This window comes from Pontivivens marinum (assembly GCF_900231835.1).
GTDB lineage: Bacteria > Pseudomonadota > Alphaproteobacteria > Rhodobacterales > Rhodobacteraceae > Pontivivens > Pontivivens marinum.
In genome coordinates this window covers 170469-223063 of record NZ_OCTN01000001.1, presented here as the reverse complement: position 1 = coordinate 223063, position 52595 = coordinate 170469, and the positions used below count along the sequence as shown (strand labels likewise).

The 52595-nt window shown below is 59.9% G+C and carries 66 protein-coding genes and 3 tRNA genes (2 of these 69 cut by a window edge); 37 read left to right on the top strand and 32 right to left on the bottom strand.

What is annotated here, in order from left to right; translation table 11 throughout:
• On the bottom strand, window positions 1-251 hold the 5' portion of the coding sequence (locus CR254_RS01150) for an AAA family ATPase (RefSeq protein ID WP_097927969.1). It extends 592 nt beyond the left edge of the window; the window shows 251 of its 843 coding nt (coding positions 1-251); the start codon lies at window positions 249-251; the stop codon falls past the left edge of the window.
• A gap of 179 nt (window positions 252-430) precedes the next feature.
• Here CR254_RS01150 and dksA point away from each other — a divergent pair, with 179 nt between their 5' ends.
• Together dksA and CR254_RS01140 are read left to right on the top strand one after the other, a co-directional pair.
• Window positions 431-856 carry an RNA polymerase-binding protein DksA gene (dksA, locus tag CR254_RS01145; protein WP_097927968.1) on the top strand — a complete coding sequence of 142 codons (426 nt, stop codon included), beginning with the start codon at window positions 431-433 and terminating at the stop codon, window positions 854-856.
• Between the two features lie 83 nt (window positions 857-939).
• Window positions 940-2088 carry an FAD-dependent oxidoreductase gene (locus CR254_RS01140; RefSeq protein WP_097927967.1) on the top strand — a complete coding sequence of 383 codons (1149 nt, stop codon included), beginning with the start codon at window positions 940-942 and terminating at the stop codon, window positions 2086-2088.
• Here CR254_RS01140 and xth read toward each other — a convergent pair.
• The 3 genes from xth to erpA form a co-directional block, all read right to left on the bottom strand.
• A complete protein-coding gene (gene xth, locus CR254_RS01135; RefSeq protein ID WP_097927966.1) occupies window positions 2077-2847 on the bottom strand; it encodes an exodeoxyribonuclease III in 771 nt (256 codons plus the stop codon). The two genes, CR254_RS01140 and xth, sit on opposite strands and share 12 nt — an antisense overlap.
• Window positions 2848-2950: 103 nt before the next feature.
• A complete protein-coding gene (locus CR254_RS01130; protein WP_097927965.1) occupies window positions 2951-3310 on the bottom strand; it encodes a SpoIIAA family protein in 360 nt (119 codons plus the stop codon).
• Window positions 3311-3334: 24 nt separating this feature from the next.
• Window positions 3335-3664, bottom strand: a complete 330-nt coding sequence (erpA, locus tag CR254_RS01125; RefSeq protein ID WP_097928857.1) for an iron-sulfur cluster insertion protein ErpA — start codon at window positions 3662-3664, stop codon at window positions 3335-3337.
• An 84-nt stretch (window positions 3665-3748) separates the two neighbouring features.
• Between erpA and CR254_RS01120 the strand changes: the two genes are divergently transcribed.
• The 7 genes from CR254_RS01120 (at window position 3749) to CR254_RS01090 (ending at window position 10199) form a co-directional block, all read left to right on the top strand.
• Window positions 3749-4900, top strand: a complete 1152-nt coding sequence (locus CR254_RS01120) for a deoxyguanosinetriphosphate triphosphohydrolase (RefSeq protein ID WP_097927964.1) — start codon at window positions 3749-3751, stop codon at window positions 4898-4900.
• A gap of 64 nt (window positions 4901-4964) precedes the next feature.
• Window positions 4965-6698: an arginine--tRNA ligase gene (gene argS / locus CR254_RS01115; protein WP_097927963.1), complete on the top strand. Its 1734-nt coding sequence runs from the start codon at window positions 4965-4967 to the stop codon at window positions 6696-6698.
• 96 nt (window positions 6699-6794) lie between these two features.
• The gene (locus tag CR254_RS01110; protein ID WP_097927962.1) at window positions 6795-7550 is read left to right on the top strand and encodes an SPOR domain-containing protein; all 756 of its coding nucleotides are present in this window, start codon (window positions 6795-6797) and stop codon (window positions 7548-7550) included.
• Complete coding sequence (locus CR254_RS01105; protein ID WP_097927961.1) at window positions 7547-8554, top strand: glycoside hydrolase family 3 N-terminal domain-containing protein; 1008 nt, start codon at window positions 7547-7549, stop codon at window positions 8552-8554. The genes CR254_RS01110 and CR254_RS01105 overlap by 4 nt, the downstream gene beginning before the upstream one ends.
• Window positions 8547-9320 (top strand): segregation and condensation protein A, encoded by a 774-nt coding sequence (locus CR254_RS01100; protein WP_097927960.1) that lies wholly within the window; start codon window positions 8547-8549, stop codon window positions 9318-9320. The genes CR254_RS01105 and CR254_RS01100 overlap by 8 nt, the downstream gene beginning before the upstream one ends.
• Entirely contained in the window at window positions 9317-9937 is a 621-nt protein-coding gene (gene scpB, locus CR254_RS01095; RefSeq protein WP_097927959.1) for an SMC-Scp complex subunit ScpB, read from the top strand. Before CR254_RS01100 ends, scpB begins: the two co-directional genes overlap by 4 nt.
• Window positions 9938-9956: 19 nt before the next feature.
• Window positions 9957-10199, top strand: a complete 243-nt coding sequence (locus CR254_RS01090; protein WP_097927958.1) for a hypothetical protein — start codon at window positions 9957-9959, stop codon at window positions 10197-10199.
• Between the two features lie 6 nt (window positions 10200-10205).
• On the opposite strand, the gene CR254_RS01085 is transcribed toward CR254_RS01090, so the two are convergent.
• From CR254_RS01085 to CR254_RS01050, 8 genes are all read right to left on the bottom strand, one after another.
• A complete protein-coding gene (locus CR254_RS01085) occupies window positions 10206-11303 on the bottom strand; it encodes a 2'-deoxycytidine 5'-triphosphate deaminase (protein ID WP_245851337.1) in 1098 nt (365 codons plus the stop codon).
• 59 nt (window positions 11304-11362) lie between these two features.
• A tRNA-Pro gene (locus CR254_RS01080) sits at window positions 11363-11439 on the bottom strand.
• A gap of 53 nt (window positions 11440-11492) precedes the next feature.
• Complete coding sequence (locus CR254_RS01075; RefSeq protein WP_097927957.1) at window positions 11493-11981, bottom strand: MerR family transcriptional regulator; 489 nt, start codon at window positions 11979-11981, stop codon at window positions 11493-11495.
• 18 nt (window positions 11982-11999) lie between these two features.
• Window positions 12000-12302, bottom strand: a complete 303-nt coding sequence (ihfA, locus tag CR254_RS01070; RefSeq protein ID WP_097927956.1) for an integration host factor subunit alpha — start codon at window positions 12300-12302, stop codon at window positions 12000-12002.
• 102 nt (window positions 12303-12404) lie between these two features.
• The gene (locus CR254_RS01065; protein ID WP_097927955.1) at window positions 12405-13379 is read right to left on the bottom strand and encodes a beta-ketoacyl-ACP synthase III; all 975 of its coding nucleotides are present in this window, start codon (window positions 13377-13379) and stop codon (window positions 12405-12407) included.
• Window positions 13376-14428, bottom strand: a complete 1053-nt coding sequence (gene plsX / locus CR254_RS01060) for a phosphate acyltransferase PlsX (RefSeq protein WP_097927954.1) — start codon at window positions 14426-14428, stop codon at window positions 13376-13378. The genes CR254_RS01065 and plsX overlap by 4 nt, the downstream gene beginning before the upstream one ends.
• 60 nt (window positions 14429-14488) lie before the next feature.
• Entirely contained in the window at window positions 14489-14695 is a 207-nt protein-coding gene (rpmF, locus tag CR254_RS01055; protein WP_097927953.1) for a 50S ribosomal protein L32, read from the bottom strand.
• 147 nt (window positions 14696-14842) lie between these two features.
• Window positions 14843-15397: a YceD family protein gene (locus CR254_RS01050; RefSeq protein WP_180955847.1), complete on the bottom strand. Its 555-nt coding sequence runs from the start codon at window positions 15395-15397 to the stop codon at window positions 14843-14845.
• Window positions 15398-15494: 97 nt separating this feature from the next.
• Between CR254_RS01050 and CR254_RS01045 the strand changes: the two genes are divergently transcribed.
• Window positions 15495-15965 (top strand): outer membrane protein assembly factor BamE, encoded by a 471-nt coding sequence (locus tag CR254_RS01045; protein ID WP_097928855.1) that lies wholly within the window; start codon window positions 15495-15497, stop codon window positions 15963-15965.
• 57 nt (window positions 15966-16022) lie between these two features.
• Here the strand turns inward: CR254_RS01045 and msrB are convergent, their stop codons facing one another.
• A complete protein-coding gene (msrB, locus tag CR254_RS01040) occupies window positions 16023-16421 on the bottom strand; it encodes a peptide-methionine (R)-S-oxide reductase MsrB (RefSeq protein ID WP_097927951.1) in 399 nt (132 codons plus the stop codon).
• A gap of 78 nt (window positions 16422-16499) precedes the next feature.
• Between msrB and CR254_RS01035 the strand changes: the two genes are divergently transcribed.
• On the top strand, window positions 16500-17231 hold the full coding sequence (locus CR254_RS01035) for a GNAT family N-acetyltransferase (protein WP_097927950.1): 732 nt from the start codon (window positions 16500-16502) through the stop codon (window positions 17229-17231).
• A gap of 68 nt (window positions 17232-17299) precedes the next feature.
• The gene (locus tag CR254_RS01030; RefSeq protein WP_097927949.1) at window positions 17300-18244 is read left to right on the top strand and encodes an alpha/beta hydrolase; all 945 of its coding nucleotides are present in this window, start codon (window positions 17300-17302) and stop codon (window positions 18242-18244) included.
• On the opposite strand, the gene CR254_RS01025 is transcribed toward CR254_RS01030, so the two are convergent.
• Window positions 18201-19073: a phosphotransferase gene (locus CR254_RS01025; RefSeq protein WP_180955846.1), complete on the bottom strand. Its 873-nt coding sequence runs from the start codon at window positions 19071-19073 to the stop codon at window positions 18201-18203. The two genes, CR254_RS01030 and CR254_RS01025, sit on opposite strands and share 44 nt — an antisense overlap.
• A 62-nt stretch (window positions 19074-19135) precedes the next feature.
• Window positions 19136-20143: a GTP 3',8-cyclase MoaA gene (moaA, locus tag CR254_RS01020; RefSeq protein WP_097927947.1), complete on the bottom strand. Its 1008-nt coding sequence runs from the start codon at window positions 20141-20143 to the stop codon at window positions 19136-19138.
• 93 nt (window positions 20144-20236) lie between these two features.
• On the opposite strand from moaA, the gene CR254_RS01015 reads away from it, so the two are divergent.
• From CR254_RS01015 to CR254_RS00990, 6 genes are read left to right on the top strand one after another with little or no spacing between them, the layout of a single operon-like run.
• The gene (locus CR254_RS01015; RefSeq protein WP_097927946.1) at window positions 20237-20641 is read left to right on the top strand and encodes a hypothetical protein; all 405 of its coding nucleotides are present in this window, start codon (window positions 20237-20239) and stop codon (window positions 20639-20641) included.
• Between the two features lie 18 nt (window positions 20642-20659).
• Complete coding sequence (locus CR254_RS01010) at window positions 20660-21277, top strand: glutathione S-transferase family protein (RefSeq protein ID WP_097927945.1); 618 nt, start codon at window positions 20660-20662, stop codon at window positions 21275-21277.
• Complete coding sequence (locus tag CR254_RS01005) at window positions 21274-21807, top strand: GNAT family N-acetyltransferase (protein ID WP_180955845.1); 534 nt, start codon at window positions 21274-21276, stop codon at window positions 21805-21807. The genes CR254_RS01010 and CR254_RS01005 overlap by 4 nt, the downstream gene beginning before the upstream one ends.
• Window position 21808: 1 nt before the next feature.
• Window positions 21809-23446, top strand: coding sequence for an AMP-binding protein (locus tag CR254_RS01000; protein ID WP_097927943.1), 1638 nt, complete (start codon window positions 21809-21811; stop codon window positions 23444-23446).
• Window positions 23447-23451: 5 nt separating this feature from the next.
• Complete coding sequence (locus CR254_RS00995; protein WP_145996686.1) at window positions 23452-24051, top strand: YdcF family protein; 600 nt, start codon at window positions 23452-23454, stop codon at window positions 24049-24051.
• A 9-nt stretch (window positions 24052-24060) separates the two neighbouring features.
• The gene (locus CR254_RS00990; RefSeq protein ID WP_097927941.1) at window positions 24061-25851 is read left to right on the top strand and encodes a cation:proton antiporter; all 1791 of its coding nucleotides are present in this window, start codon (window positions 24061-24063) and stop codon (window positions 25849-25851) included.
• Between the two features lie 19 nt (window positions 25852-25870).
• Here CR254_RS00990 and CR254_RS00985 read toward each other — a convergent pair whose 3' ends face one another.
• From CR254_RS00985 to glmU, 4 genes are read right to left on the bottom strand one after another with little or no spacing between them, the layout of a single operon-like run.
• The gene (locus tag CR254_RS00985; protein WP_180955844.1) at window positions 25871-26551 is read right to left on the bottom strand and encodes a DNA alkylation repair protein; all 681 of its coding nucleotides are present in this window, start codon (window positions 26549-26551) and stop codon (window positions 25871-25873) included.
• Window positions 26548-27030 (bottom strand): hypothetical protein, encoded by a 483-nt coding sequence (locus CR254_RS00980; protein ID WP_097927940.1) that lies wholly within the window; start codon window positions 27028-27030, stop codon window positions 26548-26550. The genes CR254_RS00985 and CR254_RS00980 overlap by 4 nt, the downstream gene beginning before the upstream one ends.
• 57 nt (window positions 27031-27087) lie before the next feature.
• Complete coding sequence (gene glmS, locus CR254_RS00975) at window positions 27088-28911, bottom strand: glutamine--fructose-6-phosphate transaminase (isomerizing) (RefSeq protein ID WP_097927939.1); 1824 nt, start codon at window positions 28909-28911, stop codon at window positions 27088-27090.
• On the bottom strand, window positions 28911-30254 hold the full coding sequence (glmU, locus tag CR254_RS00970; RefSeq protein ID WP_097927938.1) for a bifunctional UDP-N-acetylglucosamine diphosphorylase/glucosamine-1-phosphate N-acetyltransferase GlmU: 1344 nt from the start codon (window positions 30252-30254) through the stop codon (window positions 28911-28913). The genes glmS and glmU overlap by 1 nt, the downstream gene beginning before the upstream one ends.
• Before the next feature lie 117 nt (window positions 30255-30371).
• On the opposite strand from glmU, the gene CR254_RS00965 reads away from it, so the two are divergent.
• The 5 genes from CR254_RS00965 (at window position 30372) to choV (ending at window position 34189) form a co-directional block, all read left to right on the top strand.
• On the top strand, window positions 30372-31034 hold the full coding sequence (locus CR254_RS00965; RefSeq protein WP_097927937.1) for an HAD-IA family hydrolase: 663 nt from the start codon (window positions 30372-30374) through the stop codon (window positions 31032-31034).
• Between the two features lie 60 nt (window positions 31035-31094).
• Window positions 31095-31170: transfer RNA gene (locus CR254_RS00960), tRNA-Val, on the top strand.
• Window positions 31171-31331: 161 nt separating this feature from the next.
• Window positions 31332-32261, top strand: a complete 930-nt coding sequence (gene choX, locus CR254_RS00955) for a choline ABC transporter substrate-binding protein (RefSeq protein ID WP_097927936.1) — start codon at window positions 31332-31334, stop codon at window positions 32259-32261.
• A 72-nt stretch (window positions 32262-32333) separates the two neighbouring features.
• Window positions 32334-33170, top strand: coding sequence for a choline ABC transporter permease subunit (choW, locus tag CR254_RS00950; RefSeq protein WP_097927935.1), 837 nt, complete (start codon window positions 32334-32336; stop codon window positions 33168-33170).
• Window positions 33167-34189, top strand: a complete 1023-nt coding sequence (gene choV, locus CR254_RS00945; protein ID WP_097927934.1) for a choline ABC transporter ATP-binding protein — start codon at window positions 33167-33169, stop codon at window positions 34187-34189. The genes choW and choV overlap by 4 nt, the downstream gene beginning before the upstream one ends.
• Window positions 34190-34238: 49 nt before the next feature.
• Here choV and CR254_RS00940 read toward each other — a convergent pair whose 3' ends face one another.
• Genes CR254_RS00940 through fabI form a run of 3 tightly spaced genes read right to left on the bottom strand, consistent with a single transcriptional unit; the run spans window position 34239 to window position 36037 of the window.
• Complete coding sequence (locus CR254_RS00940; protein WP_097927933.1) at window positions 34239-34682, bottom strand: tellurite resistance TerB family protein; 444 nt, start codon at window positions 34680-34682, stop codon at window positions 34239-34241.
• Window positions 34682-35188, bottom strand: coding sequence for a xanthine phosphoribosyltransferase (gene gpt, locus CR254_RS00935; protein ID WP_097927932.1), 507 nt, complete (start codon window positions 35186-35188; stop codon window positions 34682-34684). Before gpt ends, CR254_RS00940 begins: the two co-directional genes overlap by 1 nt.
• A 21-nt stretch (window positions 35189-35209) precedes the next feature.
• Entirely contained in the window at window positions 35210-36037 is an 828-nt protein-coding gene (fabI, locus tag CR254_RS00930) for an enoyl-ACP reductase FabI (RefSeq protein ID WP_097928853.1), read from the bottom strand.
• Between the two features lie 118 nt (window positions 36038-36155).
• Here fabI and pdxH point away from each other — a divergent pair, with 118 nt between their 5' ends.
• Both pdxH and CR254_RS00920 read left to right on the top strand, forming a co-directional pair.
• Complete coding sequence (gene pdxH, locus CR254_RS00925) at window positions 36156-36764, top strand: pyridoxamine 5'-phosphate oxidase (protein WP_097927931.1); 609 nt, start codon at window positions 36156-36158, stop codon at window positions 36762-36764.
• A gap of 22 nt (window positions 36765-36786) precedes the next feature.
• A complete protein-coding gene (locus CR254_RS00920; RefSeq protein ID WP_097927930.1) occupies window positions 36787-37521 on the top strand; it encodes an SDR family NAD(P)-dependent oxidoreductase in 735 nt (244 codons plus the stop codon).
• Here the strand turns inward: CR254_RS00920 and CR254_RS00915 are convergent, their stop codons facing one another.
• Complete coding sequence (locus CR254_RS00915; RefSeq protein WP_145996685.1) at window positions 37522-38271, bottom strand: hypothetical protein; 750 nt, start codon at window positions 38269-38271, stop codon at window positions 37522-37524. It lies immediately after the preceding gene.
• Window positions 38272-38553: 282 nt separating this feature from the next.
• Between CR254_RS00915 and CR254_RS00910 the strand changes: the two genes are divergently transcribed.
• The 3 genes from CR254_RS00910 (at window position 38554) to CR254_RS00900 (ending at window position 39626) form a co-directional block, all read left to right on the top strand.
• Window positions 38554-39045, top strand: coding sequence for a cold-shock protein (locus tag CR254_RS00910; RefSeq protein WP_097927928.1), 492 nt, complete (start codon window positions 38554-38556; stop codon window positions 39043-39045).
• A complete protein-coding gene (locus CR254_RS00905; protein WP_097927927.1) occupies window positions 39014-39505 on the top strand; it encodes a DUF192 domain-containing protein in 492 nt (163 codons plus the stop codon). Before CR254_RS00910 ends, CR254_RS00905 begins: the two co-directional genes overlap by 32 nt.
• Window positions 39506-39549: 44 nt before the next feature.
• Window positions 39550-39626: transfer RNA gene (locus CR254_RS00900), tRNA-Pro, on the top strand.
• Between the two features lie 266 nt (window positions 39627-39892).
• Here CR254_RS00900 and CR254_RS00895 read toward each other — a convergent pair.
• Together CR254_RS00895 and CR254_RS00890 are read right to left on the bottom strand one after the other, a co-directional pair.
• Window positions 39893-40099: a cold-shock protein gene (locus CR254_RS00895; protein ID WP_097927926.1), complete on the bottom strand. Its 207-nt coding sequence runs from the start codon at window positions 40097-40099 to the stop codon at window positions 39893-39895.
• Window positions 40100-40285: 186 nt separating this feature from the next.
• Window positions 40286-41275, bottom strand: coding sequence for a GlxA family transcriptional regulator (locus CR254_RS00890; protein ID WP_245851335.1), 990 nt, complete (start codon window positions 41273-41275; stop codon window positions 40286-40288).
• Window positions 41276-41554: 279 nt separating this feature from the next.
• Here CR254_RS00890 and CR254_RS00885 point away from each other — a divergent pair, with 279 nt between their 5' ends.
• Together CR254_RS00885 and serB are read left to right on the top strand one after the other, a co-directional pair.
• A complete protein-coding gene (locus tag CR254_RS00885) occupies window positions 41555-42922 on the top strand; it encodes a class II 3-deoxy-7-phosphoheptulonate synthase (RefSeq protein ID WP_097927924.1) in 1368 nt (455 codons plus the stop codon).
• A 63-nt stretch (window positions 42923-42985) separates the two neighbouring features.
• Window positions 42986-43837, top strand: coding sequence for a phosphoserine phosphatase SerB (gene serB / locus CR254_RS00880; RefSeq protein WP_097927923.1), 852 nt, complete (start codon window positions 42986-42988; stop codon window positions 43835-43837).
• Here serB and CR254_RS00875 read toward each other — a convergent pair.
• Window positions 43834-44475, bottom strand: coding sequence for a PAS domain-containing protein (locus CR254_RS00875; protein WP_097927922.1), 642 nt, complete (start codon window positions 44473-44475; stop codon window positions 43834-43836). The two genes, serB and CR254_RS00875, sit on opposite strands and share 4 nt — an antisense overlap.
• A gap of 126 nt (window positions 44476-44601) precedes the next feature.
• Here CR254_RS00875 and CR254_RS00870 point away from each other — a divergent pair, with 126 nt between their 5' ends.
• Genes CR254_RS00870 through CR254_RS00855 form a run of 4 tightly spaced genes read left to right on the top strand, consistent with a single transcriptional unit; the run spans window position 44602 to window position 47304 of the window.
• Window positions 44602-45474 (top strand): YicC/YloC family endoribonuclease, encoded by an 873-nt coding sequence (locus CR254_RS00870; protein ID WP_245851334.1) that lies wholly within the window; start codon window positions 44602-44604, stop codon window positions 45472-45474.
• A 28-nt stretch (window positions 45475-45502) separates the two neighbouring features.
• A complete protein-coding gene (gene gmk, locus CR254_RS00865; RefSeq protein WP_180955891.1) occupies window positions 45503-46141 on the top strand; it encodes a guanylate kinase in 639 nt (212 codons plus the stop codon).
• Window positions 46141-46665 (top strand): gamma carbonic anhydrase family protein, encoded by a 525-nt coding sequence (locus CR254_RS00860; protein WP_097927921.1) that lies wholly within the window; start codon window positions 46141-46143, stop codon window positions 46663-46665. Before gmk ends, CR254_RS00860 begins: the two co-directional genes overlap by 1 nt.
• Before the next feature lie 3 nt (window positions 46666-46668).
• Window positions 46669-47304, top strand: coding sequence for an SOS response-associated peptidase (locus CR254_RS00855; RefSeq protein WP_097927920.1), 636 nt, complete (start codon window positions 46669-46671; stop codon window positions 47302-47304).
• Here CR254_RS00855 and CR254_RS00850 read toward each other — a convergent pair.
• Window positions 47285-47938 carry a hypothetical protein gene (locus CR254_RS00850; RefSeq protein ID WP_097927919.1) on the bottom strand — a complete coding sequence of 218 codons (654 nt, stop codon included), beginning with the start codon at window positions 47936-47938 and terminating at the stop codon, window positions 47285-47287. The two genes, CR254_RS00855 and CR254_RS00850, sit on opposite strands and share 20 nt — an antisense overlap.
• 1 nt (window position 47939) lies before the next feature.
• Complete coding sequence (locus CR254_RS00845) at window positions 47940-48218, bottom strand: DUF3572 domain-containing protein (protein ID WP_097927918.1); 279 nt, start codon at window positions 48216-48218, stop codon at window positions 47940-47942.
• Window positions 48219-48452: 234 nt separating this feature from the next.
• On the opposite strand from CR254_RS00845, the gene CR254_RS00840 reads away from it, so the two are divergent.
• Window positions 48453-49841 (top strand): diguanylate cyclase, encoded by a 1389-nt coding sequence (locus CR254_RS00840; protein ID WP_097927917.1) that lies wholly within the window; start codon window positions 48453-48455, stop codon window positions 49839-49841.
• Here CR254_RS00840 and CR254_RS00835 read toward each other — a convergent pair whose 3' ends face one another.
• From CR254_RS00835 to CR254_RS00820, 4 genes are all read right to left on the bottom strand, one after another.
• Window positions 49842-50384: a periplasmic heavy metal sensor gene (locus tag CR254_RS00835; RefSeq protein WP_097927916.1), complete on the bottom strand. Its 543-nt coding sequence runs from the start codon at window positions 50382-50384 to the stop codon at window positions 49842-49844.
• The gene (locus CR254_RS00830; RefSeq protein WP_097927915.1) at window positions 50381-50770 is read right to left on the bottom strand and encodes a hypothetical protein; all 390 of its coding nucleotides are present in this window, start codon (window positions 50768-50770) and stop codon (window positions 50381-50383) included. Before CR254_RS00830 ends, CR254_RS00835 begins: the two co-directional genes overlap by 4 nt.
• Window positions 50767-51342, bottom strand: coding sequence for a sigma-70 family RNA polymerase sigma factor (locus CR254_RS00825; RefSeq protein WP_097927914.1), 576 nt, complete (start codon window positions 51340-51342; stop codon window positions 50767-50769). Before CR254_RS00825 ends, CR254_RS00830 begins: the two co-directional genes overlap by 4 nt.
• Window positions 51343-51418: 76 nt before the next feature.
• Entirely contained in the window at window positions 51419-51907 is a 489-nt protein-coding gene (locus CR254_RS00820; RefSeq protein ID WP_180955843.1) for an EF-hand domain-containing protein, read from the bottom strand.
• Window positions 51908-52112: 205 nt separating this feature from the next.
• Here CR254_RS00820 and CR254_RS00815 point away from each other — a divergent pair, with 205 nt between their 5' ends.
• Both CR254_RS00815 and CR254_RS00810 read left to right on the top strand, forming a co-directional pair.
• Window positions 52113-52520, top strand: coding sequence for a DUF983 domain-containing protein (locus tag CR254_RS00815; RefSeq protein ID WP_097927912.1), 408 nt, complete (start codon window positions 52113-52115; stop codon window positions 52518-52520).
• A gap of 65 nt (window positions 52521-52585) precedes the next feature.
• Window positions 52586-52595: the beginning of an NUDIX hydrolase gene (locus CR254_RS00810; protein ID WP_097927911.1), read on the top strand. The gene runs 656 nt beyond the window's last position; the window shows 10 of its 666 coding nt (coding positions 1-10); it begins with the start codon at window positions 52586-52588; its stop codon lies off the right edge, out of view.

Sequence of the window (52595 nt, the reverse complement as noted above, 5' to 3'; positions counted from 1 at the left end):
CCCAACTGGCTGTCGCGCAGGCGGGATACGGCATCGTATTCATACAGGCCCTGCTGCGCCTTGGTCGTTGATTTTACAGTCCATTCGAGGATCGGAACCCCCAGCGCATCAGCAACCTGACGAGCCAGTTCCGTTTTACCAGTGCCCGGTTCACCCTTAACCAATAGCGGGCGTTCCAGCGCAATGGCTGCATTTACTGCAACGGTCAGGTCGCCTGTTGCGACATAGTCCTTAGTGCCTTCGAATTTCATCAAAAAACCTTTCCTGTTTGCCTTGAAACCACAGTATGCGGCCCAAAACCCAGTCCAATTCGCGCGTGACATCGGCGGATTAACGCTTTATGCCGCCCTTATACAGAGGGATAGGGCGCTTGCGCATTGCCCTGCAAGGCAATGATCGGCCGCTTCGTTTAAAACGTAGGGTGATAACGATGAAAGCTGAAACGGTTCTGGCATCGGACTATAGACCGGCCGAAAGCGAGCCTTTCATGAATGACCAGCAAGTCGAATATTTTCGTCGCAAATTGCTGGAATGGAAAGCTCAACTGCTGTCCGACAGCAAAGACACTGTGACAGATATGCAGGAGGGAACCCGCAACATTCCCGACGTTTCCGATCGCGCCAGCGAGGAAACCGATCGGGCATTGGAGCTGCGGACCCGTGACCGTCAACGTAAGCTGGTTTCGAAAATCGATTCCGCTCTGCGACGGATAGAAGATGGCTCATACGGATATTGCGATGTCACGGGTGAGCCGATTAGCCTGAAACGGCTGGATGCGCGGCCCATCGCCACGCTGAGCTTGGAGGCGCAAGAGCGTCACGAGCGTAAGGAAAAGGTTTATCGCGACGATCGCTAAGCGGTGGTGTGCGGATGACATAAAGGGGGGCGGTCCGGGGAGGGGCCGCCCCCTTTGCGTTAGGGCAACGGGTGGAGGCTGACATGCGGATCGGAATCGTCGGGGCGGGCATTGCCGGATTGGCAACTGCGCTGGCCTGTGCGCAGCGTGGGCTGGACGTAGTGGTTTACGAGCGTGCGCCTGATTTGGGCGAGGTCGGTGCCGGCTTGCAAATCGGTGCCAATGGCATGGCAGTGATGGCGGCTATGGGTCTGGGCGAGGCGGTGCGCTCCTGTGCCGTAACGCCTGTGGCGGTGCAGATGCGCAATGCCGCCGGTACGCCCCTGATGCGGATCGCGATGGGCGCGGATGCGGTGCGGCGCTGGGGTCATGCGCCGGTGAACCTGCACCGTGCGGATTTGATAATGGTTCTGGCTGAGGCGGCCCGTGCCGCAGGTGTGCAGATCGTGACGAGCGCTGCCATTAGCGGTGCTGAAGCAGCGTCAGGGGTGCTGCATCTAGGGACGCGCAGTGAGCAGTTCGATCTGGTCGTTGGGGCGGATGGTGTGCGGTCGGAATTGCGCGCGCAGGTCGTTGGTTTGACCGAGCCGCGCTATACCGGCCATGCCGCGTGGCGGGCCATTGTTCCGCATGACGGCGTCGGGCGTGTGACATCGCTGACGGTTGGCAAGGATCGGCATCTGGTGACCTATCCCCTGCGCGGCGGGACGCTGTTGAACATTGTTGCCGTGGTCAAACGGCGCGATTGGACCGGTGAGGGTTGGGCGCAGGAGGATGACGCAGACAATTTGCGGCAGGCCTTTGCCGGATGGAATGATGAGGCTGAGGCCGCCTTAGCCAAGGTTGGCCGCACCTATCTGTGGGGGCTGTTCGATCACGCGCCGTTGCAGCAGTGGTCGAATGGGAAGGTGGTTCTGGTTGGGGATGCGTGCCATCCGATGCTGCCATTTCTGGCGCAGGGCGCGACCCAGGCGTTGGAGGATGCGTGGGTACTGGCTGATACTGTGGCCAGCGGTGCTGCGTTGAATCAGTACGAGGCACTGCGCAAACCGCGTGCGACGCGGGTGCAGCGCGCCGCGCGGGCGCAGGGGCGGCTGGACCATATTGGCGGTCCGCTGCGCCCTGCGGTGCATTTGGGGATGCGGGCCGTCGGGGCGCTGGCCTCTGAATTCGCGGCGGGCCGGTTTGATTGGCTATATGCCCACGACGTGACGCGAGGGTCAGAAATCTAGCGTCACCTTGATCGGGACGTGGTCCGAGGGTTTTTCCCGATCACGCACATGGGCGTCAATCTCGCACGATTGCAGGCGGTCAGCGGTTTGCGGGCATAGCAGGAAGTGATCGATGCGGATGCCGTTGTTTTTCTGCCGTGCGCCTGCCTGATAATCCCAGAACGTATAAGTTTTATCGGCTCGCGTGGTGGCGCGCAGGGCATCGGTCAGGCCCAGATTGGTCAGGCGGCGATAGGCATTGCGGCTTTCAAGACGGTACAGCGCGTCATCGGTCCAGACCTCGGGGCGGGCGGCGTCCTCTGCCTGTGGGATGATGTTGTAATCACCGGCCATCAGGAAGGGCTGTTCGGTTGCCAGCAATTGGGTGGCGCGATTCTGTAGGCGTTGCATCCATGCCAGTTTGTAATCGTATTTAGGGCCCGGCACGGGGTTTCCGTTGGGCAGGTACAGGCCGCAGATGCGCAAGCCGTTTACGGTAGCCTCGATATAGCGGGCCTGTTCGTCGGTATCGTCACCGGGCAGGCCGCGTGTGACATCCTCCATTGGGGATTTGGACAGGATAGCGACGCCGTTAAAGCCCTTTTGACCGTGGGTTTCCAGGTTATAGCCCAGATCCTCGATCGGTTCGCGGGGGAAGCCCTCATCCACGGATTTGATTTCCTGTAGGACGGCGACATCGGGCGAGGCTTCCTTGAGCCAGTCCACCAGGGCGGGCAGGCGGGCCTTGATCCCGTTGATGTTAAAGCTTGCGACGATCATGGTCCGGCCCCTCCGCTGAATTGGTGTTCAGCTTTAAGGGGCCGTGTCGGCGGAGGGAAGGGGGGGATGCCTGCGGCGCGGATATTTGGAGAATGCGATGGGGTTAGGTTGTTACCCATGCGCGAGCGGCTGTCAGGTCATCGAAGCAGCGGATTTCCAGATTGGGGATCAGTTTCCCCTCAATCTCAGCCGCGGTGCGCAGCCAATTCTGGTTCGTAATGATTGCCGCCTTATCAATTTTGCGCAGCAGGCCCATCAGTTTGGGAAGGCGGGCGATTTCGGCGGTGATGGCGGCGCCTGCGGGCATGTTAATGTCGGTCATAACGGCAAGGTAGGTGGCGTGGTCCAGCGGTTCGCACAGGGCGATCAGTTTATCGAGGGCCGTTTCCATCTGGGGGCCCTCGATCCGGCCGGTTGCGGTGAGTTCGATGTGGTTTGGGTCTTTTAACGTGACTTCTATCATATCAATCTCCTGCGTTTTTTGCTGCTAGAGCGAGAAGGAGGTGCCGCAGCCGCAACTGGATGTGGCATTAGGGTTCTCTATCACAAACCGCGCGCCGATCAGTTCCTGCGTGTAGTCGATCACGGCATTGGTCAGGAAGGGTAGGGACACGCTGTCTACCAGCACGCGCTGTCCGTCCTTTTCCAGCACCAGATCATCGGGCGCCGGTTCTGCGTCGAGCTTGATCTCATACTGAAAACCGGAGCAGCCGCCCCCCTCGACCGCGATGCGCAGGGCCTGCGGGGCGGTTTGGTCTTCGTTAATTTCGGCCAGTCGCGCATAGGCGCGGTCGGATACTTTTGGCGGTAAGGTCAGGTCCATCATTGCGTCCCCTCGGTCGGCATGCGATTCCCTTATCGAAATAGGCGCGGATGTGCCGCCTCGCAAGGGAGAGAGACCATGCTAGCCCCCTATGCCACCACAGAACAGGAATCTCGCGGTCGTTTGCACGGTGAGGGCGGCAGCGCCCATCGCTCTGCTTTTCAACGGGATCGCGACCGGATTATCCATTGTTCCGCGTTCCGACGGCTAAAACACAAGACGCAGGTTTTTGTGGAGCATGAGGGCGATTATTTCCGCACGCGCCTGACGCATTCCATTGAGGTGGCACAGGTTGCCCGCACGATTTCGCGGACTTTGGGGCTGAACGAGGATTTGGCCGAGGCGGTCGCGCTGGCCCATGACCTGGGCCATCCGCCGTTCGGACATACGGGTGAGGATGCATTGGCCGAGGCGATGGCCCCCTATGGCGGGTTTGACCACAATGCGCAGGCGCTAAAGATCGTTACCGATCTGGAGCGGCATTATGCGGAGTGGGACGGGCTGAACCTGACATGGGAAACGCTGGAGGGGATCGCCAAACATAACGGGCCTGTGCTGGGCGAATTGCCCTTTGCCTTGGCCGATTATGATGCACGCCATGACCTGGAGCTGCACAGCCATGCGGGCGCGGAGGCGCAGGTTGCCGCGCTGTCCGATGATATCGCCTATAACAATCACGACCTGCATGATGGTTTGCGGGCGGGCCTGTTCAGCGTGGACGATATTCGCGGGCTGCCTATCGTCGGGCGATGCTTTGAGGAAGTGGACCGCAAGTGGCCCGGTCTGGACGCGGAGCGCCGACAGCATGAGGCCCTGCGCCGCGTGTTTGGCGTGATGGTTGAGGACGTGCTGGAGGAGAGCAAGCGCTTGCTGCGTGTTACGGGGCTGAGTTCAGCGGCGGAGGTGCGGGCGCATGGCGCGCCGGTTATCCAGTTTTCGCCCGCAATGTGGGCTGATCTAAAGGTGATCCGCGCGTTCCTGTTCGCCAATATGTACCGTCACTGGACCGTGCGGCGCATGCGGCGCAAGGCAGCGCGGGTGGTGCGTGAACTGTTCGAGGATTTCATGGCCGATCCCGGCATGTTGCCACCGGATTGGTCCGAGGCGGCACTGGGCGCGCGGTCTGACACGCTGCGCGCGCGGATAGTTGCGGATTACATCGCGGGCATGACGGATCGGTTCGCGATTGAGGAACACCGTGCCCTGCGGGGTGAGATGAAGCGGAGTTAGGGAGCGTTCCCGTTGACCTCTCGCCCGCTCGTGCTAAACCGCGAGTATTCCAAGGAGAGATGAGATGAACCTGTTTGCCGAGATCAAGACGCTGGTGCTGGAAACGCTTGGGGCGATGGCCGCCGAGGGTGTGCTGCCGGGGGATCTCGACTTGCGAAACGTCGCGGTGGAACCACCGCGCGATCCCTCCCACGGTGATATGGCGACCAATGCCGCGATGGTGCTGGCTAAACCGGCCAAGATGAACCCGCGGGCAATTGCGGATGATCTGGCGGCGCGCTTGGCTGTGGATGACCGGATTGCCGTGGCCGAGGTTGCTGGACCCGGTTTCCTGAACCTGCGCTTGGCTGCTGGTCAGTGGCAGCGGGTGATCCCTGCTGTTATGGCGGCGGGCACCGATTTCGGGCGTTCCACCATGGGTGGCGGGGCGAAGGTGAATGTTGAATATGTTTCGGCCAACCCTACCGGCCCGCTGCATGTGGGGCACACACGCGGTGCGGTGTTTGGGGATGCGCTGGCCAGCCTGCTGGATTTCGCGGGCTATGATGTCACGCGCGAATATTACATCAACGATGGTGGCGGGCAGGTCGATGTTTTGGCGCGCTCCGTCTACCTGCGCTATCTAGAGGCGCACGGGCAGGAAGTTGCCTTTCCTGATGGCACCTATCCCGGCGATTATCTGATCGCGGTCGGGCAGGAGTTGAAGGACAAGGTTGGCGATGCCTATGTCGATCAGCCCGAGGATATGTGGCTGCAAGATGTCCGTTTATTCGCGACCGATGCGATGCTGACCATGATCAAGGGCGATCTGGCCGCGCTGGGCGTGACCATGGACCATTGGTTCAGCGAGAAATCCCTCTATGGCACAGGCCTGATCGAGGCGTCGCTAAAGGCGCTGGACGATAAGGGCCTGATCTATCGCGGCACGTTGGAGCCACCCAAGGGCAAGTTGCCCGATGATTGGGAGGCGCGTGAGCAGACATTGTTCCGGTCCACCGATCATGGCGATGATGTTGACCGCCCGGTGCAAAAATCCGACGGGGCGTGGACCTATTTCGCGCCGGATATTGCCTATCACTATGACAAGATCGAACGCGGCTATGACCAGTTGATCGACGTGTTCGGGGCGGATCATGGTGGCTATGTCAAGCGGATGAAGGCGGCGGTTTCCGCGCTGTCCGATGGCAAGGTGCCGCTGGACGTGAAGCTGTGCCAATTGGTGAAGCTGTATAAAAACGGTGAGCCGTTCAAGATGTCCAAGCGGGCAGGTACGTTCGTCATGCTGCGCGATGTGGTGGACGAGGTTGGCCGTGATGTGACCCGCTTCATGATGCTGACGCGCAAGAACGATGCTTCGCTGGATTTCGATTTCGACAAGGCGTTGGAGCAGTCCAAGGATAACCCCGTTTTTTACGTGCAATACGCCCATGCGCGGATCAACTCGGTCAAGGGTAAGGCGGAAATCCCGTCTGATGATGCAGCATTGGCCGATGTGGATCTGTCCCTGCTGAAGCATGAGGCGGAGCTGGCCCTGATCGGTAAGATCGCGGAATGGCCGCGCCTGTTGGAAACTGCGGCACGCGTGCACGAACCGCACCGGATCGCGTTCTACCTGTATGATCTGGCATCCGAATTCCACGGCCTGTGGAATCGGGGCAAGGATGTGCCCGAGCTGCGGTTCCTACAGGATGATGTCGAGGAAACGCGCGCGCGTCTGGCCCTTATCCGGGCATGTCAGCTTGTGATTGCGGCGGGACTCGGTATCCTTGGCGTTACCCCGATGAATGAGATGCGCTAAGCGCACGAAATCGGCAGCCCGTGCCACAGAACAGCGCGGGAATTCGGGGTTGGAGCAGGGCCACTCACCAAATAGGGTGTGGTCAAAGGACATGGTATGCGCGGACAGGCACCTGAAGGCACGAAATCAACGGGGTTTTGGGGACGTTTCGGCCGTGCGGTCGCTGCGCTGGTCTCGCTCGGGCTGGTGATCGGGCTGGGCCTGTGGGTGTGGCGACTGGGCACGCAGGATGTCACGCAGGTTCCGGTCGTTCTGGCGCAATCCGGCCCGATGCGGGTGGAGCCTGAGGAGCCCGGTGGCACGCAGGTGCCGCATCAGGGACTGGAGGTAAACGACGTCGTTGCCGGCGTTGATGCCCCCCTGCTGCCGGATGAGGTAACGCTGGCCCCTGCGCCGCTGGAGCCCGAGGGCAGACCGCCCGAGGTTGAGGTGGTCGAGGAAGGCACCGAGGAGGTCGAGGAGGAGCCGGAGGTCGTAGACACCGGATCCCGTCTGGCCCCCACGACCAGTGTTGTTCCACGGGCGCGGCCAACCGATCTATCCACAGTTCTAACCGCCCCTGAGCCTGAGCAACCGGTTGAGATTGAGGACAGCGCGATCCCGCAGGGTTCGCATATGATCCAGCTCGGCGCGTTTGACAGTGAGCAGGTGGCCCTGCTGCAATGGGCGGGGCTGGCAGATTCGCAGCCGGACCTGTTGGCTGGCAAGCAGCGCTATATCGAGCAGACCAGCTCTGGCGGGCGTATATTGTTCCGGTTGCGGGCGGTCGGATATAGCTCGGCTACGGAAACACGTGCAGCCTGCGCGGCGCTGACGGCGCGTGGATTGCAGTGCATACCGGTGGTGAAATGACGCAAACGGCATTGATCATGGGCGTTTCCGGTTTGGCGCTGACCCAGTGGGAGCGTGATTTTATCCGTGATGTGCAGCCTTGGGGCTTCATCATATTTGATCGCAACATCCGTGATGCGGTGCAATTGCGCGCCCTGACGGCGGAGCTGCGTGACGTGCTCGGGTTCAATGCGCCGATCCTGATTGATCAGGAGGGTGGGCGCGTGCAGCGGCTACGACCCCCGCTGGCGGTGGAGCATTTGCCGCCGCTGGACCTGATGCGCGGATTGCCGTTGGAGTTGCAGGCCAATGCGATGGCGCTGCGCTATCGCTATATCGCGCATGAACTGCACGGTTTGGGCATCGATGTGAACTGCGCGCCGATGCTGGATGTTGCGGGCTCCGAAACCCATCCGTTTTTGTTGAACCGGTGCTATGGCGATGATCCTGGGCAGGTTGCGCGGATCGGGCAGGCGGTTGCGGATGCACATCTGGTCGGCGGTGTTCTGCCGATTGCCAAGCATATTCCCGGTCATGGGCGCGGCACGGTGGACAGCCATCTGGACCTGCCGGTTGTTACTGCCAGTGCGGCGCAGTTGGAGCGGGACTTCGCGCCCTTTGCCGCGCTGTCGGGCATCGGAATGGCGATGACGGCTCATGTTGTCTACACAGCGCTGGATGCCCAAGCCTGCGCCACGCTAAGCCCGATTGTGGTGCGCCATATTCGCGATGCAATCGGGTTTGGCGGATTGCTGATGACGGATGACCTGTCGATGCACGCGCTGGGTGGGTCCTTTGCGGGGCGTGTTCAGGGCGCACTGGATGCGGGCTGTGACATGATTTTGCACTGCAATGGCGACCCTGATGAAATGATGCAGATTGCCGCTGCCACACCGCGTCTATCGGGGCAGGCGGCGCAACGGGCGGCGGCGGCATTGGCAGAACGGCGCGTGCCGACGCCATTTGATGCGCAGGCCGGTTTGGCCGCATTGACCGCGTTGCAGGCACAGGCGCGGGATGGCTGACGAGCAGCTGATCCGCGAACGGGATGAGCGTCTGGCGGCTGAGGCGCTGGTGATCGACGTGGACGGGTTCGAGGGGCCGCTGGACCTGTTGCTGACGTTGAGTCGCACGCAAAAGGTGGACCTGCGCAAAATCTCGATGGTGGCGTTGGCGGATCAGTATTTGCGCTTTGTTGAGGCGGCGAAGCGGCTGCGAATCGAGCTGGCTGCGGATTATCTGGTGATGGCGGCGTGGCTGGCCTTCTTGAAATCCCGCCTGCTATTGCCCGCTGATCCGGCTGAGGATGGCCCCAGTGGTGAGGAGCTGGCCGCGCATCTGGCCTATCAGTTGCAGCGGCTGGAGGCGATGCGCAAGGCGGCGGCGAAGCTGATGGCGCGTGACCAGTTGGGCCGTGATTTTCTGGCCCGTGGCCTGACCGAGGATGTCAGCATGAAGCGGCGCGTGAAGTATGAGGCATCCCTTGTCGAGTTGATGCGCGCTTATGCGGGGGTTAAAACCCGTGATGATTTTGAGCCGCTGCATTTCAAACGCGATGCGATTTACACGATGGAGCAGGCGTTGGAACGGATGAAGGGGCTGATCGGCACGATGTTGAATTGGTCTGATCTGGAGGAATATTTGCCCGAGGCGTGGCGGCTGGACCCAAAAAAGCGCCGCTCGGCCACGGCATCGACATTTGCGGCGTCGCTGGAGCTGGTCAAGGCGGGCACGCTGGAGATCCGGCAGGTCGAAAGCTTTGGCCGGATTGAGTTCAAGAGGCGCGGATGAGCACGGAAACACTCTTTCAGGCCCCTCCGATCGAGGAGCAGCAGCGTATGGTTGAGGCGATTCTGTTTGCATCGTCCAAGGCGCTGAGCACTGCTGCACTGACCGCGCGCTTGCCGCATGGGTGCGATGTGCCTGCGGCGCTGCGCGCATTACGTCAGCGCTATGCGGATCGCGGCGTGCAACTGGTGCGATCCGGCGATGAATGGGCCTTTCGCACGGCTGCTGACCTGTCATTCCTGATGCAAAAAGAAGTGGTCGAAACGCGCAAGCTAAGCCGCGCCGCCATCGAAACCTTGGCCATTGTGGCTTATCACGAGCCGGTAACACGCGCCGAGATCGAAGAAATCCGTGGTGTTTCTGTCAGCCGTGGTACAGTCGATTTGTTGATGGAGCTGGATTGGATCAAGCTGGGCCGCAGGCGGCAAACACCGGGGCGGCCCGTAACGTTCACGACAACGGCCGCGTTTTTGGCGCATTTCGGCCTTGAAACGGCGCGGGATCTGCCTGATCTGAAGGAATTGCGCGCGGCGGGACTGCTGGACAATCGCCCGTCCCCCGGCGATCTGCGTGAAGGTGAGCAAGACCCGAATCGCAATCAGGACGATATGTTCGAATAGTGAGCTGAGAGAGGCCAAGATGAACCTGAATTCAATTATCAACATGGTGATGCGTCAGGTGATGCGCCGCGGCATGAACACGGCCTTTCGCAAATCGGGCGAATTGATGAACCAGGCCCGACAGCCACGCGACCGATTGAGTGAGCGTGAGCAGGCTTTGCAACGGCGCGAGGCGGCAATAGCCGAACATGATCGTGAGGAAGCCCTGCGCGCGCGTGAGGAAGAAATCGCCCGTCGTGAGGAAGAGATGCGCAACCGCTAAGCAGGTTCAGGTTTTGAAGTGTTTCGACAGCTTCAGCCCCTGTCCCTGATAGTTTGAATTCATGTCAGCGCCGTAGAGTTTCTGCGGTCGCTGCTGCATCTTCTCATAGACCAAGCGTCCGACGATCTGGCCATGTTCCAGCGCGAAGGGGGCCTCGTGACAGCGGACCTCAAGCACGCCGCGCGAACCCGCGCCGCCTGCATCGGTATTGCCAAATCCGGGGTCAAAGAACCCCGCATAGTGCACGCGGAACTCACCAACCATCGCCAGATAGGGCGCCATTTCGGCGGCGTAATCCGGCGGGACGTGGACAGCCTCACGACTGACCAAGATATAGAACGCGCCGGGGTCGAGGATAATCCGGCCATCGGTGGCGTGGACTTCCTCCCAAAACGCATCAACGGGGTAGTGGTTGAGCCGATCCAGATCGATCAGCGCCGTGTGTGGCTTCGCACGGTAGCCCACGGGCCCTGCGCCCAGCCGTAGATCCACGGAGAAGCCCAAGCCGCCGTCGATATGTGCAGGGCCGTCAACGAGCCGTGTGGCGCTGTGCAGCGCGCTGAGCGCGTCGTCATCCAGCATGGCCTGACCGTGGCGGAACCGGATCTGGTTCAGGCGCAAACCGGGGCGCACAAGGACGGAGAAGGAGCGGGGGCTAATCTCTGCCCATAGGGGGCCGGTATAGCCCGCATCGATTCGGTCGAATTCCACCCCTTGATCGGTAATCAGGCGGGTGAACAGATCAAGGCGGCCGGTTGAGCTTTTGGCATTCGCGACCGCATCGATGGTTGCGGGCAGGTTCAGTGATTCCATCAGCGGAACCAGATAGACGCAGCCCTTTTCCAGCACGGCGCCGTTCTCCAGCGAAATCTCATGCATCGCGAAATCGGCAATACGGTCCGCCACTGTCGCTGTCCCGGGTAGGAAGGATGCACGAACACGGTGTGCAACAGCGCCCAGGCGCAGGTCGAGGCTGGCAGGCTGTATCTGCTCATCAGGAATCGGCTGCGTAGCAGTGATTGCGCCCGTGGCGATCAGCGATGCGATGGCATGTGAGGGCAGAACACCGATTTCAGATGTCGCAGTCATGAGGGGCTGGTTCATACGTGTCGCCTCATAAGCAAAACGCCGGGGCTGGGGGCACCGGCGTTCAAGAATATTTTTGGTCGGGCTAGCAGGATTCGAACCTACGACCTTCCGTCCCCCAGACGGACGCGCTACCAGACTGCGCTATAGCCCGACCGTGCGCGAGGTATTGCCCCAAACCGCCAGCGGCTTCAAGCGCGTTTTCACTCATTCTGAAGTATCTGGTGCAGGATGGTTGTCCATCCGCTCCCGCAGGCTCTCCAAACGGGTCAGGATGGAGCGCATGGCAACGGCGCGTTGCGGGTCAGCAGGTTTGCGTTCGGTCTGCGTAGCAGGCATGTCGTCCTCCTGTTCGGCCAATCCTTCGGCCGGTACGTCGTTCCACAGATCTGCTTCCTCGGGATCTGATTCGGGGGAAGCGTCGGGATTTCCATAGCGTTGGGACAAGGACTTTACTCCATGTTCGCGCAGCATCTTTTGGACGCCGCGGATGGTTAGCCCCTGCGTGTAGAGCAATTCGCGGATAGCGATCAGAAGCTGCACGTCCTCTGGCCGGTAATAGCGACGGCCACCGCCGCGCTTTACCGGTTTGATCTGGGTGAATTTGCTTTCCCAGAATCGCAGCACATGCGCGGGGACGGCGACCGTCTCCGACACTTCAGATATTGTTCTGAATGCCTGCGATGATTTTTTCATGTGCCCCCGCCAATGAACTTAGGCTTTGTTGCCCGCGTCCACCCTGTCCTTCATGAGATGAGAAGGACGGAAGGTCAGGACCCGACGCGGGTCGATGGGGACCTCTTCGCCAGTCTTTGGGTTCCGTCCGATGCGGGCTGTTTTGTCCCGAACGGAGAATGTGCCGAAGGATGAAATCTTGACCTGTTCGCCGGTAACCAGTGCGTCGGACATATGCTTGAGCACGTCCTCAACCAACTGGGCAGATTCGTTTCTGCTCAACCCAACTTCACGATAGACAGCCTCACTGAGGTCCATTCGTGTCAGTGTCTTCTCGCTCATGCTGGAATCCTTCGTACCCTAAAAGTCGTTCGACGAAGGGTATTGGGATTCACGAAAGAGAGTCAATAACAGGGGCTTGCGAGGTGATGCGAAAGTGGCACCTTACCAGCGCATAAGGGCCGCACCCCAGGCCAAACCGCCGCCAATTGCCTCCATCAGGATCAGGTCATTCGCCTTAATCCGTCCATCCGCACGTGCCACCGACATGGCGAGGGGAATCGATGCGGCCGAGGTATTGCCGTGATCCTGAACCGTCACCACAATCCGCTCAATCGGTAGGGACATTTTCTGCGCAACGGCTGTAATGATGCGCAGATTCGCCTGATGGGGCACAACATAGGTCACGTCATCCGGTGCGACGCCTGCCTTTTCCATGGCGGTGTTACCAGCGGCGGAAAGCTTGGTTACAGCGTGTTTAAACACCTCACGTCCCTGCATGCGCAGCTGGCCCACGGTGCCTGTCGTGGATACGCCGCCATCGACGTAGAGCAGGTCATTAAATTTGCCGTCCGAGTGCAGATCGGTGCTGAGGATGCCCGCATCATCAGAGCTACCGTCGCCCTCACGTGCCTCGAGAATCAGTGCGCCCGCGCCGTCACCGAACAAAACGCAGGTGCCGCGGTCGGTATAGTCGAGGATGCGCGAGAAGGTTTCCGCGCCGATCACCATCACACGCTTGGCCTGACCCGCCTTGATCAACGCGTCGGCATTGGCCAGCGCGTAGATAAAGCCGGCGCAAACGGCCTGCATGTCGAAGGCAAATCCGCCTGCGCCGATGGCATGCTGTACGCGTGTCGCGGTGGAGGGGAATGTCTGGTCAGGTGTTGCTGTTGCCAGCACGATGGCGTCGATATCGGAGCCATCCAGCCCTGCATCCAGCAGCGCAGCCTTGGCCGCGGCGATCGCAAGGTCTGAGGTTTTTTGGTCATCTGCGGCGAAGTGGCGACGCTCAATCCCCGTGCGGGCGCGAATCCATTCGTCGGATGTATCCAGTGTTTTTTCGAATTCGGAATTCGGAACAATCCGGTCAGGCAAGTAATGGCCACAGCCAACGGGAACGGCGCGTAGCGTGGTCATTTAGGGTGGGCCTCCGGTTTTGCTGCATTTGCGACGCGGTCCGCTACCTTTTGCGAAAAGCCGTTCTGGGCCAGACGGAAGGCCAGCTTGATCGCGGCAGACACGCCGGTCGCATCGGCGCTGCCATGGGATTTCACAACCGCGCCATTCAATCCGAGGAACACGCCGCCATTGATTCGGCGCGGATCAACCCGTTTTTGCAGGCGCCGCAGTGAGGTCAGCGCGAATAATGCGCCGATGCGGCTGAAAATTGTGTGTTCCATTGCCTCGCGCAGGAAACCGCGAATCAGCGTGGCGGTTGCCTCGGCTGTTTTTAGCGCGACATTTCCGGTGAAACCGTCGGTCACGACCACGTCCACATTGCCGGTGCCAATATCGCTGCCCTCAACAAAACCGACAAATTCCATCCCGACATCGGGATTCGCGGCATGTGATTCGAGGAGTTCGGCGGCCTCATGCAAGGCGGCGCGGCCCTTATGTTCCTCGGTCCCGACATTCAGCAGACCCACGCGGGGTAGGGCGAGGTCGAGGCCAAGGCGGGCATATTCGGTGCCCATGATGGCGTATTGGACCAGATCGCGGGCCTCGGCCCGGATATCGGCGCCAACGTCCAGAACGATATTATGTCCGGCAGGGCCACGGGATGGCCACAGAACCGCGATGGCAGGGCGGTCAACGCCCGGCGCCCGGCGCAGGCGTAGCATCGAAATTGCCATCAGCGCGCCGGTATTTCCGCAGGACACAGCGACAGTTGCATCACCGTTTTCAACGGTTTGCAGCGTGCCCCACATGGAACTGCCCTTGCCCGAGCGCATCGCGCGGGAGGGTTTTTCTGTCATGGAGATGACATCGTCACAGTGTCGAATCTCGACAATACCGTCGAGTGTGCGCTGTTTTTCGATGAGGGGACGAAGCTCCGCCTCGTTCCCGTGAACGATATAGCGAATTTCTTCGTTCTTATTGGCGGACTTGACCATGCCACCGATAACGGCGGCAGGGCCAGCGTCGCCGCCCATAGCATCAATGGAGATCACGATGTTGCGGGCCATAATCTGGTCTGCCTCCCATGGGTGCGGCCGTACCGCACCCCGTTTGACTACCAGCTAACGTTACGCTGCGTCTTCGTCCAGATCGATTTCGTCGGCCAGTGCGACGACTTCACGATCAGCGTAGTGCCCGCAGGAGGGGCAAACGTGGTGTGGGCGGCGCAGCTCGCCGCAGTTTCCGCACTCGTTCGGGTTCGCTGCAACCAGTGCATCGTGGGAACGGCGCATACCACGCTTGGAGCGTGTGATTTTGCTCTTAGGAACAGCCATGACTAACCTCGGTCGTTTCGCGGGTCTCGCGTGACCCTGATGTTTCGTGGCGCTCGGAAGGAATATCGCGCCGCGACTCCACCCGTAAAACGTCTCTTGAATGAGAGCGGCAAAATACGCATTGGCCGCATAGGTGCAAGGGGAAACTTACTGCTTATCCGCCAGTTTGTCGCGTAATGCTGCTAATGCGGCAAAAGGTTTCTCCGGTTCGGGGTCATCTGCGCCTGTTTCCGTGATCAAATCACCTGCGCCGACGCCTTTCGCCTTGGGGTAGGGGGGCAGGGCCAGGGCGGTTGCCTCCGTCGCGACCAGACCGATGTTCAGGGTGCGGGTCAGCGGTTCCACTGCGTCCTCCTCATCACTGTCCAGATCGATATCCTCTGGGTCGATATCGGGGGAGTAGAGGCGCTCAACCACCTCATCCAGCTTGGTTTTTACATCGCGCAGGGTCACGACACAGCTTTGCACGACGGTGGCGCGCAGGCGCCCCTTGAGCCGCAGGCCGTCCTCGCCCTCACGGGTGATGGTGCCTGAAAAGCTGAGCAGGTCGATGGAGATGATTCCGAACAGTTCGGCCAGATCGGCGCGTTCCTGTGCGGTTGCTGTCTCGTTAAAGTGGGTTTGCCCGTCGCGGATCAACCGGTGGGTGGCAAGCGGGCGGGGGAACTCGATTTTCGGTCCACTGTGAGGTGCGTTGCTCATGAAGGGTCGCTCCTTGTGATCTGTTCTGCTTGCCCTGCGAGGATGTGCGGGGTAGCAACGGTTGGCAATAGCCTGACGCCTATGGGAGGCCAACCTAATGATCCGCATATCCGGTTTTCGCGTGCATGGTCTTGGCCTGGGTGGTCTTGCACTGGTCGCTACTCTCACACTCGGGGCCTGTGCGCCACTGCTGCATAGCCACGGTTATGCTCCGCCCGATATCGAACTGGACCGCATCGTCGTGGGCCAGGACAGTAAGCGGACCGTTGGCGCCGCACTGGGTCGTCCGGGCGATACAGGCATTCTGACCGATGATGCATGGTATTACGTTGCCAGCAACACCGAGACCTATCTGTACCGCGCCAAGGAGGTTGTTGGCCGCCGCGTGGTTGCGATTCAATTCGATGAAAATGACGTCGTGCGCGATGTTTCGGTTTACGGGATTGAGGATGGCCACTCTGTGCGCATCGTTTCCCGCACAACGGAAACATTCGGCAACGAGTTGTCGATCATCACGCAGGTTGTGGGCAACATCTTTAATCCGGGTAACCTGATCGCCGAGGAATAAGAGTGTTCCTTCAGCGGGTTGGGGCCCGCTGAAGGAACGTTTCACGTGTTGCGTGGCCTATTCGTCGGTAGCTGTGAACGTCATTGCGACGCCGTTCATGCAATACCGTTGACCTGTTGGTTGCGGTCCATCGGGGAATACATGGCCCAGATGGCCGTCGCAATTTGAGCAGACAACCTCCGTCCGGCGCATGAAGAAGCTACGGTCGCTATGCTCGTCCACGGCGTCGGGGGTGATGGGGCGGATAAAGCTGGGCCAGCCGGTGCCGCTCTCGAATTTATCGGCCTGTGTGAACAGGGGCTGACCGCAGCCACGGCAGTTGAATACGCCCGGCTCCTTGGGGAAATTATCGTGGCTACCGGCGCGTTCGGTCCCCTTTTTGCGCAGAACTTTATATTCCAGATCGTTGAGATCAGCGCGCCATTCGGCGTCGGGTTTTGTGAACTTTTGATGCATAACCGACCTTTTCCTTGCATTGCGGGGCAGAGCCGCCAATTTCTGACATATAGGTCATGGATAGGCGGGAGACACCCCATGAAGGTCTTCAGGAAAGGTCGTTATCGCGTGAGGTTCGCGCAAAGTGACGCCGATATAGTCGCCGCGCAGCGCCTACGCTTCCGCACCTTTCGGGGTGAGCAGGCGGGTGTGGACGCTGATGATTTCGACAAAACCTGCATCCATGTCCTGATCGAGGAGGAGCGCAGCGATACCTTGGTCTGCTGTTACCGCCTGATGCCGTTCGAGACCGGCACGCAGATCGGAAACAGCTATTCCGCCCAATATTACGAGCTGGACGCGCTGGCCGCATTCCCCGGTCCGATGGTTGAGATGGGGCGATTCTGTATCGATCCCGACCATCGCGATCCCGATATCCTGCGCATCGCGTGGGGCGCTATGGTGCGCTATGTAGATGATCATAATGTGGAATTGTTGTTCGGTTGCTCCTCGTTCCATGGGGTTGAGGCCGAGGCCTATATGGATGCGTTTGACCTGTTGCGCGAACGCCATCTGGCGCCAAAGCGATGGTTGCCACGGGTTAAGGCGCCCAGCGTGTTCCGTTTTGGTCAGCGTTTGCACCGCCCCGATTTGAAGAAGGCGATGAAGGCGATGCCGCCCCTGTTGCGCACCTATCTGTTGATGGGGGGCTGGGTGTCGGATCATGCGGTTGTGGACAAGGATATGAACACGCTGCACGTCTTTACCGGACTGGAAATAAAGGGAATTCCACCGGTTCGGCAGAAACTTTTGCGGGCAAGCTCTCTGTAAATCACGCGTTGTTGCTGGACGGTGTAGGGGGGCAGCACTAGCCTTTGTTAAAAGCGAGGGAGAGTGGCATGAGTAGTATTGAGATAGACCCGAACTGGTTTTCGGATGACGCAATCACCGATGAGACGCGGACCTTTGTCGCGGGTTTCGAGGCGGAGATTGCAGGCTTGCCCCCCACCTATAAGGTGCCGCCCGAAACGACGCGCCGTGCGCGGGATGAGGGACGCGGTGTGTTTCCCGTTATGGGGCCTGATGATGGCTCGCACTGGCATGAATTCGAGGGGGGACGCCTGCGTATTTCCCCCGGTCAGGCGGGGCGCGGGGTGTATCTGCATGTGCATGGCGGCGGTTGGACGCTGGGCCGACCAGCGCATTACGACCGGTTGAACCAGACATTGGCGGCCAAAACGGGGCTGACTGTTGCCTCGGTCGAGTATCGTTTGGCGCCGGAAAACCCATGGCCCGCTTGCCTGGAGGATTGTCGCACGGCGGCGATGCATGTGATCAAGGAGAGGCCCTTTGGCGAGGGACCGCTGTTCATTGGTGGCGAATCGGCTGGTGGGCATTTGTCGTCGCTGCTGGCGCTGGAGCTGCGCGGAATGATCGCGGGGCTTTGCCTGAATTACGGCATTTACGATCTGGATCTGACGCCCTCAGCCGCGCAATGGGGGGAACGGCAGTTGGTTCTATCGACCCCAACGATCGAGTGGTTCGTAGAGAATTTGGCGATGAGAGCGGAGGCGCGGCGGGCAGCCTCGCCGCTTTACGCGGAGCTGTCCGATTTGCCGCCTGCGCTGTTTCAGGTGGGCACGCTGGACCCGCTAAAGGATGACAGCCTGATGATGGCCGCGCGGTGGGCCGGTGCGGGGAATGAGGCGGAGCTGGCCGTTTATCCCGGTGGCATCCATGTGATGGACGCCTTTGATATTGAGATCGCAACGCAGTTTCACGCACGACAGGCGGCGTTCCTCAACCGGTTGATTGAGGGGGCAGCGTTGCCTCAACCGAGCTAAGCAGCGCGAGCAGCCCGCGTCCGTGTCGCCCCTTGCGGTTCAGTAGGGCGCGGCGGATCGCGGGACGCGAGGCACGCTTGATTTCGGCCAGCAATATATTGGTCAGCACATAGAGTTCCGTCAGCGGTTCAGTGCTGATCGGGCTGCCATAGGCGGCATCAAACGGTTCCGTCACGCTGCGCGGCAGGCCGATACGGTTCACAGGGCCAGCATCGCGCACAGACAGCGCATAGATCGCGGCGCGGGTCAGAAACTGCGCTGCATCCACATTGGGTGGGCGGTACCGCGTGTTGCGAAAGTCGATGGCGCAGATCCGATCGCCAGCGATGACCAGATTATCCGGTTTGTAATCGTTGTGAAATTTAACGTGGCGGACTGGCACTCCGGTCAGTTCTTTCGCCAGACGTGAAACCTCCGCTGACATGGTGGGGGAGGCGCCGATCAATGCGGCCCTAACCCGACCGGAAGTATCGTGCCGTGCGTCAGGACGATCCACCAAGTTATGCAGTTGCGACAGCCATTGCGCCGCTGCGGTGATACCCTGTTCGGCATGGGCCGTATCGCGCCGGATCATATCCGCGGCTGTTTGCCCCCTAACCAGTTCGGTTATGACCAGTCCCGCATCCTCGATATAGGCGATCAGGGCGGGGACTGATCCGGCGGGCAGGCGCTCGGTCAGCAGGGTGTGCGCGGCGGCGACCCCCTCGGGCCGTTGATCCAGCGATTCCGGGCCGATGAAGCTGGCCACAATCGGGCCGCGCCCGCTATCAACAGCCAGCACGGTTTTCGCGGGTTTGGCACGCAGCAGGCGCGGGTTGGCGAAGGGCATTCCCTCCGGCCAGCTTTCCGCAAGTTTTATAAGGTGCTTTCGCCGCGCCCGCCTACGTCGGATCATCCGCCCGTATGGCTCATATGGCGCAGCATCTCACCCGCGACGCGCTGACGGGAATAGTCGAAGTCGTGCCCCTTAGGCTTACGCGCGATGGCGTTGCGGATCGCGTCATGCAGGCCGGAATCATCGGGTGAGGCGCGCAGCACCTTACGCAGGTCGGCGTCGTCATCCTGTCCCAAGCACATGTAAAGCTGCCCCGTGCAGGTCAGGCGCACGCGGTTACAGCTTTCACAGAAATTATGGCTGAGTGGGGTGATGAAGCCGATGCGGCCGCCGGTTTCCTCGGCCCTCATATAGCGTGCAGGGCCGCCCGTGTTCAGCGGAATATCGGTCAGGGTCAGGTCCTGCGACAGGGTTTTGCGCACATCGTCGAGGGACCAGTAATTGTCCAACCGCTCAATATCATCGCCCATTGGCATGACCTCGATAAAGGTCAGGTCCATGCCGCGTGCGTGACACCAGCGGACCATCTCGACCGCCTCATCATCGTTCACGCCCTTTAGCGCGACGGCGTTGATTTTGACCTTTAGCCCCGCCTCAAGCGCGGCATCGATGCCGTCCATGACCTGTGCGAAGCGGCCCCAGCGGGTGACGGCGGCGAATTTCTTCTCGTCCAGCGTATCGATCGAGACGTTGACCCGTTTTACCCCTGCATCGGCCAGTGGCTGTGCAAAGCGGCGCAATTGCGAGCCGTTTGTGGTCAGCGTCAATTCCTCCAGCGCGCCGGAGGTCAGATGACGCGACATGCTGTCAAAGAAGGACATGATCCCGCGACGGACCAGTGGCTCGCCCCCTGTCACGCGCAGTTTCTTAACGCCTAGATCGACAAAGCCGGTGCACAGACGGTCCAGTTCCTCAAGGCTGAGCAGCTCTACCTTGGGCAAGAAGGTCATGTTTTCCGACATGCAATATGTGCAGCGGAAATCGCAGCGATCCGTCACACTAACCCGCAGGTAGGTGATTGCGCGCGCAAACGGATCGATCAGGGGGGCGTCATTCGTGTTCATAAAGTCAGACTATGCACCTGATACGCACGTTGCAAGACGGTGCCCCTTGCCACCGGCGCGATGGGGCTATTGTGTAGGGATCGGAGGAACTGGATGCGCATTGACTGGATAGTAGTCCCGCTGGCATTTGTTTGCGTTGGCTGTGTGCCGGTTGAACCGGTCGCGGTTTCACCTTCGATTCAGCAGCCGATCACAGCTTTGCCCGAAACGGAGCCATCCCCCGTCACCGCACGTCTGATCGGTTCCACCGTCGCCGAGGTGGATTCAGCGGCAACCGGCATGTGGTTGGCCATGGACGGTATTGATCGGGCCGTGCCCGGATGGATCACCGATCAGGAAACCGGCGTCAGTGCGCAGGTCGATTTGCGCCCGCTACAGGGGGATGGCATCGACCAGATATCGTTCGACGCGCTGTCAGGTTTGGGAATCCGCGAGGCGCGTCTGGTGATTGTTGATGTTTATTATGACGTGTCGGCACTGCGTGTTGGCAGCGACTAACTTTAGGAAAATCGAAAAATGATACTTTACGGACGCGACATGTCGCCCTTTGCCCGCCGCGTAGCGATCTGGTGTTCCCTACAGGGGCGTGAGCTGGAGCGGCGTCAGTTGCAGGTGGCAGGGCCGGAATGGGATCTGGTCAAGGCGGTGAACCCGCTGGGTCGCGTGCCCGCACTGGTGCTCGAGGATGGCGAGGTTCTGGTCGAAACATGGGCCATCATCGACCATCTGGAGGAAAGCGCGCCTGAGGGGAAGCGCCTGATCCCCGCCGGTGGTGCCGCCCGCCGCGCCATGTTGCAGGACATCGCCTATGCCACCTCCACCGGTGAGAAGGTCGTGGCGCTGGTCTATGACAAGGTGCGGCGCCCCGTCGAATTCCACTATCCTGCATGGATCGAACGTTTGGAGAGCCAGATCATCACCGGCCTGCGTGCCATGGATGGGCGCGTTCCGGTTGAGGGATGGATGTCGGGCACCGATCAGCCGGGCGGCGGTGATATTGCCACGGTGGTTTCTGCGGAAATGGCGCGCCTCGTCTTTCCGGGGATCGATGCGGGGCCATTGCCACATCTGGACCGCTTGATCGCTCAGGCAGAGGAAATCCCCTGTTTCATCGAGACGCGGCCCAAGGTTTGATCCCGACCCTGACTACCGACCGGCTGATCCTGCGCGCGCATGGTGATGCAGATATCGCTGCCAGCCGCGCCTTGTGGTCCGAGCCTGAGGTCGTCCATCGTATTGGACGGCCTGCGCCGGGCCTGCGCGATGCGCGTGAGCGGGTGATGCGGTATCTGGGCCATTGGCACTTAGAGGGCTTTGGCTATTGGGCGGCTTGTGACCGGTCCGATGGCAGCTATCTGGGCGAGGTTGGTCTGAGCCGGTTTCTGCGTGAAATGACACCCCCACTGGGCAATGCGCCTGAGGCAGGATGGGTCATGAGCACCGCCACCCACGGGCGCGGTTTGGGTGGTGAGGCGGTTGCCGCCATGCTGCAATGGGCAGACAGGCATATCGACAGCGATCATTCGGTGTGCATTCTCGATCCCGAGCATCTAGCGTCACGCAATCTGGCATTGCGTGCGGGCTATAGCGACCTGCGGGATGCCACCTATAACAATGAAAAGATCCGTGTGATGCGTCGTATGCGTCCCGCGGGGGGAGTGTGAGATGACCCTATTCGCGCCTGAACGATTGGTGCCCGCCGGTGAGAGCTGGAGCGCGATGCGCCGCGATTTCCGCTGGCCGCAACCTGCGCGCTATAACATCGCGGAGCAGGCATGTGAGCGGTGGGCGCGGGCGCAACCGGAGCGGCTGGCCATGACCTATCTGCGGCCGGATGGGCAATTGCGCGACTATACCTATATTCAGCTAAGCCGCGCGTCATCGCGTCTGGCCAATGCCTTTGCTGCGCGGGGGGTAAAGCGTGGCGACCGCGTGGCGGTTCTGCTGCCCCAAACGCCCGAAACCGTGCTGACCCATCTGGCAGCCTATAAGCTGGGCGCGATTGCGGTGCCGTTGTTCACCCTGTTTGGGGAGGATGGGCTGCAATACCGCCTTGCCAATTCAGGGGCCAAGGTGGTCGTGACCGATGGCCAGAACTTGCCCAAGGTGCTGGCGATTCAGGATCAACTACCCGATCTGGAATTTATCTACTCAATTGATGAACGCAATGCCGGCAGCTTTGGTTTCTGGCAGGAGCTGGGCAAAGCGGCTGATGCGTGTGAGGTGGCGGCTACCACGCTGAACGATCCGGCGTTTATCTCGTACACATCGGGCACGACCGGCCCGCCAAAGGGGGCATTGCACGGGCATCGCGTTTTGATGGGCCATTTACCGGGGGTTGAGACGCATCATGACGGCCTGCCCCAAGCAGGCGACAGGTTGTGGACCCCCGCCGATTGGGCGTGGATGGGCGGTTTGACCAATGTGATGCTGCCCGCATTGGCGCTGGGCGTGCCACTGGTTGCGCATCGCATGGCCAAGTTCGACCCCGATCATGCGTTCTGGGTGATGGAGCAATTGGCGATCCGCAACGTGTTCCTGCCACCAACCGCGCTAAAGCTTATGCGTCAGACCAAGGGCGCGCCTGCCAATCTGCGCTCGGTCGGATCCGGGGGGGAGGCGCTGGGCGCTGATCTGCTGGATTGGGGGCGTGAGCGTTTGGGCACCACGATCAACGAATTTTACGGCCAGACCGAATGCAATCTGGTGCTGGGCAATATGGCCAGCGTGGACGCGCCGCGCCCCGGTTCCACGGGGCGTGCGGTGCCGGGGCATGAGGTGGCGATTCTGGACAGCGCCGGCAATGTGCTGCCCGCCGGTGAGGAGGGTGAGATCGCGGTGCGCCGTCCCGATCCGGTCATGTTCCTAGAATACTGGAAAAACCCTGCAAAAACCGCCGAGAAATTTATCGGTGACTGGATGTTGACCGGTGATGTGGCGCGGATGGATGAGGAGGGCTTCGTCTATTTTGCCTCGCGCACCGATGACGTGATTACCTCTAGCGGCTATCGCATTGGGCCGAGCGAGATCGAGGATTGCCTGACCGGTGATCCCGACGTGACAATGGCCGGTGTGATCGGCGTGCCTGACCCTGTGCGAACCGAGGCCGTGCGGGCCTATGTCGTGCTACGTGACGGAGCATTGGCTGAGGGTAAGGCGGCGGAGTTGATCAAGCGTGTGCGCAGCCGGATTTCCCCCCATGTTGCCCCGCGTGACGTGATGTTTGTTGCCGACCTGCCCATGACCGCCACGGGTAAGATTATGCGGCGTGAACTGCGTGAGAAGGCGCATCGGGACGGGTGATCACCGTGCTGACTCTAATGGTGGGTTATCTGTTGCTATGCGGCGGTTTGGCTCTGTTCGGCGCGATGTGGCCATCTGCTGGTGTTGTACCGCGTGCGCAGGTCGTGATCGTACTGGGCGGCGGGGCAGGGCCGGATGGCCTGTTGCCTGTAGGACTGGCCCGCGTTGCGTCGGGCGTTGCCGCGCTGGGTGAGGGGCAGCGGCTGCACATGACCGGCGGTCTGGCTGGTAGCGGGTCCGAGGCAGCGCTGATGACAGCCGAGGCGATCCGCCTAGGTGTTGCCCCTGATCGCATCACGCAGGAGGGAACCAGCCGTACAACTCTGCAAAATGCTCTGTTCTCGCAACAGGTTGTGGGTAATGATTGCGTGGTGATCGTCAGCGACAACTTCCATCTGGCCCGTGCGACAATACTGTTTCGTGCCCTTGGTTACCGTGTTGTAGGCTGTCGTGGCACCACATATCGTCGGCCCTTGGGCCGTTCTATGTGGTTTTATGCGCGTGAGGGGCTATCTGCCTCGCTTAATCTATTCCGACTGATCGCATGGGGGCTGGCCGCTATGCTGCGTATCCCGCGCGATTGGCGTATTCGTAACTTGACGTAAGGATTGTCTATGGACACCGTGACCACCTTCGCCGTGATTGGCGCGCTCGGCATTGGCTCGCAATGGCTGGCTTGGCGGTTCCAACTGCCGGCGATTGTGTTGATGCTGGTCGCTGGCGTCGTGGCTGGCCCCGTAACAGGGTTGCTGAACCCTGAAGATAGCTTTGGCGAATTGCTCAAGCCGATTATCGCGGTTGCTGTGGCTGTAATCCTGTTCGAGGGTGGATTAACGCTGAATTTCAAGGGGCTGCGTGATGCGGGGCCATCTGTCCTACGGCTGGTGATCATCGGTGCGCCGCTGGGTTGGGTGCTGTCCGCGCTGGCCATTCGATATGGAGCAGGGTTGAGTTGGGAGAGCGCCATCGTCTTTGGCGGGATCATGATTGTCACCGGCCCCACCGTTATTACTCCGTTGTTGCGACAGGCCCGAATGCAGGCACGGCCCGCGCAAATCCTGAAATGGGAGGCCATCGTCAACGATCCCATCGGCGCGTTGGCAGCCGTGTTGGCCTATGAGGTCGTAGCCGCACTGTATACGGCGCATAGCGTGGGGGATGCGTTCTGGCATCTGGCGCAGGGTATCGTCGTGGCGGGTGTTCTGGGCTATCTGGGCGGCTGGTTCATCGCACGCACGTTTAATCGGGGTAAGGTGCCGGAATATATGAAGGTTCCGGTGCTGTTCGGATCGGTTCTGGCGATCTATGCCGCGTCGGACAATATGCTGCACGAAAGCGGCCTGTTGGCTGTAACCGTGATGGGCGTTGTTCTGGCCAACGCGCATTTACCTTCGCTGGAGGAAATCCGGCGGTTCAAGGAGCACGCGACGGTTATCCTCGTTTCCGGTGTTTTCATCCTGCTGGCGGCATCGCTGACAGTTGAGCAATTGGGCAGCATCAACCTACGCATGGTGCTGTTCGTTGCGATTGTTGTTTTGGTGGTGCGGCCGGTGACGGTGCTGACCTCGCTGATCGGGACCAAGTTGCCATGGCGGGAACGGGCGATGATCGCATGGATCGGGCCGCGCGGCGTCGTCTTGGTCGCGGTATCCGGCCTGTTCGGAACGCAATTGACCGCGCTGGGGATCGAAGACGGGCAGAACCTGACGCCGCTGGCCTTTGCGCTGGTCGCGGGAACGGTGGTGTTGCACGGGTTTTCCATGGCGCCGCTGGCGCGCCGGTTGGGTCTGACATCGAATGCCGTGCCGGGACTGATGATCGTTGGCGGGTCCCGCTGGGCGGTGAATTTGGCAACCGCGCTGAACAAGGCGGACATCCCCACCATGATCGTGGACCGCAACTGGTTCCGCCTACGCTCCGCCCGCGATGCTGGGCTGAAGGTCTATCACGGTGAGATCCTGTCCGAGACGGCGGAGCATACGCTGGACCTGACGCCCTATGGCATGGTTTTGGCCGCGACGGATAACAATGATTACAATGCGCTGGTTGGCACCGATCTGGGGCCGGAATTTGGCCGTGGGCAGGTGTTTCAGGTGGGCCGCAGTGATGAGGCCGAGGGCCGTCGTGCCTTACCTGCTACGCTGGGCGGTCGTGCCTTTGGCGATGGTATTCCCTATGAGGAATTCATGCGGCGCGAGGCAGATGGCTGGGCGTTTCGGATCACAAAGCTGACCGAGGAATTCGGCTTGGACGATTATCTGGCCGTGAACGAGGGCGCGCATATTCTGGGCCGGATCAAGGAAAGCGGCCTGCTGCTATATGATGGGAAGCTGCCGGAGACGATCCCGGCGGGCACGCGCATTCTGACATTCATGCGCAAGCAGGAGGCGCGCAACGCTGAGTGAGCGTGCGCGCCTGATATGCTCAGAGGAACTTTGAGCCTTCCTTACGCGCAACGGCGCGTAAGTCGTCACCATGCAGATACAGGAACGCGGAAACACGCTCCGGATCGTGCTGTGACAGGGTGCGCAACCACCAGCCGATGGCCTTTTGTGTGAACCATTCGTGGTCGGGAACCAGAGTGGCGATCCATGTCATCACCCGCTCACGGTTTTGCAGGTGCTCAGGATCAGGGTGCCGCCCCTTGGCCCAGTGCAGGGTCGAGACGAGGGCCGCGCGGCGGGTCCACATATTCTCATGCGTGACCCATTCGGCCACGGCGTCAAAACGGGTTTGATCGGCCAGCAGGCGTCGCTCGATCGATTTGGTGGCGGTGTCGGCGATGGACCAGCTGTCGAATTGCGGAACCCAGCGTTGCAGTTCCTGCCAAACGGGGGCGTCATCGGGCTTGATGCGGGCCTGTGTCAGCAACTTGGCCGCGGCGATGCGGGCCTCGTAAATGTCGCTATCCCATAGGCCGGCGGCCAGCTCTACCTTTGCATCGCGGTCCAGATCGGCGCGCCATTCGCGTACAAGTGTCTCAACCGTGTCATTGCCGAGGCCGAGATAGCGGCGTTCCACCTTATGATAGGCGGCCATATCTACCGCGCGAACTGCGTCCGCGCGGGTGGTTAGCGCATCAAGCGCCTGAGGTGTCGTGATCATACATCAGTCTTTGGGTTCAGGATTACATGATCCGTACCACCAACATGCCGGAAACGGGTTCCGCGTAGGTGGCCGGATTCGAAGGTATAGACAGTTGGTCCGTTTGTTCCCGGTACGATCAGGCGACCATTCCGGTCAATACGGCCCGTGCGTCGGTGGCTTTCGGCGCGTAGGCTTTCATAGGGGGCCACGGTGTCGATCACAATGACGGAGCCGTCCTGATTAACCTCGGTCACGTGGATTTCATGGCATTGGCCACCATTCCACGCACCCTCACCCCACACGCCCAGATACCGGTTCCAGCTGTCGGGCAATCCGATTTTGGCCGGTTGAACCACGTTCCGGCGAAACGGATCGTCGTATAGGTCAACGGTATAACAGCCCGGACGAACCAGTGCTGAATCGGGCAAGTTGGAACCGGGCGCGATGCATGCTGCCAGTACGGACAGCGATGCGATGCTCACAACGATGCGTTTCATTTTATCTCCTCGAACTACTCAACTGCTCCGGTCTTGAGGCCGGATGCGAGAGTTATACTACTCGACTGTGACCGATTTTGCGAGGTTGCGTGGTTGGTCCACATCTGTCCCCTTGGTCACGGCGGTATGATAGGCAATTAGTTGGGCAGGTATAGCGTAAACCATTGGTGCAAGCCGAGGATCCACGGTGGGCATCACCAGAACCTCAGCTGTGCCATGGCGTGCAATTTCTGCGCCTTCGGCGTCTGTGACCAATAGCACACGACCGCCACGGGCCATGACTTCCTGCATATTGCTGACCAGTTTTTCAAACAATGCATCGCGCGGGGCAAAAACGATGACCGGCACGTTTTCGTCGATCAGCGCGATTGGCCCATGCTTTAGCTCGCCCGAGGCATAGCCCTCGGCGTGGATATAGCTGATCTCCTTGAGCTTCAGCGCACCCTCCAGCGCCATGGGGAACATCAGGCCACGGCCAAGGAACAGGATGTCGCGCGCACCCGACAGCCATTGCGCGATGGTGGCGATTTGCGGCTCGGCGGCGATTGCCTCGTTCATCAGGCGGGGCAGTTCAAACATGCGCCCAACCAACTGCGCCTCATCCGCCGCGCTGATGTGTCCGCGCTGACGACCGGCCTGAATGGCGAGGGACAGCAGAACGGTTAGCTGGCAGGTAAATGCCTTGGTCGAGGCAACGCCGACCTCCACTCCCGCATGGATCGGCAATGCGGCGTCCGAGGCGCGCGCGATCGAGCTTTCCATAGCATTCACGACGGAGGTGATGCTGCCTGCCTTGCCCTTGCTATATTCCAGCGCGGCCAATGTATCGGCGGTTTCGCCCGATTGGGACACAAACAGCATCATGTCGGATTGGCGCAGCGGCGGGTTGCGATAGCGGAATTCGGACGCGATATCGGTTTCCACGATAATGTCGGCGATTTGCTCGAACCAGTATTTCGCAACCTGACAGGCGTAATAGGCCGTACCGCAGGCAACCATCACCAGACGGTCGGTCTGCGTGAAGTCCACAACATCCGACGCGCCCTGGACGCGGTCACGATCCGCGCTGCAATAATGCTGTAGGGCATAGGACAGGACGTCGGGCTGTTCGTGCACCTCCTTGGACATAAAGTGGCGGTGCTCGCCCTTGTCCGCGATCATGTTGTCCAGTGCTACGGTCTTGGTCTTGCGGATGGTTTTCGCGCCTGTGGCATCGAAAATTTCCGCTCCGGCGCGGGTCAGCACAACGTGGTCGCCATCATCCAGATAGGTCACGCGGCGGGTAAATGGCGCGAGGGCCAGCGCATCGGAGCCTACGAACATCTCCCCATCACCATGACCAATAGCCAAGGGCGATCCGCGACGGGCGGCGACGATCAGGTCGTCCTCACCCTCGAACAGAAAACACAGGGCGAATGCGCCGTGCAGGCGCTTCAGCGTGGCAACTGCCGCCTCAACCGGGGCAAGGCCATCGGCGCAATATTGCGCGCACAGCACCGCGACCGTTTCAGTGTCGGTCTCGGTGACAAAGGAGTGGCCCTTTGCCTCCAGCTCCAACCGCAATTCGCGGAAATTCTCGATGATGCCATTATGTACGACAGCAACGGGACCGTAGCTGTGCGGGTGGGCGTTTTCGATTGTCGGGGCGCCATGGGTCGCCCAGCGGGTGTGACCGATGCCAGAGCGGCCCGCGATGGGGTTCACCACCAGCAGATCGGCCAGCTCACCCAGTTTTCCAACGGCGCGGCGACGGTCCAGCGTGCCCTCGTGAATGGTGGCGATGCCTGCGCTGTCATAGCCGCGATATTCCAGACGCCGCAGCGCCTCAACCATCAATGGTGCTGCTGCGTGATTGCCCAGAACCCCGATAATGCCGCACATCAGCTTTTCTCCTTGAGCGCGCGCAGACGCGCCACCATTCGTGCGCCAAGGCCGGGTTTGTTCACCTGTCGGGCCCGCGCAATGGCCAGATCGCCCGCGTTGATATTCGTAGTCACGGTGGAGCCGGAGGCAACATAGCCAGCATCCGCGATGGTCAGCGGGGCCACCAGTGACGAGTTTGATCCGATGAACGCATCATCGCCAATCGTCGTCTTATGCTTGAACACGCCATCATAGTTGCAGGTGATGGTGCCCGCGCCGATATTTGCACGCTTCCCGATTTCAGCGTCGCCGATATAGGTCAGATGGTTTACCTTTGCGCCCTCATGCAGGACGGCGTTTTTCACCTCGACGAAGTTGCCGACACGCGCGCCGCCGCCGATTTCTGCGCCGGGGCGCAGGCGGGCATAGGGGCCGATCTGTGCGCCCTCGGCCACGTGGCAGCCCTCCAGATGGCAAAAGGCACGGATTTCCGCGCCGGTTTCCACGGTCACGCCGGGGCCGAAAACGACGTTGGGGGCGATGCTGACATCGCGGCCAATATGGGTGTCAAAGGCGAAGAAGACGGTTTCCGGTGCGGTCAGGGTCACGCCCTCGTCCAAGGCGCGGCCACGGCGGTTCCATTGAAACACAGCCTCGGCAGCGGCCAGATCAACGCGGGAATTGACGCCCATGGTTTCCTGTTCCGCGCAGGTGACGGCGGCGCAGGTCAGGCCGCGCGAGCGGGCGATGCCAACGATGTCTGTCAGGTAATACTCACCCTTGGCATTATCGTTGCCGACCGCGTTGACCAGATCCATCAGAGTGGCCGCATCGGCCATAACAACGCCGGAGTTGCACAGCGTGATGGCGAGTTGTTCTGGCGTGGCTTCCTTTGCCTCTACAATCGCCTCCAGCCCATCTGGCCCGACGATCAGGCGGCCATAGCCACCCGGTTGTGCGGTATCAAAGCCAAGCACAACCACAGCCGCACCTGTAGCCCGCGCCGATTGCATTGCGGCCAGCGTATCGCCCGAGATGAATGGCGTATCGCCGTATAGAACAACCGCATCGCCGTCGAACCCGTCCAGCGCAGGCGCGGCCTGTTGCACGGCATGTGCTGTGCCTAGCTGTTCATCCTGCGTGGCAAAGCTGACATCATCACGCCAGTCGCCCACGGCGTTCGCAACCTGCTGACCACCATGGCCTGTGACCACGATCATCTGCTGTGGGTCCAGCGTGTTGGCGCTGGCCATGGCGTGAATGATCATCGGGGCGCTGCCGATCTGATGCAAAACCTTGGGCAGGTCGGATTGCATCCGTGTGCCCTGACCCGCGGCGAGAATGATTGCAGCTATGTTCATTATGATCTGGTTCCTCGTGTTGGCGGGCTTATAACAACGTGACACGGTGTCGGAAAGCGCACCACGATCAGCTTTCGTTTCAGATGGTTGCATCGGTGATTACTTCAGGGGGTTCGCATGCGCACTGCAATTTTTGATCTGGACGGAACGCTGGCAGATACCAGTGCCGATTTGATCGCGGCGGCGAATGCGTGCTTTGTCGGGCGGGGGCATGCTGCGCCCTTGGATGCGGTAGGTGATGCGTTAACAGCCTTTGGTGGCGGGCGCGCGATGCTGCGGCTGGGCGTACAGCGTCTGGGCATTGATGATGTTATCATCGACGAGGAATACCAGACCCTGCTGGATCACTATGACGCCCATATCGATGTGCACACGCGCCTATATCCGGGCGTTGAGGCCGCGCTGGACAGGCTGGCCGCCGATGATTGGGTGCTGGGCGTTTGCACGAACAAGCCTGAGGCACTGGCCGAAACATTGCTGAAAAAGATCGGCATCCGTGACCGTTTCACCGCCATGCTGGGCGCGGATACATTGCCCGTGCGCAAACCGAATCCCGAGCATTTGTTCGAGACAGTCCGCCGCGCCGGTGGAAATGTGGATCGCACTGTTCTGATGGGCGACACCATCACCGACCGCGATACCGCGCGCAATGCGGGGGTTCCGATCGTGCTGGTCGGATTTGGCCCCCTGGGCGCGGATATCGTTGATATGCAGCCTGATGCGATCCTGCCCCATTATGATGATTTGCCGGACCTGTTGGACCGTCTGATCCCGCGTTAAAACACGCCTGGTTTGCGCTTGACCCTCTATGCGCGAGGTGCGAAATGCACCGGCACGCATGGGACGTTAGCTCAGTTGGTAGAGCACAGTGTTCACATCGCTGGGGTCACTGGTTCGAATCCAGTACGTCCCACCATGCATTCCAAGATAGAATAATTGCACGCCCACACTGCCGTATCGGGGCGAGCTAGCTTCGATTTCTGTCGGGTAATCAGGCAGCTTTTCGATAGGGGGTTGCATTGCAGGGCCCGCTCGCCGTCTATTGACTCATCAGTCAAGAAACCGGGAGTTACCCAAATGCGTCTCAAGACGACCCTTTCCGCCCTTGCCCTTGCAGCGATCGGTACACAGGCCGCCGCACAGTGTGAGAGCGTGACATTCTCTGATGTGGGCTGGACCGACATTACGGCAACCACTGCCGCGACAACCGTTGTTTTGCAGGCGCTGGGCTATGAGACAGACATCAAGATCCTGTCCGTTCCTGTAACATATACCTCGCTGGCCAATGGCGATATCGACGTGTTTCTGGGCAACTGGATGCCAACGATGGAGGCAGATATCGCCCCCTATCGTGAGGCAGGCACCGTTGACACCGTGCGCACAAACCTGATTGGCGCGAAGTACACATTGGCCACAAACGCGGCTGGTGCAGCGCTGGGCATTGCCGATTTTGCGGATATTGCAGGTCAGGCTGACGCGCTGGACGCGACGATTTACGGCATCGAGCCGGGCAATGACGGCAACCGCCTGATCCTCGACATGATCGAGTCCGGTGCGTTTGATTTGACCGAGTTCGAAGTTGCCGAAAGCTCGGAGCAGGGCATGTTGGCACAGGTTGCCCGTGCGACCCGTCGTGAGGAGCCTGTGATCTTCCTCGGGTGGGAACCACACCCGATGAACGCGAATTTCGACATGACCTATCTGACGGGCGGCGACGATTGGTTCGGCCCTGATCTGGGCGGTGCCAGCGTGATGACCAATACCCGCGCTGACTATGTTTCGGAATGCCCCAATGTGGGTGCGCTGCTCAACAACCTCGAATTCTCTCTCGCGATGGAGAACGAGATCATGGGCGCGATCCTGAATGACGGCACCGACCCTGATGAGGCTGCAAAGGCGTGGCTGTCTGCGAACCCTGCGGTTCTGGACGGCTGGCTGGACGGCGTGACCACGCTGGGCGGTGATGCTGACGCGAAGGCCGCAGTGCTGTCCGCGCTTGAGGGCTAATCGCAGCTAAGCGATTCGAGCGGCGCGGGGCAGTTCCCGCGCCGTTTTTGTTACACGGGACAGGAGCCTAGGATGGACTGGCTGACAGAAAACAAGATCCCGGTGGGCGACACCGCCGAGATCATGTTCGATTGGTTGCAACGAAACGGCACGCATATTTTCGATGCGATTTCCGATGGAATGGAAGCGACGATCGACCAACTGCTCTGGCTGTTCCAGACGCCGCATCCCTTGATTATCATTGCGATTTTTGTCGGAATCACATGGTGTTTGCAGCGTAGCTGGCAAACATGCGTGCTGATTTTTGCGGGCTTTCTGTTCATCCTGAATCAGGGTTATTGGGAGGAAATGACCGAGAGTATGACCCTGGTCCTATCCGCCTGTATCGTGTGTATGGCGATTGGCGTGCCTATCGGTATTGCCGCAGCGCACCGGCCCAAGCTGTATGCGGTTATGCGTCCGGTTCTGGATTTGATGCAGACGCTGCCAACCTTTGTTTACCTGATTCCCGCGGTGATCTTCTTTGGTATCGGTATGGTGCCCGGATTGCTGGCCACAGTGATCTTTGTGCTGCCCGCGCCGATCCGCCTGACGCAGCTGGGGGTTTCCTCTACACCGGACCCGCTGCTGGAGGCCGCCGATGCGTTCGGTGCTACCCCGTGGCAAAAGCTGGTGAAGGTTGAGCTGCCCTATGCCGTTCCGCAGATCATGGCGGGCCTGAACCAGACGATCATGTTGTCACTGTCCATGGTTGTGATTGCAGCGCTGGTTGGCGCCGATGGTCTGGGTGTGCCGGTCCTGCGCGCGTTGAACCGCGTGGATTCGGCGCTGGGTTTTGAAAGTGGATTTATCATCGTGGTGGTAGCAATCATGCTGGACCGGATGCTTCGGGTTAGGGGGCGCAAATGAGCGTTGCGGTATCCTTCGACGCGGTAAACATCGTCTTTGGCGATCAACCGCAAACTGCATTGCCGCTGATGGATCAGGGGCAAAGCCGTGCTGAAATTCAGGACGCAACGGGGCAGGTTCTGGGCGTGCATGACTGCTCGCTCGATGTGAATTCTGGCGAAATTCTCGTGCTGATGGGCCTGTCCGGATCGGGTAAATCAACGCTGCTGCGCGCAGTGAACGGGCTGAACCCTGTTGTGCGCGGCGCCGTAACAGTGCGTGCTGGCGACTGGTCCACGAATGTGACCACGGCCAGCAAGGCGGACTTGCTGAAGGTGCGCCGTGAATGTGTGACCATGGTGTTCCAGCAATTCGGGCTGTTGCCATGGCGCAGCGTGGCGGAGAATGTCGGCCTTGGGCTGGAGCTGTCCGGTATCAAGAAGGCGGAGCGTGCCGACCGTGTGCGCGAACAGCTCGATCTGGTTGGACTGTCCGATTGGGCGGATCGCAAGGTGGGTGAGCTGTCCGGCGGTATGCAGCAACGTGTCGGTCTGGCCCGTGCCTTTGCCACGCAGGCGCCGATCCTGCTGATGGACGAGCCGTTTTCCGCGCTGGACCCGCTGATCCGCACCCGTTTGCAGGATGAGCTTCTGGAGCTACAGGCGCGGCTAAAGCGGACCATTCTGTTTGTCAGCCACGATCTGGACGAGGCATTCCGCATCGGTGATCGCATCGCGATTATGGAGGGCGGTCGCATCGTGCAATCCGGCACCCCGCAGGACATTCACGCTAATCCGGCCAACGGCTATGTGGCTGATTTCGTGGCGCATATGAACCCGCTGGGCGTTTTGCGCGCGCGGTCGGTCATGGTGCCATTGCAGGGGGATGAGACGACAACAATCTCTGCCGATGCCAGTGTGAATGACGTGATTCACGCGCTGGACGGGGTTGAGAGCCTAGCTGTGGTTGAGGATGGCGAAACCGTCGGACGCATCACGCAAGGTGACGTGTTGAGCGGGCTGTCAAAGCCGCAGGACTGATTGCTAAATTATCACGAGCGACCAAGGTCTGGCCGCTCGTGATATAGTCTTATTGGGCGCGCTGTGCCCGTTGCCGTGCAAGGGCGCTGTCGCGATCTGAAACACCGATCAGATTGGCGACCATGCGCAGCAGGGCGTTTTCATCCTCACTGCGATCATCATCTGCCAGTACCACGAACCACATCGCCTCGATCACGGCGTCACGCTCCTCATAGGGGACGGCATCCTTGATCAAGCGGGTGAAGCGTACAGTGTCGCTGGCCTGTTCCTCCAACGCCTCAGCCTCAACCCGCAATGCCGCAGCATCGGCAGGCGTTAGCGAATAGCGGCGGGACAGAACGGAATCGATCCGCGCGATTTCATCGGGTTGATACAGGTCATCCGCCCGCGCCACGCGCACCAGCAGCGCCGCCATTGCCAACCGCGCATCCGTCGCGTCGAGGGTGTTGCCCTCGGGCGTGCCGGTCAACATGCGTAGAATGTCAGCAAACATCAGTCAGCCCCGCGATAGGGCTGAACATATTGCAGGGCCATGTCCCACGGGAAGAAGATCCACGTATCCTGACTGACGCCGGTGATAAAGGTATCGACCATCGGCTCTCCCTTCGGCTTCGCATAGACTGTTGCGAAATGCGCCTTGGGGTACAGCGAGCGGACCAGTTCCAGCGTCTTGCCGCTATCCACCAGATCATCGACGACCAGAACGCCCTCACCATCGCGCATCAGATCATCATCGGGTTTTTTCAGCACCTCGGCGCTGCCCTGATCCTGATGGGCATAGGATTTGACGCTGATCGTATCGACGGTGCGGATATCCAGTTCGCGCGCCACGATCATCGCGGGGGCCATTCCGCCCCGCGTGATCGCAACAACTGCGCGCCATTTGCCACCTGCGCCGGGGCCGTCATTCTCCAACCGCCATGCTAGCGCACGGCTGTCGCGATGAATTTGATCCCACGAAATGTGGAAGCCCTTTTCGTGGGGTAGACGGTCGGCCATGGGGCGTCCTTTCAGGTGGGGTTAGGTGGCGGCAGGCTTGCGGCCGGTTACAACGTCGATATCTGGTGCGTCTTCGGCCTTCATGCCGACAACGTGGTAACCCGCGTCAACATGGTGGTTTTCGCCGGTAACGCCCGAGGCCAGATCAGACAGCAGGTATAGCGCGGATTTGCCCACATCCATTGTCGTCACGTTGCGGCGCAGCGGCGAGTTCAGCTCGTTCCATTTCAGGATATAGCGGAAATCCCCGATGCCCGACGCGGCGAGGGTTTTGATCGGACCCGCGCTGAGCGCGTTTACGCGGATGTTTCGTGGGCCGAGGTCCATCGCCATGTATTTGACCGAAGCCTCCAGCGCCGCCTTTGCCACGCCCATGACGTTGTAATGCGGCATGACCTTTTCAGCACCGTAATAGGTCAGGGTCACAGCCGATGCGCCATCATTCATCATCTTTTCCGCGCGCTGCATGATTGCAGTGAAGGAATAGACGGAGATGTCCATCGACATGCGGAAATTCTCGGGGCTGGTATCGACATAGCGACCGCGCAGCTCGTTCTTGTCAGAAAAGCCGATCGCATGCACAACAAAGTCGAGCGAGCCCCACTGTTCCTTTAGCTCGGCAAAGACCGCGTCCATGCTGTCTGCGTCCGTAACGTCGCAGGGCAGTACGATGTTCGATCCAAGGCTTTCCGCCAATGGTTTCACGCGCTTACCCAGTGCCTCACCCTGATAGGTGAATGCCAATTCGGCCCCAGCCTCGTGCAGGGCGCGTGCGGCGCCCCATGCAATGGACTTGTCATTGGCTAGGCCCATGATGAGTCCACGTTTTCCGGCCATCAATCCAGACATGTCCGCCATTTTGCCTCAAGCTCCGCTCTTGTTCTGCAGGTCTACCCGCTTTACGTCAAAGACGGGGTGGCATCAAGAATATGTCGCCATGCTACCGACTTGGCGAAGGAGTTGACCCATGAGTGATGAGACTGGCCGCACAGGTATTTTTGCAGGCAATGATCCGTTTGTATTGGCGCGCGCATGGATGGCAGAGGCCGAAAAGGTTGAGATTAACGACCCCAACGCCATCGCGCTGGCCACAGTTGATGCGGACGGCCTGCCCAATGCACGGATGGTTTTGTTGAAGGAAGTGGAGGACGATGCCTTCGTTTTCTACACCAATTACGACAGCGCCAAGGGGCAGGAGATATCTGCAACGGGTAAGGCCGCCTTTGTCCTGCACTCCAAAAGCCTGCGTCGCCAAATCCGTGTGCGCGGTATAACGGAGCGGGTCGAGGGTACGCAGGCCGACGCCTATTACCAGTCGCGTGCGCTGCAAAGCCGGATTGGCGCATGGGCCTCCGATCAGTCACGTCCGCTGGATAGTCGTGCAACGCTGATGGGTAAGGTCGCGCGGCTTGGTCTTGAAAAGGGTCTGAACCCTGATCGCCCACCATTCTGGGGCGGGATTCGCATTCGTCCGGTTGAGATTGAGTTCTGGGCAGATGGCGCATTCCGCCTGCACGACCGGTTCCGTTGGACACAATCGGATGGCGGGTGGAGCGCACAGCGCCTGAACCCGTAAAACGCCACTTTGAGGATTTGCTATGCCTGAACGTCGTACTCTGCTGCTGACCGGTGCTTCACGCGGGATCGGCCATGCCACGGTGAAGCGGTTTTCCTCTGCCGGATGGCGGGTCATCACCTGTTCGCGTCATCCCTTCCCCGAGGATTGCCCGTGGGAGGCCGGACCCGAGGATCACATTCAGGTCGATCTGGGCAGCCCCGATGGCACGATTGCCGCCGTTGAGGAGATCAAAAGCCGCCTGATGGGCGGGCGGCTGGAGGCGTTGGTGAACAATGCCGGAATCTCACCCAAGGGGCAGGGCGGCGCGCGGCTGTCCACACTCGACACGGATCTGCGTGACTGGGGCAAGGTATTTCACGTCAACTTCTTTGCGCCAGTGGTTCTGGCCCGTGGGTTGCGGCAGGAGCTGGCGGCGGCCAAGGGCGCAATCGTGAATGTGACGTCGATTGCCGGATCGCGGGTGCATCCCTTTGCCGGTGCCGCCTATTCCACGTCTAAGGCGGCGCTGGCTGCGCTGACCCGCGAAATGGCCCATGATTTCGGCCCGTTGGGCGTGCGCGTCAACGCAATCGCCCCCGGTGAGATTGAGACAGATATCCTAAGCCCCGGTACGGAGAAGCTGGTCGAAAGCCTGCCCCTGCGCCGCTTGGGACAGCCGGAGGAGGTCGCGCGCACCGTCTATTTCCTGTGCACCGATGCCAGCGCCTATGTCACAGGGACCGAGATCGAGGTGAATGGCGGCCAGCACGTCTGATTACGGCCCGACGATAATCCGCAGGCGCCGTCCGTCCGCCTCGGTCAGGGTAAAGCTTTGCCGGATGCGCCCGCGATCATATCCGACCAGAACACGTTCGGCTGCTGCCTGTGTGCCATCCGCGAAGCTGACAATCGCCTCATCCGAGGTGCCGTCGGTAAAGCTGATCACCATCAGGCGCTGCTGGGCGACCTCGATTGTAATCGCTTCATCCCCGTTGCCGTCAGTGCCTGAGCGGCTGAAATAGGTTGTCGGGTCCAGTTGGCCGTTGCGGAACAACCTGACAGGCAGGTCAATCGCATACTCAAATTCGGCGGGGGAAGCGTGCAGCACGTTCTCATATGCCAATAGGCTGCACCCGCAATCGTCGGTGCGATCCAGCTGCGCCAGTTCCGCATGACAGGTGCTGAGTGCCTGCGAGATTGCGTCTTGTGTTGTGCCGCCCGCCAGAACCACGGTTTGCACCGGACATTGGGCTGCCGGATAACCGCGAACCATCGCCTTTGGCCCCTCACCCAGCAGGTAGGATTGCCCCTGCTGCGAGCGGAAAAAATAGGCGAGCTGATCCAGCCGGATTTCTTCGGTTCGCGTGCGCTCAGCGATTTCATCGGGCGTGTTGCGCGTTGCGCGTTGAGCGATTTCTGTAATGTCGTCAATGCTGTCCGAGACGAGCGGTTGCTGATTTGGCGTAAACAGGAACTCGCGCACGACACCGTCATTTTCGGGCAATGGTCCCACATCAATGGCCATGCAGCCGCTCAGCGCGAACAGAATAACCCAACCCAGTTGTCTAGGTTGCCGATATGACACGATTCGATACATGCGAACTCCGGTTTCTGACGCTGGTGGAGGCGCTCGCTTGACACGAGTATAGCCCGAAATCTATCCTTTTTAGGTTCCGGAGGGGGAGCGGTCCACCACGATCGCAAATTTACCGGTTCCGAGACCCGTACAATGTGGGCCGGATTTATGGTATAATCTCATTCTGCGCGGAAACGCTGCGCGTAATGGGCAATAAAAAATGGTATCTTGATGATAACGGGACAGGTGAAGTGGTACGATACCACACGCGGATTTGGCTTCTTGGTAACCGAGGACGGTGCCGGTGATGTGATGATCCACGCCAGCGTGCTAAAGGCGGCAGGCCTGCGTGATCTGGTCGAGGGCATTGCCATCACGGTTGAGGTCGAAGAAACCGACCGTGGTCGTCAGGCCAGCGCCGTGATCGAGGCAGCACAGGCCGCAGCCGAGGAGGGCGCCTCCACTGAAGTGTTGGAAAGCATTCCCGGCACGGACGAGGTGGAATACGTTGCCGCACGGGTGAAATGGTTTGACCGCGTCAAAGGTTTTGGATTTCTAAACGTATTTGGCGATGACGAGGATGTCTTCGTTCACATGGAAACATTGCGTCGTTGCGGAATCGCCGATCTTCAATCGAACGAGGCCGTTGCGGCGCATATAGGGGACGGCCCACGTGGCCGTATGGTGCTATATGTTCGCGACTGGGGCAGCGTTATTTCGTAAGTCCATTACGCTAATTGCCTTCTTGGCAGCGGTTCCGGCCGCTGCTGAACAATGCCGCGAGGATCGGGTCGATATCCGACAGGGCGGCATTCAGGTTTCCATCAATGTGGAAATCGCTGACGATGCACAGGAGCGCGCGCGCGGCCTGATGTTTGTCGAGCATATGCCGCAGCTGGACGGAATGCTGTTCGTTTATCAGGACAGTCCACGTCGGCGCAGCTTCTGGATGCGGAATACACTGATCCCGTTAGACATGCTGTTCATCGCGGCGGATGGCACAGTGCGCGACATTCACTCCAATGCGGTTCCTCTGGATGAAACCGGCATCCCATCTGCGACCGATGACATCGTTGCAGTGCTGGAAGTGAACGGCGGTTTATCCGAAATGCTGGGTTTGGAACCGGGTGCACAGGTCCGTCATCCAGTTTTTTCAAATGAAGCGGCCTGGACGTGCGATTGACCCTTTTCATCCCCGCAAACATTCGGTAATCCCTCTCTCACGGTCGGGGTGTGGCGCAGCCTGGTAGCGCACCTGTTTTGGGTACAGGGGGTCGTGAGTTCGAATCTCGCCGCCCCGACCAGTTAAGAGCTAAATTAGCTGATTTAGTTCAAGTGGATGGGCGCCTTCGGGCGCCCTTTCCATTTGTAGATTCTTTCATCCGAAATCGATGTTGATGGGCGTCTGTGCGCGCCTGCATATTTGCCTGCTGGCCGAGGTATTATGCCCCTCATGGCAGGGCGTTGTTTTGGGGTGCCGACGAATCGCGTTCCATGCCTCCAAACGCAAAACGGCGGCCAGTTTCCTGACCGCCGTTCGTATCTTTAGTAGCCGGAAGCTGTAATCAGCTTACTCGACGGACAGCGAGCCTGCGCTCTGCTTGCCATCACGGCCGGTTTCCAGCTCGTAGGAGATCTTCTGGTTCTCGTCGAGGCCGGACAGGCCAGCGCGCTCAACTGCGGAAATGTGAACGAAAACGTCCTTGCCGCCGTCAGAAGGTTGAATGAAGCCGAAGCCTTTAGTGGAGTTGAACCATTTCACGGTGCCGTTAGCCATCCGAGTATTCCTCATAGTGTGGCCCACACGACATGTGTGGGCATTAGCGCAATGCAATCCCAGAACGAAGTACCGCGGCTGCTATGAGTCGAAGAGTTCGGAGTAGATAACCTTACATCCCACCACCTAGGGCCGCTGGGTGTGGAAAGCAAGAACTATCATATGGCATTTTTGCGAATGACCCTCTCAATTTAGGGTTGTAGTTCGCGAATCGCCTTCTTGTGTACCGCGTTCCCGGTAGGGGGTGGTAGAGAAGTGTGCCCGGTAACATTTGGAGAAATGTGACGGGGATGTAAAGCCACAGGCGAGCGCGACGTTGATAACGGTCATATCCGTTTGCATCAGCAGGTTTTTCGCCTTTTGCAGGCGCAGCTCCATATAATACCGCTTGGGAGATCGGTTGAGGTATCGACGAAACAGGCGTTCGAGCTGCCGTGTGCTCATCCCGACTTCGGCTGCTAATATTGAGGGGCTGACGGGCTCCTCGATATTATCCTCCATCATACGGATGACATTGGCCAACTTTGGATGCCGCACGCCGATGCGTGTTGGAATCGACAGGCGCTGCTCCTCACGATCGGTGCGAATAGTGGTGTAGATCATCTGATCCGCCACGCGATTGGCTAATTCCTGCCCGTGCTGGTCCGAGATGAGCTTGAGCATCAAATCGGCAGATGCTGATCCACCCGCAGATGAATAGCGATTGCCGTCGATGGTGTAGATCGCTTGGCTCAGATCAATTTCGGGGAATTCCTCGACGAAGCTGTCGCGGTTATCCCAGTGGATCGTACAGCGCTTGTTATCCAGTAGACCCGCTCGCGCCATTATATAGGTGGCGTTGCACAGCCCGCCGATCACGATGCCGCGCCGTGCCTCGCGCCGCAGATATTGCAGTAGCGGCTTGGTGGTTGCGGTCTTGACGTCAATGCCCGAACAGATCATCAGGACGTCGTTGCGCCCGATCTCCTCCAGCCCCATATCAACCAGAGTGCGTTGCCCGTTCGAGCATTCGGCGTATTGCCCGCCCTCAGCGCATAGGCGCCAGCGATACAGCTCCTCACCCATCGCCCAATTGGCCAAACGCAGCGGTTCAACCGCGCATGCATAGGAGAGTAGGGAGTAATTTTCGGTCAAAAGGAAGACGAAGGTCTGCGGCGTGGTTTGCGTATATGCCATCTTGGTCCGTCTCCCCATGCTGATCGTGCCAGTTCGTCGCAATCAATGGGGGGCGTCAAGCGTCTGAAAGCGACCTGTGCCTGTCGCATGTGCATCTAAGGTGCATTTCATGGTGCGTAAAAAGTTTCGCCGCGCAGTAAAGTTGCGCATTTCGCTTGGTTTTCGGGCAACGACTTTCGTAAAACCTGATCAAAGGGGCTCAAGCTGGCTGGTCAGTTGCCAAAACCCCATGTTAGACAGGCCTCCCTAATTTTATTTCCACTACAGGAGTGACGTAAGATGTCCCCGACCTGGACCAAAGCCGGATGGCGCACAAAGTCGCGCATCCAGATGCCCGATTACCTCAACGCGGAGGCGCTGGCCTCTGTTGAGGGCCGCCTCGCATCCTATCCGCCGCTGGTCTTTGCCGGTGAGGCGCGTGCGTTGCGTAAAAAGCTTGCCGATGTGGCCGAGGGACGTGCGTTCCTGCTGCAAGGTGGTGATTGTGCTGAGAGTTTCGGCGAGTTTTCCGCTGACAACATCCGCGACACCTACCGTGTGCTGCTGCAAATGGCGATGGTTCTGACCTTCGGCGCGAAGCTGCCTGTCGTGAAGGTCAGCCGCATGGCTGGTCAGTTCGCCAAGCCGCGTTCCTCCGGCACCGAAATCAAGAACGGTGTGGAGCTGCCCAGCTACCGCGGTGACATCATCAACGATATCGAGTTCACGCCAGAGGCGCGTATCCCGAATCCTGATCGTATGTTGCAGGCCTACACGCAGTCGGCGGCGACGCTGAACCTGCTGCGCGCCTTCTCGCAGGGTGGTTTCGCGGATATGCACCGTGTGCACGAATGGACGCTGGGGTTCGCGGATGCGGCCGCGACCACGTCTTACCGTGATCTTGCCAACCGGATTTCCGAGAGCCTCGCCTTTATGGAGGCTGCGGGCATCAATTCGGGCAACACAGATGCGCTTGGCCGTGTCGATTTCTACACCTCGCATGAGGCATTGCTGCTGGAATACGAGGAGGCGCTGGCGCGCGTTGATTCGACCACAGGGCAGGTTGTTGCCGGTTCCGGCCACATGATCTGGATCGGCGACCGTACCCGTCAGCCAGACGGCGCGCATATCGAGTTCTGCCGTGGTGTTATCAACCCGATTGGCCTGAAATGTGGTCCTTCGTTGCAGCCGGATGAACTGATCGACCTGATTGACCGTCTGAACCCGAATAACGAGGCGGGTCGCCTGACCCTGATCGCACGTTTCGGCGCCGGTAAAGTTGGCGATCACCTGCCTGCGCTGATCCGCGCGGTGGAGCGTGAGGGCCGCAAGGTTGTCTGGTCCTGCGATCCAATGCACGGCAACACGATCAAGTCGGATTCGGGCTATAAGACCCGTCCGTTCGAGAGTGTTCTGGGCGAGGTTCAGGAATTCTTCGAGATCCACAAGGCCGAGGGCACCTATGCTGGCGGTGTGCATTTCGAGATGACCGGTCAGGACGTGACCGAATGTACCGGCGGCGTGCGCGCCGTAACGGATGAGGATCTGTCGGATCGTTACCACACGGCCTGCGATCCACGTCTGAATGCGAGCCAGGCTCTGGAACTGGCATTCCTCGTCGCGGAGGAGCTGGAGAAGGCCCCTCTGGCACATCGCGCAGCGGTTTAATCCACCGTCACGAATGTCCGTCCGGCCTGTAATCACGGGCCGGACGTCGCACATGGAGAGATCATGTCCCATTTTGCTGTCCTGACCGCCGCGACCGGAATTTCCGATGCGCAGGTCACTGAAGTTTTATCTGCATTGGATCAGGCGGGCGCACCGCATCGGCTTGCCGGTACTGCGGTGGAGATACCGTGTGTGTCACTGGGTGCTGCGCTGGCCCCCGATGGATGCGATCTGAACCTTGTCCCCGCACAGGGGCGTGAGAAGCAAATGCTGATCGCGGATATGGACAGCACGATGATTCCCGTCGAATGCATCGACGAGCTAGCGGATTTCGCTGGGGTAAAGGACCGCGTTGCCGACATTACGGAGCGTGCAATGCAGGGCGAACTGGATTTCGAGGCCGCTCTGCGTGAGCGTGTCGGTCTGGTCGCTGGTCTGCACCGGTCCGCACTAGATCAGTGCTACGATGAACGCATTGCATTGAACCCCGGTGCGCGGGTGCTGGTGCGCACTATGGCGCAGCGTGGTGCGCAAACGGCGCTGGTTTCCGGTGGGTTTACCTACTTCACCAGTCGCGTTGCACAGGCGGCGGGCTTTGCCATCAACCGAGCGAACACGTTGTTGTTCGAGGATGACAAGCTGACCGGCGATGTAACCGATCCGATTCTAGGGCGTCAGGCAAAGCTCGATTCGCTCAATGAACTGGCGGCCGCTGGCGGATTCGGCGCGGATGCCGTGATTGCCGTGGGCGATGGTGCGAATGATCTGGCCATGGTAGCCGCGGCGGGCCTAGGCGTTGCGTATAAGGCAAAGCAGGCACTGCGCGATGGTGCTGATGCCGTGCTGGATCATTCCGATCTGACAGCATTACTGGCACTGCAAGGCATCTCCGAGGGGCAGTGGGCGCAGGACTAACCGCGCGAACTGACAATCCGCAAATGATCGCGGCTTAGGGGCTGTCGCGTCGGCCGTGTGACAGTGCCGGTTTGGGGAACGCTGCGGATATGCGGCCCCTCAAACGGGGTCTGTTCCTCGGCAAAGCCTGCGGGTTCCATGCTGCTAGCGGGTTCGCCCAGCGTGTTGACGCTGGCTGAACTGATCCCGATGTCCAAATTCACCTCGAATTGCGGCGCATCCATCACGATGCAGCCCAAAACGCGGGTGACTGTTCCGAAATCATCGCAGAGCGGGCGCAGCATCATGCCGCCCTCATAAACAGCGCCGCTTTCGGATGTTGCGTTGATTGTGATGTCGATCACGGCAGGGTTGCGCACGACCTCATTTAACAAACTATCAGCGTGCCGTTGGTCAGGGGGCATAAATATGGCGCGTGCGGGCATTCCACGCGGCTCCATCCCCATCATGTCGCATAGCCGCGTTCCCGCCAGACGAATGCGCAACGGACCATCCTGCGAGGTTTCGAGAATGAACATATGTTCCAGCGCAGCACCGAACCGGTTGGGGTTTAAATCGGACCGACGCGGGGCGACGCGGTGACCGCGCAGTTCATCCCAATATGTTGAAAGATCGTTTAAGATGACCTGTCGATCCATGTCTACCTGCCTTGCCACGTCATGCGCCCACGGTTACGGGAACGCTGAATGAGTGATAACATTTTAATGGCATTTTAGACGAAGTTTTCATTCTAAAGGTTAACGGCCGGTAAACGGGGGCAAAATATGCAGTCTATGACAGGGTTCGCGCGCATTGATGGCGCGGCTGACGGGATGAGTTGGGCGTGGGAGGCGCGCAGCGTCAATTCACGCGGGCTGGACCTGCGATTGCGGCTGCCCGATGCGGCGGATGCGTTGGAGGCTGAATTGCGCAAGGCGGTTCCGGCGCGGATTGCACGCGGCTCTGTCACGATCTCGCTGCGCTATACGCGCCTGCCCGGATCGAGCGCGAGTATTGTGAATGCGGATGCACTGGCCGCCGCCTTGGCCGCGATTGCAGAGGTGGAATCAGCCGCGCAATCCGCCGGTGCGCCGCTGACCTCGCCCAATGCGACACAGATTCTGACCCTGCGCGGCGTGATGGACGGCGCGGATGTGGGCTATGCGTGGCTGGAAACCGCCCGTGCAGGGATTCCGGCGCTGGTTGAGGCCCTGTCCGCGAGTCGGGGTGAGGAGGGTGCGAAGCTGCGCGATATCCTGACCGCATCCCTTACCCAAGTCGAAACATTGGCCTTGCGTGCCAGCGACAGCGCCGCCGCCCGTGCCGCGCGTGCTGGTGAGACGCTGCGCACGCGCCTGAACGCGCTGATGGCCGCGCCGGTGGATGAGGGGCGCTTGGAGCAGGAGCTGGCCCTGATGGCCGTTAAGGCCGACGTGACCGAGGAACTGGATCGCCTGAACGCCCACATCGCCACTGGGCGCGAATTGCTGGCCGCCAGCGGTCCCATCGGGCGCAAGTTTGATTTCCTGATGCAGGAGTTCAACCGTGAGGCAAATACCCTCGCCTCCAAATCCAACGATGTGGCACTGACCTGCATAGCGCTTGATTTGAAGGTCATAATAGACCAGATGCGCGAGCAGGTTCAGAATGTCGAGTGAGGTTGCCATGACCGCAGAACGCCCAGAAATCAGTCGTCGCGGGATGCTGGTCATCCTGTCATCCCCATCCGGCGCAGGCAAATCAACGCTGTCGCGTCGTTTGCTGGTGGATGATCCACAAATCTCGTTTTCCGTTTCCGCCACCACACGTCCGCCGCGTGAGGGTGAGGTTGATGGCCGCGAGTACTTCTTCCGCGACCGGCCTGAATTCGAGCGGATGGTGGATGAAGGCGAGATGCTGGAACATGCCGAGGTTTTCGGCAATTTATACGGCACGCCCATCGGTCCGGTCCGCAAATCCTGCGCGCAGGGTCGTGATGTCCTGTTTGATGTCGATTGGCAGGGTGGTCAGCAAATCCGCAACTCCGAAATGGGGCGCGATGCGATCTCGATCTTCATTCTGCCGCCCTCGATCGAGGAGCTGGAGCGCCGCCTGCATGCCCGTGCACAGGATGCCACCGACGTGATTGAGCGCCGCATGGGCGAAGCACGGCGCGAGATGAGCCACTGGGCCGAATATCGCTACATCCTCATCAACGACGATTTGGATACGTGCTATGCTGAGCTGCGCGCAATCCTGACAGCCGAGCGTTTGCGCCGCGATCGTCGCCCTGACATTGCCGCGCGTGCGCGGATCATGTCCGGTGAAATCAAGGAGATCATCTGATGCCGCTCTATTCCCTCGATGGTGTAACGCCGAGCTGTGACGCGGATGCATGGGTCGCACCCGGTGCGCATGTTATCGGCAACGTGCATTTATCGGCGGGTGTCGGCATCTGGTTCAACTGCACCCTGCGCGGCGATAATGAGCTGTTGACCGTCGGCGAAAATTCCAACGTTCAGGAGAGCTGCGTCTTTCATTCCGACCCCGGCTTTCCGCTGACCATCGGCGCGGGCTGCACTATCGGGCATAAGGCGATGCTGCACGGGTGTACCATCGGGGATAACAGCCTGATCGGCATGGGCGCGACGGTCCTGAACGGCGCAAAGATCGGACGCAATTGCCTGATCGGCGCTGGGGCGTTGATAACCGAGGGTAAGGTGATCCCCGACAACTCCCTCGTCATGGGCGCCCCCGGTAAGGTCGTGCGCCAGATCGACGAGGCGGGTGAGAAGATGTTGCAGGCCTCGGCCCTGCATTACGTCCGCAACATGCGCCGCTTTCGCGCGGGATTGGTTGATGTGAGCTAGGCGATGTGTGGTCGCTTTGCTGTCAGCCCAGCGGTGGTTGAAAATATTGCTGTTGTTGAAGTGGGCAATCCTGGTGCCCTGCAAATCGGTGCTGATATCCGTCCGACAACGGATATATCGGCAGTCGTGGCAACGGGGGCAGGGCGTATGCTGCACCCGATGCGCTGGGGCTTTGTGCCCGATTGGTATGCGGGGCCGAATGACGGGCCGCTGCTGATCAATGCGCGGGCGGAGACGATTGCAACAAAACCTGCCTTTCGCGCGGCATGTCGGCAGCGGCGGTGCCTGATCCCGACATCCGGCTTTTACGAATGGCAATCACTGGGACGGCAGGGCAAACGCCCCTACTGGCTGCAACCGGCCCATGGTGGGGCGGCGACCTTTGCCGGGATATGGCAGGACTGGCGGGGTGCGGACGGCGCGGTCCATCACAGTTGCGCCATTGTGACCTGCGCCGCATCCGAAGATTTGGCGCATATCCATCATCGCCTGCCGGTCATCATCGAACCATCCAACCATGCCCTGTGGTTGGGCGAGGCAGGGCGCGGTGCGGCCACGCTGATGCACGCACAGCCGCAGGGCTGGTGGCAGGCTGAACCGGATCGTGGCCCGCCTGTTTCTAGCCCAAGGCTGCTGTGATCCAACGCCGTCCCGCATCCCAATCCAGCGCAACCTCCTCCGCCGCGTCCGAACGGGGCAGCGCGGCGGCGGCATAATCACAGCCGATCAGTTGCAGTCGCCGGACATCTGGCGCGCCCTTGGCCGCGCTTTGCAATTGCACATCGCTATCATCGATAAACAGCGTTGGCCCGCTGGTGCGTGCGGATAGGGCGGCCAGTGCAGCCCCCTTACCGCCCGTATTCGTCACGACGGGGTAGGGAATGCTGTGGCCGAGCAGGTTTGCAATGCGCCCGTCCCGCGCCATATGCGGCAGATTGGTCAACACGACAATCTGCGCGCGTTCACTGGCGTATCGCAGGGTCTCGGCGGCGTTTTCAATGGCAACTTGCTGGTGCACCTCAGCCTCGAAAAACGCATCTATTAACGATAGGCCGGTGGTCAAATCAGCCACTTCGCCGTTCTGCATGTGGGTCAGCGCCAGATCCAGCCGGCGCGCAGTCGGGTTAAGCGCCCATGATTTCGAGGCACTGAAATCGCGAAAGTGTCTGAGGAAATAGACCAGAACCTCATCCGCATCGACCGCGATCAGCGGGGCATCCGCCACAATGTCGAGCGCCTGAAGCTGATCATGCGTGATATCGGATAGGGTCATGTCAGGTCCAATTGGGCAGATCGCCACCGGGCAACATCATGCGGGCGCGTTGGGGTGCGTCATAGGAGCGGTTCGTGCGGTCGCAAAATTCGATCAACGCGGCCTCATCCTGCAACAGGAAATCCACCAGAAACCCCAGGAAATCAGGATCAGTGGATCGTGTGCGCAGGTCGCCAATATCGGCGCCGGTCATGCCTAAAAAGGCCATCAGGCGTTCGTCATCCTGCGCCAGCCAGCCCAGAACCTCGGCTGCCAATGCCTCGGCCGCTGCTTTGTTCATGTGATGTACTCCTCTATGTCGCAGTCATAATCGGGTTACGTCGGCTTGCCCACCAAGATTCGAAAAAGCTAATGAACGACGTTCGATGCCTTTATGTGGTCAATTTGTAGCAATATTGGGCCAAAACGCGAAGTTCGATCGCAGTCTATGCCTAGCTTACGTATCTGGTATGCCGTATGTTCATGACTTGAGGGGACAACTGCTAGGCGTAAGTTTGTTTGTCACGGAGTACACATGTCAGGCCGTATCCTACTCGTAGATGATATCGAGGCGAACCGCGCCCTGATCCGTGCGAAGCTTGCCTCAGCCTATTACGATGTCCTTGCCGCTGACACGGCTGATCAGGCCAGGAAAATTGTGCGGGATGAGCAGCCCTCGGTCGTGCTGATCAACGTGACAATGTCCACCCTCGACGCATTTGAGTTGTGCCACGATCTGAAATCCGATCCCGAGACGGTGCTAACCCCGGTCATCATGATCACTTCGGTTGATGATGCGGAGGATCGGCTGCGCGCCCTTGCCGTTGGCGCAGATGATTTTCTGGTCAAACCAATCCACGATCTGGCCCTGTTTGCACGGGTGCGCAATCTGATGCGGATGAAGTTCATCACGGATGAGCTGCAATTGCGGTCCGAGGCAACGCATGAACTGGGGTTAAGGGCAGGGCCGACGGGCATCGATGATGTCGTGTTAACACCGGCCCATTCGGTTCTGATCGCTGCGCCCAATGCGGAATACGGGGCTGCTTGGGTTAAGACGATACGCGATAAACTGGCTGTGCAGGTGGATTTCGCAACGACCGAGCAGCAAGTTGAGGCGCGGATAGAGGTGGACGTGCCGGATGCCTTTGTCGTGCATCAATCACTGGCGGAGTCAGGTGACGGTCTGCGCCTGATTTCAACAATTGCCCGCCGACTTACAACACGCCACTCGGCGCTGCTATTCCTTGCCGCAGATACGGATATGCGCAATGCGGCCAAGGCATTGGATCTGGGCGCGTGGGACTACGCATTGCCGCCCCATGATGAGACAGAGCTGACGGTGCGCCTGCGGTCCCAGTTGCGGCGTAAGCTCTATTCCGACCGGTTGCGCACCAATTTGCGGGATGGCCTGCGGATGGCGGTGATTGACCCGCTGACGGGGCTGTATAATCGACGCTATGCCGACCATCACATGGCGAACATGGTTTCCCATGCGCGGGCTGAGGGCAGCGATCTGGCCGTTCTGGTCATCGACTTGGATCGGTTCAAGCTGATTAATGACAGCTTTGGCCACGATGCCGGGGATGAGGTGCTGCAACAGGTCGCACGGCGTTTGCAGGAGCATGTGCGCGGCGTTGATGTCGTGGTGCGGTTGGGGGGCGAGGAGTTCTGCATCGCCCTACCCGGAACAGGGCGTGAGGGCGCGCGTCAGGTGGCGGAACGCATTCGCGGCGCCATTGCCGATATCCCGTTTGATCTGAAGCAGCGTGACGCGATCAATTGTACGGCCAGTATCGGTATCGCAGTGTCTAGGGGCGGCGGATGCGGGGTCGAGCAATTGCTGCGACTGGCCGATCGCGCCCTTTACGCGGCCAAGGATAATGGCCGCGATCGGATCACCTGCGCGTGGGAGGCAGCGTGACTACTCGCGCGGCGGTCGCTCGCTGTCAGGTCTAGGGCGTGTGCCATCGGCGTTATGGCTATCTGGGCCACCACGGTCGCTGTCGCCGCGACTTGAACGCGACTCCTCACGTAGCGCATTCAGGAAATCGACGCGCTGCTGCTGTGTCATTGCCTCCAATGCATCCAGTAATGCGCTCTGCGCGGAGGCACGTAGCGTTGAATCAGCATCCATTCGTTGGTTAAACATCGCCTCCACAAGCTCACGATCCATCGGGTCTGAACGGATAGCGGTCGCAAAGGTACGGCTGTTGTTCAACTGACGGATGCGTGCGGATTGCGGGTCGGGGACGGAGTTGCGCATAGCTTCACGTATCTGGTCGCGCCCTTCCTCGGGCAAGGCGGAGATAGCGGCGCGCAGATCGGGCGTCACGGCAATCCGAACGGGGGATTTGTCGCCACGCAGGAATGCACCGGCAACAACGCCGACGATGACAAAGTTCAGGCCTAGCGACAGGATGAGGGCAATGGTGATTGCCCGACGCTTTTTAGGTGCGGTGCTCATGCTCCATCCTCTGTGAGTAGATAACTAACGTCATCGCCAATGTCGCCAACGTCATAGGTGCGCACGCTTTGTCCTGCCAGCAACTCCGTGCCAGCCATCAGGGGCAGATCACCCAGACCCGCATAGCCTATCAAAATACCGCCAAGCGCACAGGTGGTCAGCGAGGCAATGCCGGGCATTCCACCGGGCACCTGATCGGCAATAACATCGCGAATGCGCGACCAGAGTGAGGGGCGCAGAACAGGCGGCGGCGCGGGGATCGGTGTCAACTCTGCCGCGTCACCCAAAATACGGGCCATCAATGCAGCATCGGGTTCAGGACGCGCGGTGCGGGCGGCGGCAAACATGTCGTCGAGCATCGGATCCAAGGAGGTCGGGTCGGTCATGTCAACGGCTCCAGATCTGTTCGGTTACTTGCCAGCATGGCGGCCAACGCCCTGCGGCCACGCGAGAGCAGGCTTTCGACCGCCTCAACGCTGGTCTCTAGTATTGCGGCAATGTCGGGGTTCGCCAGTTCTTCGATATGTCGCAAGGTGATGGCGAGTCGCTGCCGTTCAGGCAGGCGTTCAATCGCGTCGTGCAGGAGTTGGGCGCGCTGTGCGGCCTCGATCTGCTGTGGTGCGGTGGGCGCGGGATCAGCTGGTGCGTTTGTTTCGTCCAGCGGTTCCGTTCCGCCGCGACGGGCGCGCAGGCGGTCGATGCACAGGTTGGATACGACGCGGTACAGCCACGTGCTAAGCTTGGCGCGATCAGCTTGCCAGTCTGGGGCGATTTTAAACATTTTTACCATCGCTTCCTGCGTTACATCCTGTGCCTCTGCGGCATCGCTTAGCATTCGGGTGGCCACGGACAGCGCGCGTGGCGCATGGCGTGCGGCCAGCATGCGTGCGGCGGATTGATCGCCACCAGCATATTTGGCCAACAGGGCCGCATCCGTATCTTCCGCGTATTCGGGCATTAAGGCTCCGCGCCAAAATTTGGGTTTCCGGTTCGCAACGTTCCAGCCGCGAACCGGTTTGTCTAGTCAGACGGCATTAGTCGTCCGAGTTGTGGCGGTGGCCGCGCTCGTGATCCTTGCGATCACCACCGCGACGGTGGTCGCCTGCTTCTTCCAGCTCCTCGGCGCTGATGGACCCGTTGCCGTCTGCATCCAGACGCTCAAACATGTCACCACCGCGGCGGGGGGATTGCAGTTCTTCCTGGCTCAATACGCCGTCATCATTGGCATCGGCACGCTCAAGCATTTCGGCTGCGCGGTTATCGCGGCGGGCCTGCTCACGCGCTTCACCCGCGGCTTGCAGTTCAGATGCGTCTACGCTGCCATTGCCGTCAGTGTCGATACGGGCGAACTGTGCTGCGCGATGCGCGTCAAGTTCAGGCGCAGTAATCTCGCCGTCGCCATTTGTATCAACGGCAGAGAAATCAAAACCACGGCCACGATCCTGCGCTGAAACAGCAGTTGTTCCTGCCAGAAGTGCCAGAAGAACGGTTGCGCCGATTGTTTTTTTAAAGGTAGGTGTCATGCAAATTGTCCATCTATTAAAATTTATCGCCTGCGAACGTGGCCTCTTGCCGTCGTTCTGCATCTGATACGGTGTGGGTTGGTGCATTCCGTCGCTGGTTACATGAAAAAAGATTTGACGTAGCGTCGGGTATGAGGTCGCGACATCCCGACGCGGGGCGCAGTGTTTAGATGCAAAGCCTGAAAACTTGGAGTATCGACGCCATATGACCGAGACTCAAAACATATCAGTTGCGCAGGAGGGTGAGCGTGAGCTCAAGCCGGCCCTGCGTCGTGGCTGGAAACAGCGTTGCCCGAAATGCGGCTCTGGCCCGATCTTTGATGGATATCTGAAGGTCCGCCACGATTGCCCTGTCTGCAATCAGGCGCTGTACCATCAACGCGCGGATGATGGACCTGCATGGGCGACAATGTTGATCGCGGGGCACCTGATGGCGCCGCTGATGATCATTATGTTTGAGACATTCCGCCCCGACCCCTTGGTCATGATCGCAATCATCGTGATCCCGTTCGTTCTGCTGTGCCTATGGCTGCTGCCACGGATCAAGGGCGGGTTTATCGCCTTTCAGTGGGCAAAACGAATGCATGGTTTTGGTGGTGCAGGCGAGGAGTAATCCCGCCGCGCTGCTAGAATAGGCTGCCTATTGCTCGTCCGCGTTGGCGAGGTCATAGTCCGCGGATGAACGAGA

Excerpts from the sequence above, each read along its gene's own strand:
- CR254_RS00905 (WP_097927927.1), top strand. The coding sequence starts at position 39,014 with ATGTTCGCGACTGGGGCAGCGTTATTTCGTAAGTCCATTACGCTAATT.
- CR254_RS00940 (WP_097927933.1), bottom strand. The coding sequence starts at position 34,682 with ATGTTTGCTGACATTCTACGCATGTTGACCGGCACGCCCGAGGGCAAC.
- CR254_RS00990 (WP_097927941.1), top strand. The coding sequence starts at position 24,061 with ATGGACACCGTGACCACCTTCGCCGTGATTGGCGCGCTCGGCATTGGC.
- CR254_RS00815 (WP_097927912.1), top strand. The coding sequence starts at position 52,113 with ATGACCGAGACTCAAAACATATCAGTTGCGCAGGAGGGTGAGCGTGAG.
- msrB (WP_097927951.1), bottom strand. The coding sequence starts at position 16,421 with ATGCATCAAAAGTTCACAAAACCCGACGCCGAATGGCGCGCTGATCTC.
- CR254_RS01105 (WP_097927961.1), top strand. The coding sequence starts at position 7,547 with ATGACGCAAACGGCATTGATCATGGGCGTTTCCGGTTTGGCGCTGACC.
- CR254_RS00985 (WP_180955844.1), bottom strand. The coding sequence starts at position 26,551 with ATGATCACGACACCTCAGGCGCTTGATGCGCTAACCACCCGCGCGGAC.
- choV (WP_097927934.1), top strand. The coding sequence starts at position 33,167 with ATGAGCGTTGCGGTATCCTTCGACGCGGTAAACATCGTCTTTGGCGAT.
- scpB (WP_097927959.1), top strand. The coding sequence starts at position 9,317 with ATGAGCACGGAAACACTCTTTCAGGCCCCTCCGATCGAGGAGCAGCAG.
- CR254_RS00835 (WP_097927916.1), bottom strand. The coding sequence starts at position 50,384 with ATGAGCACCGCACCTAAAAAGCGTCGGGCAATCACCATTGCCCTCATC.
- CR254_RS00980 (WP_097927940.1), bottom strand. The coding sequence starts at position 27,030 with ATGAAACGCATCGTTGTGAGCATCGCATCGCTGTCCGTACTGGCAGCA.
- CR254_RS01035 (WP_097927950.1), top strand. The coding sequence starts at position 16,500 with ATGAAGGTCTTCAGGAAAGGTCGTTATCGCGTGAGGTTCGCGCAAAGT.
- CR254_RS01015 (WP_097927946.1), top strand. The coding sequence starts at position 20,237 with ATGCGCATTGACTGGATAGTAGTCCCGCTGGCATTTGTTTGCGTTGGC.
- plsX (WP_097927954.1), bottom strand. The coding sequence starts at position 14,428 with ATGGCCCGCAACATCGTGATCTCCATTGATGCTATGGGCGGCGACGCT.
- CR254_RS00830 (WP_097927915.1), bottom strand. The coding sequence starts at position 50,770 with ATGACCGACCCGACCTCCTTGGATCCGATGCTCGACGACATGTTTGCC.
- moaA (WP_097927947.1), bottom strand. The coding sequence starts at position 20,143 with ATGAACACGAATGACGCCCCCCTGATCGATCCGTTTGCGCGCGCAATC.
- CR254_RS00870 (WP_245851334.1), top strand. The coding sequence starts at position 44,602 with ATGCAGTCTATGACAGGGTTCGCGCGCATTGATGGCGCGGCTGACGGG.
- CR254_RS00855 (WP_097927920.1), top strand. The coding sequence starts at position 46,669 with ATGTGTGGTCGCTTTGCTGTCAGCCCAGCGGTGGTTGAAAATATTGCT.
- serB (WP_097927923.1), top strand. The coding sequence starts at position 42,986 with ATGTCCCATTTTGCTGTCCTGACCGCCGCGACCGGAATTTCCGATGCG.
- CR254_RS01090 (WP_097927958.1), top strand. The coding sequence starts at position 9,957 with ATGAACCTGAATTCAATTATCAACATGGTGATGCGTCAGGTGATGCGC.
- fabI (WP_097928853.1), bottom strand. The coding sequence starts at position 36,037 with ATGTCTGGATTGATGGCCGGAAAACGTGGACTCATCATGGGCCTAGCC.
- choW (WP_097927935.1), top strand. The coding sequence starts at position 32,334 with ATGGACTGGCTGACAGAAAACAAGATCCCGGTGGGCGACACCGCCGAG.
- CR254_RS00910 (WP_097927928.1), top strand. The coding sequence starts at position 38,554 with ATGATAACGGGACAGGTGAAGTGGTACGATACCACACGCGGATTTGGC.
- rpmF (WP_097927953.1), bottom strand. The coding sequence starts at position 14,695 with ATGGCTGTTCCTAAGAGCAAAATCACACGCTCCAAGCGTGGTATGCGC.
- CR254_RS00915 (WP_145996685.1), bottom strand. The coding sequence starts at position 38,271 with ATGGCCATTGATGTGGGACCATTGCCCGAAAATGACGGTGTCGTGCGC.
- CR254_RS01030 (WP_097927949.1), top strand. The coding sequence starts at position 17,300 with ATGAGTAGTATTGAGATAGACCCGAACTGGTTTTCGGATGACGCAATC.
- CR254_RS00845 (WP_097927918.1), bottom strand. The coding sequence starts at position 48,218 with ATGAACAAAGCAGCGGCCGAGGCATTGGCAGCCGAGGTTCTGGGCTGG.
- CR254_RS01140 (WP_097927967.1), top strand. The coding sequence starts at position 940 with ATGCGGATCGGAATCGTCGGGGCGGGCATTGCCGGATTGGCAACTGCG.
- xth (WP_097927966.1), bottom strand. The coding sequence starts at position 2,847 with ATGATCGTCGCAAGCTTTAACATCAACGGGATCAAGGCCCGCCTGCCC.
- CR254_RS00890 (WP_245851335.1), bottom strand. The coding sequence starts at position 41,275 with ATGGCATATACGCAAACCACGCCGCAGACCTTCGTCTTCCTTTTGACC.
- ihfA (WP_097927956.1), bottom strand. The coding sequence starts at position 12,302 with ATGAGCGAGAAGACACTGACACGAATGGACCTCAGTGAGGCTGTCTAT.
- CR254_RS01045 (WP_097928855.1), top strand. The coding sequence starts at position 15,495 with ATGATCCGCATATCCGGTTTTCGCGTGCATGGTCTTGGCCTGGGTGGT.
- glmU (WP_097927938.1), bottom strand. The coding sequence starts at position 30,254 with ATGAACATAGCTGCAATCATTCTCGCCGCGGGTCAGGGCACACGGATG.
- CR254_RS00860 (WP_097927921.1), top strand. The coding sequence starts at position 46,141 with ATGCCGCTCTATTCCCTCGATGGTGTAACGCCGAGCTGTGACGCGGAT.
- CR254_RS00885 (WP_097927924.1), top strand. The coding sequence starts at position 41,555 with ATGTCCCCGACCTGGACCAAAGCCGGATGGCGCACAAAGTCGCGCATC.
- glmS (WP_097927939.1), bottom strand. The coding sequence starts at position 28,911 with ATGTGCGGCATTATCGGGGTTCTGGGCAATCACGCAGCAGCACCATTG.
- CR254_RS00920 (WP_097927930.1), top strand. The coding sequence starts at position 36,787 with ATGCCTGAACGTCGTACTCTGCTGCTGACCGGTGCTTCACGCGGGATC.
- CR254_RS00875 (WP_097927922.1), bottom strand. The coding sequence starts at position 44,475 with ATGGATCGACAGGTCATCTTAAACGATCTTTCAACATATTGGGATGAA.
- gpt (WP_097927932.1), bottom strand. The coding sequence starts at position 35,188 with ATGGCCGACCGTCTACCCCACGAAAAGGGCTTCCACATTTCGTGGGAT.
- CR254_RS01120 (WP_097927964.1), top strand. The coding sequence starts at position 3,749 with ATGCTAGCCCCCTATGCCACCACAGAACAGGAATCTCGCGGTCGTTTG.
- choX (WP_097927936.1), top strand. The coding sequence starts at position 31,332 with ATGCGTCTCAAGACGACCCTTTCCGCCCTTGCCCTTGCAGCGATCGGT.
- CR254_RS01085 (WP_245851337.1), bottom strand. The coding sequence starts at position 11,303 with ATGAACCAGCCCCTCATGACTGCGACATCTGAAATCGGTGTTCTGCCC.
- CR254_RS00965 (WP_097927937.1), top strand. The coding sequence starts at position 30,372 with ATGCGCACTGCAATTTTTGATCTGGACGGAACGCTGGCAGATACCAGT.
- CR254_RS01100 (WP_097927960.1), top strand. The coding sequence starts at position 8,547 with ATGGCTGACGAGCAGCTGATCCGCGAACGGGATGAGCGTCTGGCGGCT.
- dksA (WP_097927968.1), top strand. The coding sequence starts at position 431 with ATGAAAGCTGAAACGGTTCTGGCATCGGACTATAGACCGGCCGAAAGC.
- CR254_RS01010 (WP_097927945.1), top strand. The coding sequence starts at position 20,660 with ATGATACTTTACGGACGCGACATGTCGCCCTTTGCCCGCCGCGTAGCG.
- CR254_RS01000 (WP_097927943.1), top strand. The coding sequence starts at position 21,809 with ATGACCCTATTCGCGCCTGAACGATTGGTGCCCGCCGGTGAGAGCTGG.
- CR254_RS00820 (WP_180955843.1), bottom strand. The coding sequence starts at position 51,907 with ATGACACCTACCTTTAAAAAAACAATCGGCGCAACCGTTCTTCTGGCA.
- CR254_RS01065 (WP_097927955.1), bottom strand. The coding sequence starts at position 13,379 with ATGACCACGCTACGCGCCGTTCCCGTTGGCTGTGGCCATTACTTGCCT.
- CR254_RS01075 (WP_097927957.1), bottom strand. The coding sequence starts at position 11,981 with ATGAAAAAATCATCGCAGGCATTCAGAACAATATCTGAAGTGTCGGAG.
- CR254_RS01050 (WP_180955847.1), bottom strand. The coding sequence starts at position 15,397 with ATGAGCAACGCACCTCACAGTGGACCGAAAATCGAGTTCCCCCGCCCG.
- CR254_RS01110 (WP_097927962.1), top strand. The coding sequence starts at position 6,795 with ATGCGCGGACAGGCACCTGAAGGCACGAAATCAACGGGGTTTTGGGGA.
- argS (WP_097927963.1), top strand. The coding sequence starts at position 4,965 with ATGAACCTGTTTGCCGAGATCAAGACGCTGGTGCTGGAAACGCTTGGG.
- CR254_RS01025 (WP_180955846.1), bottom strand. The coding sequence starts at position 19,073 with ATGCCCTTCGCCAACCCGCGCCTGCTGCGTGCCAAACCCGCGAAAACC.
- CR254_RS00850 (WP_097927919.1), bottom strand. The coding sequence starts at position 47,938 with ATGACCCTATCCGATATCACGCATGATCAGCTTCAGGCGCTCGACATT.
- pdxH (WP_097927931.1), top strand. The coding sequence starts at position 36,156 with ATGAGTGATGAGACTGGCCGCACAGGTATTTTTGCAGGCAATGATCCG.
- CR254_RS00895 (WP_097927926.1), bottom strand. The coding sequence starts at position 40,099 with ATGGCTAACGGCACCGTGAAATGGTTCAACTCCACTAAAGGCTTCGGC.
- CR254_RS00840 (WP_097927917.1), top strand. The coding sequence starts at position 48,453 with ATGTCAGGCCGTATCCTACTCGTAGATGATATCGAGGCGAACCGCGCC.
- CR254_RS00825 (WP_097927914.1), bottom strand. The coding sequence starts at position 51,342 with ATGCCCGAATACGCGGAAGATACGGATGCGGCCCTGTTGGCCAAATAT.
- CR254_RS01130 (WP_097927965.1), bottom strand. The coding sequence starts at position 3,310 with ATGATAGAAGTCACGTTAAAAGACCCAAACCACATCGAACTCACCGCA.